The organism is Streptomyces sp. NPDC001941 (genome assembly GCF_040296945.1).
GTDB lineage: Bacteria > Actinomycetota > Actinomycetes > Streptomycetales > Streptomycetaceae > Streptomyces.
Genome location: NZ_JBEOYE010000003.1, coordinates 172,113 through 227,904 on the forward strand (window position 1 = coordinate 172,113; position 55,792 = coordinate 227,904).

Here is a 55,792-nt window from a genome sequence, read left to right on the forward strand (position 1 = left end):
GGGCGTACGACGTCTTCGATCCGCGCCTCTACGCGCGCGGCATCCCGCACGCCGCCTTCCGCGCCCTGCGCGCGCACCGGCCCGTGTCGTGGCAGGAGGAGTACGAGGTCCTGGGCTGGCCCCCGGGCAGCGGGTACTGGGCGGTCGCCCGCCACGCCGACGTCGTACGGGTCCTCAAGGACGGGGCCGCCTTCTCCTCGTACCTCGGCGCCACCCAGATCCGTGACCCCGCGCCCGAGGACCTGCCGTTCATCCGCCGCATGATGCTCAATCAGGATCCGCCCGGACACGGCCGGTTGAGGCGCCTGGTCAGCCGGGCCTTCACGCCGCGCAGGGTCGACCGGTTCGCCGCGGCCGTCCGGGTACGCGCCCGTGAACTCCTGTCGCTCGCCCGCGAGTCGGGACCGGTCGTCGACCTGGTGGCGGCCGTCACCGACGACTACGCCTTGCTCAACCTCACCGACCTGCTCGGGGTGCCCGACAGCGACCGCGGCCTGCTGCTGGAGTGGACCGAGCGGGTCATCGCCTACCAGGACCCCGACGAGCCGCCCGTCCTCGGGCCCGACGGCGTCCCCGTGAACCCGCGCTCGCCGGGGATGCTGCGCGAGATGTTCGACTACGCGCGCCGGCTCGCCGCGTACAAGCGCAAGGTGCCCGGCGACGACATCATGACCGTGCTGGCGACGGGTGAACTCACCGATCCCGAGCGGGAGATGTTCTTCTTCCTGCTCACCGTCGCGGGCAACGACACCGTTCGGAGCGCCGCCCCCGGCGGACTGCTGGCCCTGGCCGAGCACCCGGAGGAACAGCACAGGCTGCGCACGGGGACCGTCGGCCTGCCCACCGCCGTGGACGAGCTCCTGCGCTGGCACCCGCCGGTGCTCTCCTTCCGGCGCACCGCGTCCCGCGACACCGGGATCGCCGGTCAGCCGGTGCGCGCGGGGGACAAGGTCGTGGTCCTGCACGCCTCCGCCAACTACGACGAGCGCGCCTTCCGCGATCCGTACCGCCTGGACCTGGGACGGACGCCGAACCCGCACGTCTCCTTCGGCGACGGGCCGCACGTCTGCCTGGGCGCCCACTTCGCCAGGCTCCAGCTGCGCGTGCTGTACGAGGAGGCGCTGGCCGCCCTGCGCCGCCTCGCGCCCGCCGGGCCGCCGCGCCGACTGGTGTCGAACTTCATCAACGGGATCAAGGCGCTTCCGATGGAAATAACATGACCCAGCCGCCCGGGCACGGGAAGGGGCCCGGGTACGGCAGGGCCCCGGACGCGGATAGGGGGCCCAGGGCGCGAGGGCTCGCTGCCGAGGTCGCAGAGGTCGCAGAGGTCGCAGGGGTCGCAGAGGTCGCCGGGGGCGCGGTCAGGTGATCGCCCGGTGGGAGTTCCTCGGGGCCGGGAGGGCGGACTGGGCGGCGCGGGTGACGTCGGCGACCAGTTCCACCACGTCGGGGCCGTACGCCTGGGAGTTGACGACCTTCAGGAGCAGGACGAAGGAGTTCGCGCCGTGCTTGCGCGCGAGTCTCTCGTGGTGGCGCACCAGGTAGCGGGTCGCCGCCTGGTTGGTGATGGCGCGCTGGCCGCAGAAGAGGAACACCGGGCGGGCCCCCTCGCCGGCGGTGAGGCGGGCCAGCAGGACGTACTCGCCGATCCCCGGCTCCATCCGGTAGCGCTCCGTGCCGATGGTGAACGCCCCGCGCTCCTGCGGCGGTTCGGTCTCCACGTTCATCTTGATGCCCGGGAGCAGGCTCGCCAGGTGTGCCGCCATGCGGCGATTCGAGTAGGGGCCGCCGAGGCAGAACTCCGTGCGTTCGCCGAACCCTTGCTGGGCCAGGTCGTGCTGGACGATCTGGGCGTTGGCGCCGCAGTCCTTGATGAGGGCGGAGAGTTCGAGGAGGGCGAAGACGTCGAAGCGGTGCACGGCGCCCTCGGGGCTGCCCGCCTCGCGGTTGACCACGAGCAGGCACTCGGCGTTGCCCGGCAGCCCGAAGAAGGCCTGCTTGCGGTGGAGTTTGCGACGCCAGAGGTAGGTGCGGGCGAGCCAGCCGATGGAGGCGCTCACTCCGGTGGCCAGGACGCCGAGCACGACGTTGCGCAGGTCTTCATTCATGGGCGCGCATGGTAGCGGTGTTCCGCGGGGTTGTCCGAGGTGCTCCTGACGGCTGCGGCGCCGGGCGGTTACGCTGCGCGGACGGTCGTCCACAGGAGGTACGGATGCGTCGCTCCGCTGTACGTCACGCCACGGTCCTGGCCGTCGCCGCGACGGTGCTCTCGGTGGGGGCGGCCGCGCCGCCGACGGCCGCGCCGCCCGCCGGGGCGGCCGCGCCCGCGAAGGTGCCGGTGGCGGTGGGCTACGGCGGTGCCGTGGCGAGTGTGGACGCCGACGCGTCGGCGGCGGGCATCGAGGTGCTGCGCAAGGGCGGCAACGCGGTGGACGCGGCGGTCGCGACGGCGGCGGCGCTGGGGGTCACCGAGCCGTACTCGGCGGGCATCGGGGGCGGCGGGTACTTCGTGTACTACGACGCCGCCTCGCGGCGGGTGCGGACGATCGACGGGCGGGAGACGGCGCCGCGTTCGGCGGACGAGAAGCTGTTCCAGGAGGACGGGAAGCCGATCCCGTTCGACGAGGGGGTGACCAGTGGGCTGAGCGTGGGCACGCCGGGTACGCCCGCCACCTGGCAGACGGCGCTGGACGCGTGGGGGAGCAGGTCGCTGGGCCAGCTCCTGAAGCCGGCCGAGAAGCTGGCGCGCGACGGGTTCAGGGTGGACGAGACGTTCCGTTCGCAGACGGCGGGCAACGAGGCGCGGTTCCGGGACTTCCCGGCGACGTCGGAGCTGTTCCTGCCGGGTGGTCAACTGCCGGTGGTGGGCTCGACGTTCAAGAACCCGGACCTGGCGCGTACGTACGCGGAGCTCGGCCGTGAGGGCGTGCGGGAACTGTACCGGGGGGACTTGGCGCGCGACATCGTGGACACGGTGCGCAAGCCGCCGGTGGGCGACGGTGCGACCCGCAAGGTGCGGGCCGGTGACCTGGGGCTGCGGGACCTGGCGGCGTACCGGACCAAGCGTCAGGAGCCGACGAAGGTCTCCTACCGGGGCCTGGACGTGTACGGCATCGCGCCGTCCTCCTCGGGCGGTACGAGCGTCGGCGAGGCGCTCAACATCCTTGAGCGCACGGACCTTTCGGCGGCCGACCAGGCGCGCTACCTGCACCGCTACATCGAGGCGAGCCGGATCGCGTTCGCGGACCGGGGCCGCTGGGTGGGGGACCCGGCGTTCGAGGACGTGCCGACGCGGGGGCTGCTGTCGCAGCGGTTCGCGGACTCGCGCGGCTGCCTGATCCGTGACGACGCGGTGCTGACGAGCCCGCTGGCGCCGGGGGACCCGGAGCACCCGGCGCGCTGCGGCGGTTCGGGCACGCCGGCCCCGACGACGTACGAAGGGGAGAACACCACGCACCTGACGGTCGCGGACCGCTGGGGCAACGTGGTGGCGTACACGCTGACGATCGAGTCGACCGGCGGCAGCGGCATCACCGTGCCGGGCCGGGGCTTCCTGCTGAACAACGAGCTGACGGACTTCTCCTTCGCGCCGGCCAACCCGGCCGTGCACGACCCGAACCTGCCCGGGCCCGGCAAGCGCCCGCGCTCCTCGATCTCCCCGACGATCGTGCTGGACCGGCACGGGCGTCCGGTGCTCGCGCTGGGCTCGCCGGGCGGGGCGACGATCATCACGACCGTGCTGCAGACGCTGACCGGGGTGGTCGACCGGCACCTGCCGCTGGTCGAGGCGATCGCCGCGCCGCGCGCGAGTCAGCGCAACCAGCCGACCACGGAGCTCGAACCGGCGCTGTGGAACAGCCCGTTGAAGGCCGAGCTGGAGAAGCTGGGGCACGTGTTCAAGCTGAATCCGGAGATCGGCGCGGCGACCGGGGTGCAGCGGATGCCGGACGGGCGCTGGCTGGCGGCGGCCGAGAAGGTGCGGCGCGGCGGCGGCTCGGCGATGGTCGTGCGCCCGGCCGGGTCCTGAGCGCGGGACCTTCGCAACAGGCCCTAGAGGGCGGTGAGGACGCGGGGGCCGTCGTGGGTGATGGCCACCGTGTGCTCGGTGTGGGCGGCGCGGCTGCCGTCCAGGGTGCGCACGGTCCAGCCGTCGGTGCCGGTGTAGTGGTGGTCGCCGCCGCCCGCGAGGAGCATCGGCTCGATGGCCAGGACCATGCCGTGCTTGAGGTGCATGCCCCGGCCCGGGCGTCCTTCGTTGGGGACGTCCGGGCCCTCGTGCATGGAGCGGCCCACGCCGTGGCCGCCGAAGCCGTCGGCGATGCCGTACCCGGCGGCGCGGCAGACGCGGCCGACGGCGTGGGCGATGTCGCCGATGCGGTTGCCGACGCGGGCGGCGGCGATCCCGGCTTCGAGGGCGGCGTACGCGGTGTCGACGAGGCGGGTGTCCTCGGGGCGGGCGCGGCCGACGGTGAAGCTGATCGCGGAGTCACCGACCCAGCCGTCCAGGACGGCGCCGCAGTCGATGCTGACGAGGTCGCCGTCGGCGAGCCTGCTGTCGTCGGGGACGCCGTGCACGACGGCGTCGTTGACCGAGGCGCAGATGACGCCGGGGAAGGGGACGGGGGCCCAGGAGGGCCGGTAGTTCAGGAAGGGCGAGCCGGCGCCGGCCTCGTCGAGGACGCCGCGGGCGACCCGGTCGAGCTGGCGCAGGGTGACGCCGGGGCGGGCCGCTTCCCGCACGGCGGTCAGGGCCTGGGCCACCACGCGCCCGGCGGCGCGCATCGCTTCGAGGGACTTGTCTGTCTTGATCTCCACCATGCCAATTACTATACCGGTATGAGAATACCGTGTCGTCGCTTAGGATGGGCCCCATGGTTCGTACGCCCCTGACCCCCGAAGAGCGCGAGCGCGGCGAGCGCCTGGGCCTGATGCTGCGCGAGGCGCGCGGCGGGCGCAGCATGGTCGAGGTGGCTGCGGCCGCCGGCCTCTCCGCCGAGACGCTCCGCAAGATCGAGACGGGCCGGGCGCCGACGCCCGCGTTCTTCACCGTGGCGGCCCTGGCGGCCACGCTGGGCCTGTCGATGGACGAGCTGATCACGCGCTGCGCGCTGGCACCCGTATAGCCCGCTGCGGTGGCCCCGCCCGGTGGGCCGGGCCACCGTGGGAGCGTGTCGACTGCGAAGAAGGTCACTCCGGCTTCCCGGACGTCCCCGGCGCCCTCCGCTCCCGGGGCGTCCTCCCGTGCGTCCCGCTCCTTCCGCTCCTCTCGTACGTCCTGCTCCTTCCGTACGTCCCCGGCCTCCCGTACGTCACCGGTGACGCGTACGTCCCCGGCGGCGCGCGCGGGGCGGCGGGCCGCGCTGGCCGGGGCGCTGCTGGTGCCGCTCGCGCTGGTCGGGGCGTGCTCGTCGGGCGGCTCCGGCGGCGATGGCGGGCAGGCCCGGGTCGCCCCGGCGGCCGTGCCCAGCGGCCCGGACACCTTTCGCCACCCGGGCGTCGTGGTCGGCGGCCGGCAGCTGAAGACGGTGCGCGAGAAGGTCGCCGCGGGCGCGCAGCCGTGGAAGGGCGCGTACGAGGCGATGCGCCGCAGCCGCTACGCCGCGCCGGACTACGCCCCGCAGCCCGCCAAGGTGGTCGCCTGCGCGTCCAACGCGGGCACCCCCGCCTGCGTCGCCGAGCGGCAGGACGCCATCGCCGCGTACACCCAGGCGCTGCTGTGGCAGATCACCGGCAATCCGGCGCACGCCAAGAAGGCCGTCGCGATCATGGACGCCTGGTCGGGGACGATCAAGGAGCACACCCGGGACGACGCGGACCTGCAGACCGCGTGGTCGGGCTCCTCCTGGGCGCGGGCCGCGGAGATCGTGCACGCCACCTACCCGCAGTGGCAGGGCCCGGCGGTGCAGCGCTTCAAGTGGATGCTGCGCAAGGCCTACCTGCCCGCCGTGACGGCCAACGTGCCGGACTACAACGGCAACTGGGAGCTGGCGATGACGGACGCCGCGATCGGGATGGCGGTGTTCCTGGAGGACCACGAGCTCTTCGACGAGTCGGTGCGCCGCTTCGAGGCGCGCGTCCCGGCCTACTTCTACCTCAGCTCCGACGGCCCCGTGCCCAAGCGGCCGCCGGGCGGCACGATCGACACCCCGGCCGAACTGGCCACGTACTGGTTCGGGATGCGCACCTACGAGGACGGCCTGGGGCAGGAGACCTGCCGCAACTTCATGCACATCGGCTACTCGCTTGCGGCGACCTCGCACATCGCCGAGACCGCCTGGCACCAGGGCGTGGACCTGTACGCGGGGCAGGCCGAACGCCTGAAGGCGGCCCTGGAGTTCCACGCCCGCTACCAGCTGGGCGAGGCCGCGCCCAAGTGGCTGTGCGGCGGCAAGGTGGAGCGCACGATGGGCCCGGACGTGGAGGTGGCGCTCAACCACCTCAAGGGCCGGCTGCACATGGACCTGCCGCAGACCGAGAAGCTGGCGGCGAAGCAGCGGCCGGCCGGGACGGACGACCTGTTCGTGGCCTGGGAGACGCTGACCCACGCGGACAACCCGAGTGCCCTTTGAGCGCCGTGGCGTAGGGTCGGCCGGGTGATTCCCGAAGAGCTGCGGCGCGGCCGCTACGTCAGCCTGACCACCTTCCGCAAGGACGGCACCCCGGTCGCCACGCCGGTCTGGTACGCGACCGAGGGCGACGAGCTGCTCGTGTGGACCCGCACCGACTCCTGGAAGGTGAAGCGGCTGCGCCGGGACACCCGGGTCGTGGTGTCACCGTGCAATGTCAAAGGTGACGTTCCGCAGGGCGCGGTGCGCGCGGAGGGCACGGCGCGGCTGCTGGACGACGCGGAGCTGAAGGCGGTGCGCAAGCTGCTGTCGCGCAAGTACACCTGGCAGTACTGGGTGGTGGACCTGCCGGCGATGCTTGCCCGGGGCGGCAAGCGGCCGCACACGGGGATCTCGGTGACCTTCCCGGCCTGAGCCGCACGGCTCCGGGCCCTACCGGCCCGCGCCGTTCCGTCCCGCGCTGTTCCGCCCCGTGCCGTGCCGTGCGGGAGCGCGTGGGGGCGCGCGGGCGCGGGTGCGCGCGGGGCCGTTCGGGTCAACTCCGGTGCCGGGCGCGCGTCCCCGTACCGGAACGATCACCGCTGCCGGAAGCTGTCCGCTGTGGACCGGACGGGTGCGAAACGTGATCGACTCCGCCGGTTCACAGCGGCGGTCTTGCTCCAAGGTGTGACGAGGCTTACGTTCTCCTCCTACGCACGGCGTCTACGTGCGTAGAGGCTCTCTGACGTCCCGTCGAAGGAGCAGCTCGTGTCCCACGTCGTACGCGCCGCACTCGTCCAGGCGACCTGGACCGGCGACACCGAATCCATGCTCGCCAAGCACGAGGAGCACGCCCGCGAGGCGGCCCGGCAGGGCGCGCAGGTGATCGGCTTCCAAGAGGTGTTCAACGCACCGTACTTCTGCCAGGTGCAGGAACCCGAGCACTACCGCTGGGCGGAGGCGGTGCCCGACGGCCCGACCGTGACCCGGATGCGGGCGCTCGCCCGGGAGACCGGCATGGTGATCGTCGTCCCGGTCTTCGAGGTCGAGCAGTCCGGCTTCTACTACAACACCGCGGCCGTGATCGACGCCGACGGAAGCTACCTCGGCATGTACCGCAAGCACCACATCCCGCAGGTCAAGGGCTTCTGGGAGAAGTACTACTTCAAGCCCGGGAACGCCGGCTGGCCGGTCTTCGACACCGCCGTGGGCAAGATCGGCGTCTACATCTGCTACGACCGCCACTTCCCCGAAGGCTGGCGACAACTCGGGCTCAACGGCGCCCAGTTGGTCTACAACCCCTCGGCCACCTCGCGCGGCCTCTCCGCGTACCTGTGGCAGCTGGAGCAGCCGGCCGCGGCCGTCGCCAACGAGTACTTCGTCGCCGCGATCAACCGGGTGGGCCGCGAGGAGTACGGGGACAACGACTTCTACGGCACGAGCTACTTCGTCGACCCGCGCGGACAGTTCGTCGGCGAGGTCGCCTCCGACAAGGAGGAGGAACTCCTCGTCAGGGACCTGGACTTCGGCCTCATCGAGGACGTACGACAGCAGTGGGCGTTCTACCGCGACCGGCGCCCGGACGCCTACGAAGGGCTGGTGCGGCCGTGACCGACCTGTTCGACCGGCACAAGGCCGTCCTGCCCGACTGGCTCGCGCTCTACTACCGCCGCCCCCTGGAGATCACCCACGGCGAGGGCCGGTACGTCTGGGGCGCCGACGGCACCAGGTACCTGGACTTCTTCGGCGGCATCCTCACCACCATGACCGCGCACGCCCTGCCCGAGGTCACCAAGGCGGTCAGCGAGCAGGCGGGGCGGATCATCCACTCCTCCACGCTCTACCTCAACCGCCCGATGGTCGAACTGGCCGAGCGCGTCGCCCACTTGTCGGGCATCCCGGACGCCCGGGTGTTCTTCACCACCTCGGGCACCGAGGCCAACGAGGCGGCCCTGCTGCTGGCCACCGCGCACCGCGGCTCCAACCAGATCCTGGCCATGCGCAACAGCTACCACGGCCGGTCCTTCTCCACCGTCTCCATCACCGGCAACCGCGGCTGGTCACCGACCTCCCTGTCACCACTGCAGACGCTGTACGTGCACGGGGGCGTCCGCAGCCGCGGACCCTACGCGCACCTGTCCGACGCCCAGTTCACCGAGGCGTGCGTGGCGGACCTGGAGGACCTGCTCGGGCACACCCGCGACGTGGCCGCGCTGATCGCCGAACCCGTCCAGGGCGTCGGCGGGTTCACCTCACCGCCCGACGGCCTGTACGCCGCGTTCCGCGACGTCCTGCACCGCCGCGGGATCCTGTGGATCTCCGACGAGGTGCAGACCGGCTGGGGACGCACCGGCGACCACTTCTGGGGCTGGCAGGCGCACGGCCGCAGCGGCCCGCCGGACCTGCTGACCTTCGCCAAGGGCATCGGCAACGGCATGTCCATCGGCGGCGTGGTGGCCCGCGCCGAGGTCATGAACTGCCTGGACGCCAACTCCATCTCCACCTTCGGCGGTTCCCCGGTGACCATGGCCGCGGGCCTGGCCAACCTCACCTACCTCCTGGAGCACGACCTCCAGGGCAACGCCCGCCGGGTCGGCGGCCTGCTCATCGAGCGGCTGCGCGCCATCGGCGCGGGCGTGCCCGCGGTCCGCGAGGTGCGCGGCCGGGGCCTGATGATCGGCATCGAGCTGGTCGTGCCGGGCACCGACGAGGCGAACCCGGACGCCGCGACCGCCGTCCTCGAGGCCGCCCGCGAGGGCGGGCTGCTGATCGGCAAGGGCGGCGGCCACGACACCAGCGTGCTGCGCATCGCGCCGCCGCTGTCGCTGACCGTCGCCGAGGCCGAAGAGGGCGCCTCGATCCTCGAACAGGCCCTGCGGGCCGTGTAGTCCACCGTGCGCGCGGCGTCCGGGCCCGGCCCCGGACGCCGCGCCGCCCCCGCGGAGCCGGGGCGGCGTCCCCGTACCCCTCCGCCCGTTCCCCCCACCCCTGCCACCCGCGTTCCCGCTCGTCCCTCAGGAGGCCAGGAGCCGTGAGCAACCGCACCCTGATCCGAGGCGGCCTCGTCATCACCGCCGCCGACGAGGTCCACGCCGACGTCCTGATCGAGGACGGCCGCGTCGCCGCGCTCGCCGCGCACGGCTCCCAGGCCGCCGCGTCCTGGACCGCCGAGCGCGTCATCGACGCCACCGACCGCTACGTCATCCCGGGCGGCGTCGACGCGCACACCCACATGGAGCTGCCCTTCGGCGGCACCTTCGCCTCCGACACCTTCGAGACCGGCACCCGGGCCGCCGCCTGGGGCGGCACCACCACGATCGTCGACTTCGCGGTGCAGAGCGTGGGGCGCTCCCTGCGCGAGGGCCTGGACACCTGGTACGCCAAGGCCGGCGGGCAGTGCGCGATCGACTACGCCTTCCACATGATCCTGTCCGACGTCAACGAGTCCTCGCTCAAGGAGATGGACCTCCTGGTCGAGGAGGGCGTGACGTCGTTCAAGCTGTTCATGGCCTACCCCGGGGTGTTCTACAGCGACGACGGGCAGATCCTGCGCGCCATGCAGCGCGGCGCCGCCAACGGCGGCCTGATCATGATGCACGCGGAGAACGGCATCGCCATCGACGTCCTCGTCGAACAGGCCCTGGCCCGTGGCGAGACGGACCCCCGCTACCACGGCGAGGTCCGCAAGGCGCTCCTGGAGGCCGAGGCCACCCACCGCGCCATCCAGCTCGCCCGGGTCGCCGGCGCCCCGCTGTACGTGGTGCACGTCTCCGCCGAGGAGGCCGTCGCCGAACTCGCCGCCGCCCGCGACAAGGGGCTGCCCGTCTTCGGCGAGACCTGTCCGCAGTACCTGTTCCTGTCCACCGACAACCTCGCCGAGCCCGGCTTCGAGGGCGCCAAGTACGTCTGCTCCACACCGCTGCGGCCCAGGGAGCACCAGGCGGCCCTGTGGCGCGGACTGCGCACCAACGACCTCCAGGTGGTCTCCACCGACCACTGCCCGTTCTGCTTCACCGGCCAGAAGGACCTGGGGCGCGGCGACTTCTCCAAGATCCCCAACGGCCTTCCGGGCGTGGAGAACCGGATGGACCTGCTGCACCAGGCGGTCGTCGACGGCCACCTCTCGCGCCGCCGCTGGATCGAGATCGCCTGCGCCACCCCGGCCCGGATGTTCGGCCTGTACCCCAAGAAGGGCACGCTGGCCCCCGGCGCCGACGCGGACGTCGTGATCTACGACCCGACGGCCGTGCAGGTGATGTCCGCCGAGACCCACCACATGAACGTCGACTACTCGGCGTACGAGGGCCGCACCGTCACCGGACGCGTGGAGAGCGTCCTCTCGCGCGGCGAACTCGTCATCGACAAGCGCGAGTTCACCGGGCGCGCCGGACACGGCAGCTACACCCCGCGCGCCACCTGCCAGTACCTGAACTGACGGCCGTCACCCCGGCCGAAGGCCCGCCCCGCCCGTCCGGGCCGGGGCCGGGTCCCGCAGCATCCGAACCAGCCAGACCCCGAACCGGGAGGCCACGACGTGGACTTCGGACTCGTCCTCCAGACCGACCCGCCCGCCTCCGCCGTCGTGGGACTCATGCGCCGCGCCGAGCGCAACGGGTTCCGCTACGGCTGGACCTTCGACTCGGCCGTGCTGTGGCAGGAGCCGTTCGTCATCTACAGCCGCGTCCTGGAGCACACCCGCAAGCTGATCGTGGGCCCGATGGTCACCAACCCGGGCACCCGCACCTGGGAGGTGACGGCCTCCACCTTCGCCACCCTCAACGAGATGTACGGCAACCGCACCGTGTGCGGCATCGGACGCGGCGACTCCGCGATGCGGGTCGCCGGACGCAGGCCCAACACCCTGGCCAGGCTGGGCGAGGCGATGGGCGTCATCCGCGACCTCGCCGAGGGCCGCGAGGCCGAAGTCGACGGCCAGCGGCTGAAGTTGCCGTGGGTCAAGGACGGGAAGCTGCCGGTGTGGATGGCCGCGTACGGGCCCAAGGCCCTGGCGCTGGCCGGGCAGAAGGCCGACGGCTTCATCCTCCAGCTCGCCGACCCGTTCCTGACCGAGTCGATGGTCAAGGCCGTGCGCTCGGCCGCCGAGGAGGCGGGCCGCGACCCGGCGTCCGTCACCATCTGCGTGGCCGCCCCCGCCTACGTCGGCGACGACCTGGCGCACGCCCGCGAGCAGTGCCGCTGGTTCGGAGGCATGGTCGGCAACCACGTCGCCGACCTCGTCGAGCGCTACGGCGAGCACTCCGACCTGGTGCCCGAGGCCCTCACCGCGTACATCAAGCAGCGCCAGGGGTACGACTACAGCCACCACGGGCGGGCGGGGAACCCGTCGACGGACTTCGTGCCGGACGAGATCGTGGACCGCTTCTGCCTGCTCGGTCCGGCGTCCGCGCACGTCGAGAAGCTCCAGCGGCTGCGGGACCTCGGCGTGGACCAGTTCGCGGTGTACGCGATGCACGACGCGCGGGAGGCGACCATCGACGCGTACGGGACGTCGGTGATCCCGGCCCTCGCCGGATAGCACGTACCGTACGCGCCGGCAGTTCTGTGCGCGTCTGTACGCGCATGCAGCACCTGTACGCGCAAGCAGCACCTGTACGCGCATGCAGCACAGGGCAGTTGAACCGAGCGATCCGACCGATCCGCCCGATCCGATCGAGAGGCCGACCACCGTGACCGCAACCGTCCCGACCGGCCCCCACGAAGGCACCACGGCCGGCCGCGTCGAACTCGCCCCCGGCCAGGTGCTGCGGGAGAGCAGGTTCGTCAACGACGACCTGCTGCCCGTCCCCATAGCGCGCCGCACCTGGAGTACCTACAATTTCGCGGCTCTTTGGGTCGGCATGGCGCACAACATCCCCTCCTGGCTGCTGGCTTCGGGGCTGGTGGCGCTCGGGATGGACTGGAAGCAGGCGGTGTTCACCATCGCCCTGGCCAACCTGATCGTCCTCGCGCCGATGCTGCTGACCGGGCACGCGGGCCCCAAGTACGGCATCCCCTTCCCCGTCCTGGCGCGCGCCTCGTTCGGGCTGCGCGGGGCGAACCTGCCCGCGCTGATCCGGGCCGGGGTGGCGTGCGCCTGGTTCGGGATCCAGACCTGGATCGGCGGGCAGGGCATCTTCGTGCTGCTCGGCAAGGTCTTCGGGGGCTGGGCGGAGGCCTCGCGGGTCGCCGGACAGCCGTGGACGCTCTGGCTGTGCTTCGGGCTCTTCTGGATCCTCGAACTGGCCATCATCTACCGGGGGATGGAGGCGCTGCGGCGGTTCGAGAACTGGGCGGCGCCGTTCGTCATCGTCGGCGCGCTGGTGCTGCTCGGCTGGATCGCGGCGAAGGCGGGCGGCCTGGGCCCGCTGCTCGACCAGCCCTCCCGGCTGGGCTGGGGCGCGGACTTCTGGCCGGTCTTCTTCCCCTCCCTGATGGGCATGATCGCCTTCTGGGCCACCCTCTCGCTGAACATCCCCGATTTCACGCGGTTCGGGGCCGGTCAGAGGTCCCAAGTCCTGGGCCAGGTGCTGGGGTTGCCCACCACGATGACCCTGTTCGCGCTGCTCTCGGTGTTCGTGACCTCCGGTTCGCAGGCGGTGTACGGGGCGGCGGTCTGGGACCCGGTGGAGCTGGCCGCGAAGACCGACAACGTCTTCGGCCTGCTGTTCGCGCTGGTGACCGTGCTGGTCGCGACGGTCTCGGTGAACATCGCGGCGAACGTGGTCTCCCCGGCGTACGACCTGGCCAACCTGGCCCCGCGGTTCGTCAACTTCCGTACCGGGGCGCTGATCACGGGCGTGGTCGGGGTGCTGATCATGCCGTGGAAGCTCACCGCGACCCCCGAGCTGTACATCTTCACCTGGCTCGGCCTGGTCGGCGGGCTGCTCGGTACGGTCGCGGGCATCCTGATCGCCGACTACTGGGTGCTGCGGCGCACCGTCCTGGACCTGCCCGACCTGTACCGGCCGGGCGGGCGCTACTGGTACGCGGGCGGCTGGAACCCGCGCGCGGTCGTGGCGTTCGTGGCGGGAGGGGTGCTCGCCGTGGGCGGTTCGCACTCGGAGCCGGGCAAGGGGCCGTTCCCGCGCGACGGTCTGGTGCCGTTCCTGAAGCCGCTGGCCGACTACGGCTGGGCGGTGGGCCTCGCCGCCTCGCTGGTGCTGTACGCGGGGCTGTCGTGGCGCACCAGGAGCACGACGGCTACCCGCGAGTACTGACACCGTACCTACCCGTGAGTAGTGTCGTGGGGAGCGCACGCGCGACAGGGAGGCGGGGGCACGGTGTCCAGCGACGCGGTCCACACGCGAACGGCAGGCACGGCCGGTGGGTGCACCGGACTGGCCGATCAGGCACGGGAGTTGGCGGAGGGCGGGGTCTCGTCCGTCGAGGTGGTCCAGGAGGCGCTGGACCGCATCGAGGCCGGGCGGCGCACGGTGAACGCCTTCCGTTGCGTACGCGCCGAGGAGGCGCTGCACGAGGCGGCGGAGGCCGACCGCAGGCTCGCGGCGGGCGAGCGGCTGCCGCTGCTCGGCGTGCCCGTCGCGGTGAAGGACGACACGGACGTGGCGGGGCTGCCCACCCTGTTCGGCTGCGCCGGTGACATGTCACCGGTCACCGTGGACGGTGAAGTGGTACGCAGGCTGAAGGCCGCCGGCGCCGTGGTGGTCGGCAAGACCAACAGCTGCGAACTGGGCCAGTGGCCGTTCACCGAGGGCCCCGCCTTCGGGGCCACCCGCAACCCCTGGGACCTCGACCACACCCCCGGCGGTTCCTCCGGAGGCTCGGCCGCCGCCGTCGCGGCGGGCATGGTGCCGGCCGCGCTCGGCTCGGACGGGGCGGGCTCGATCCGGATACCGGCCGCCTGGACGCACCTGGTGGGGATCAAGCCGCAGCGCGGCCGCATCTCCGTGCACCCCTACGACGACTGCTTCCAGGGCCTGACCGTCAACGGGCCGCTCGCCCGCACGGTACGGGACGCCGCCCTGCTCCTCGACGCGGCGACCGGCTCCCACCCGCGCGAGCGCCACCGCCCGGCGGGCCGGATCGACGCGGTGGGCGCGGCCGGGCGCGACCCGGGCCGGCTGCGCGTCGCGCTCGCCTGGCGGGCGCCGTTCACCGCCACGCCCAACCCCCTGGACCCACAGGTCCGTTCGGCCGTCGAGGACATCGCCCAGGCGCTCGCGCGGCTGGGCCACCGGGTGGCGGAGGCCCGCCCCCGCTACGGCCTGATCGGGCTCGGCTTCCTGCCGCGCGCCACGTCCGGGATCGCCGCCTACGCCGACCGCCACCCCGACCCCGCCCTGCTCGACCCGCGCACCCGCGGCGCCACCCGCACCGGCCATCGCCTCGGCGGCCGGGTGCTGCGCGCGGCCCGGGCCCGCGAGGCGCACCAGCACCGCAGGATCGGCGCGCTCTTCGCGTCGTACGACGTCGTGCTCGCCCCGACCACCGCGCTCCCGCCGCCCCGTATCGGCGCCTTCGACGGGATGCCGGGCTGGCGCACCGACCTGGCGATCGCGTCCGCGTGCCCCTACGCCTGGCCGTGGAACGTGCTGGGCTGGCCCGGCGTGAACGTCCCCGCGGGCTTCACCCGCGAGGGCCTGCCGGTCGGCGCGCAGCTGCTCGGCCCGGCCGGCAGCGAGGAGCGGCTGATCTCGCTGGCGGCCCAACTGGAGGACGACCGGAGGTGGTTCGAGCACTGGCCCGAGGGCGCGCGGGCGCGTGCGTGACGCACGACCCCGTGCCGCGGGCGGGCCACCGCGCCGCCACGGCGTACCGCACCTGCCGAGTGTCACCGCGCCGCCACGGCGTACCGCACCTGCCGAGCGCCACCGCGCCGCCACGGCGTAGCGCACCCGTAGGGCCTCCGCTACGGCACGCGCGCGATCCACTCCGGCGTACCGAACTTCGTGCGCACCAGCTCCTCCGCCCGCGCCATCTCCTCCGGGGTCACCGCCCCCTCCGTCAGGCCGTAGCGGCCGCGGAAGGAGGCGATCATGCGCTCGATGACCGCCTCGCGCGCCAGGCCGGTCTGCCGGCGCAGCGGGTCGACGCGCTTCTTGGCGCTCTTGGTGCCCTTGTCGGAGAGCTTCTCGCGGCCGATGCGCAGCACCTCGGTCATCTTGTCGGCGTCGATGTCGTACGCCATCGTCACGTGGTGCAGCACCGCGCCGTGCGACGTCACCACGCGCTTCTGCGCCGCCCCGGCGATCTTGCCCGCGTCGGTGGCGATGTCGTTGAGCGGCTGGTACCAGGCCTTGACGCCCATGTCGCCGAGCGCGCCGAGCACCCAGTCGTCGAGGTAGGCGTAGGAGTCCGCGAAGGACAGTCCCTGCACCAGTGCGTCGGGCACGGACAGCGAGTACGTGATCGTGTTGCCCGGCTCGATGAACATCGCGCCGCCGCCGCTGATCCGGCGGACCACCTCGATGCCGTGCCGCTCGGCGGCCTCCGCGTCCACCTCGTTGCGCAGCGACTGGAAGCTGCCGATCACCACGGCCGGGGCGCCCCACTCCCACACCCGCAGCGTCGGCGGGCGCCGGCCCGCCGCGACCTCGGCCGTGATCACCTCGTCGAGCGCCATGTGCAGGCGCGGCTCCTGCGGCACGTCGTGGATCAGCTGCCAGTCGTAGTCCGTCCAGTCCGTGGCGTGCGCCAGCGCGCGGCGCACCGCGACGCCGACGCCCTCGGAGGTGAGGCCGAACATCTGGGTGCCCGGCGGCAGCGCGGCGTCGATGCGCGCGGCCAGGCCCGAGGCGTCCGTGTCGGCGGACGCGCCCTCCAGGGCGGCGTCGATGGCCGGGAGCGCGTCGTCCGGCTCCAGGAAGAAGTCGCCCGCCACGCGCACGTCGCGCAGGACGCCGTCGCGCACGTCCAGGTCGACGACCACGAGCTTGCCGCCGGGAACCTTGTACTCGCCGTGCACCTGTCTCCTCCACACTGGCCGTGGTGCGGCGTGACCGGCCGGTGGGAGGGACGCCGTGCACCTGGGGTGAACAGGGCAAATCGTACTCCCCGGGGCTGACAGCGGGCGGCGCCCGGCGGACCCGGGCGGGGTTGCGGGCCGCTTGTAGGCTCGCCCGTATGGGTGATCACGCGTTCGTGCCGGCCGACCGTCCCTCCGAGTTCACCACCCGCCCCACCCTCACGGGCACCTTCGGCATGGTGTCCTCCACCCACTGGCTCGCCTCCCAGACCGCGATGGCCGTCCTGGAGGACGGCGGCAACGCCTTCGACGCCGCCGTCGCCGCGGGCTTCGTCCTGCACGTCGTCGAACCGCACCTCAACGGACCCGCCGGAGAGGTGCCCGTGCTGTTCGCCACCGCGCGCGGTGACGTCCGCGTGCTCTGCGGACAGGGCCCCGCCCCCGACGGCGCCACCCCCGACCACTACCGCTCCCTCGGCCTCGACCTCGTCCCCGGCACCGGACCGCTCGCCGCGGCCGTGCCCGGGGCCTTCGACGCCTGGATGCTGCTCCTCCGCGACCACGGCACCCGACCGCTGCCCCGGCTGCTGCGCTACGCCGTCGAGTACGCCGAGCACGGCCACGCGCCCGTCGCGCGCGTGGGCGAGACCGTGGAGACCGTACGGGAGCTGTTCGAGACCGAGTGGACCTCCTCCGCCGAGGTCTACCTGCCCCAGGGGCGCTCGCCGTCCCCCGGCGCACTGCTGCGCAACCCCGCGCTCGCGCGCACCTGGCGGCGGCTGCTCGCCGAGGCCGCGCACCCCGACCGGGAGCGGGAGATCGACAACGCGCGCGCGGTGTGGCGCGAGGGCTTCGTCGCCGAGGCGCTGGTCCGCCAGGCCGCCCGGCCCACCCTCGACACCAGCGGCGCCCGGCACACCGGCACTCTGGCCGCCGCCGACCTCGCCCGCTACCGGGCCGGCTACGAGGCGCCGCTGACCTACGACTGGCGCGGCTGGACCGTGTGCAAGGCGGGCGGCTGGAGCCAGGGGCCCGCGCTCCTCCAGCAACTCGCCCTGCTGCCGGACGAACTGCCGCCCTACGGCTCCGCCGACTACGTCCACCTGCTGGTCGAGAACTGCAAGCTCGCCATGGCCGACCGGGAGGCCTGGTACGGCGACGCCGCCGAGGTGCCCCTCGCCGCGCTGCTCTCGGAGCCGTACAACGCCGCCCGGCGCGCGCTCGTGGGCGAGAAGGCCTCCTGTGAGCTGCGCCCCGGCAGCCCCGGCGGGCGCGCCCCGGTGCTGCCCGCGCGCGCGGGGGAACGTGCCGAGGGCGGCGCTCCCGGGAGCGGGGAGCCGACGGTCGGGGGGAGCCGCGGGGGCGAACCGTCCGTCGGCGCCGACGGCCTCACTCGCGGGGACACCTGCCACCTCGACGTCGCCGACCGCTGGGGCAACCTCGTCTCCGCCACGCCCAGCGGCGGCTGGCTGCAGTCCAACCCGGTCGTCCCCGAGCTCGGCTTCCCGCTCGGCACCCGGCTGCAGATGACCTGGCTCGAACCCGGTCTGCCCAACTCCCTCACCCCGGGCCGCCGTCCGCGCACCACGCTGTCGCCGAGCCTCGCGCTGCGCGACGGGGTGCCGGTGATGGCGTTCGGCACGCCCGGCGGTGACCAGCAGGACCAGTGGCAGCTGCACTTCTTCCTGTCCGTCGCCTACGGCGGCCTCGGCCTCCAGGGCGCCATCGACGCCCCGAACTGGCACAACGACGCCTTCCCCAGCTCCTTCCACCCGCGCGGCACCCGCCCGGGCAGCGTCACCGTCGAGGGGCGCACGGCCCCGGAGGTGGTCGACGGACTGCGCCGCAGGGGCCACGACGTCACCGTCGGCGGGGACTGGTCCGAGGGGCGGCTGTGCGCCGTCGCCCGCGACCCGCGCACCGGGCTGCTCAGCGCGGCGGCGAACCCGCGCGGAATGCAGGGTTACGCGGTGGGGCGCTGAGCGGGGGGCCGCCTGTCAGAGCGGTGTGGTTGTCTGGAGGCATGATCTCTTCCGGACGCACGCTCGAAGAACTCCTGGCCGGCGGCCTGTCCGACGTCGAGGGGGCGGTCCGCGAGGCGGCCGCCGCCGAGATCGTGCCGCGCTTCCGCCGGCTCGCCGCGGACGACGTCGTCGAGAAGAACGGGCCGCACGACCTGGTGACAGTCGCCGACCGGGCCGCCGAGGAGCACCTGACCGCCTCGCTGACCGCGCTGCTGCCGGGCTCCGTGGTGGTGGGCGAGGAGGCCGTCCACGCCGACCCCGGGGTGTACGGGGCGCTGGAGGGCGACGCGCCCGTGTGGATCGTGGACCCGGTCGACGGCACCCGCCAGTTCGTCCACGGCGACCCCGGGTTCGCGACGCTGGTCGCCCTGGCGCACCGGGGCGAGCTGCTCGCCTCCTGGACCTTCGCCCCGGCCCTGGGGCTGATGGCGACGGCGGTGCGCGGGGGCGGCGCCTGGCTGGACGGGGAGCGGATGCGGGCGGGGGCGCCCGCCGCCGGGGCGCCGCTGCGGATCGCCATGTCCCACCCGGACTACACGACCGACGACCAGAAGCGCGCGCTGCTCGGGCTGCGCGTCGAGGGCGTGGAGGCGCGCGCGTGCGGCTCGGCGGGCCTGGAGTACCTGGCCGTGGCGCGCGGGGAGCTGGACGCGGTGGCGTTCTCCTGGGAGTAGGACTGCTGAACGCACCAAGTCTCAGACAGGGGTTGATCTGCGTCTATGTCTCTAAGTGACTGGCTCGAACACTGGTTGTCACAGGCTCCCTTGCCTGATGCGGAACGCTACAACGACCTCCTTGCATCGTTGTCGAACGGCGCTGACGTGCCTAGTTAGTTGCCTGCTGGGTGATCGCCAGGTAGCGTCCCCAGCACGCAACTAACCCCCAGAGGGATCCGCCGGGCTGCAACCCGGCGCCTCTGGGGGCCTGCCCGCCCGGCTGCAACCGGCGGGCACCCACACATAGAGATTGGGGCTCTACGTGCTCGTCCAGCGTAGTCGGCACACCCGTGCCTACGTACAGATCCCGAACGAGATAGCGCGGCATTCGCGCCTCAGCTTGGAGGCGGTAGGCCTCCTCACGCACCTTCTTTCCCTGCCGGACACCAACGGTGCGACGGTGGAACGGATCACTTCATCGGTGCCCAACGGCCGTACTGCGGTCGGCCGCGCCATGCGTGAGCTTGTCTCCTTGGGCTACGTGACCCGCGCTCGTGTCCAGGACCCGGAGACGGGGCGGTGGGTGACCCTCACCTCCGTCACTGACAACCCGAGTGACACGTCTCCGACGGTCGGTGATCCGACCCCTCGGACTGTCGGCGGATATCCCAAGGAGAAAGACCCGAAGGGGAATGACCTCCCCCAGCCGTCCGTCATCGAGGCCGAGGCCCGTGAGGGCCTGGCAGAGAAGGAGGAGGGGGAGTTTCCCGAGGAGGAGAAGACCGCAACGGCCACCGACTCGGTGACTGTCCGGGCTACGGCTTGCCTGGGGCGTCTGGGGAATGAGCGCCCTTCCCTGGCCCTGTCCGTGCGCGAAAGCGTGCGGCTGGCGCCGCTGGCGGCCCGGTGGTTCGAAGACGGCCTCACCGAGGCCGACGTGACCACGGCCCTCACGCGTGCCCTTCCTCGGTCCGTGGAGTCGGCGGCAGCCCTGGTCTCCTACCGACTCCAGAACCACCAGCCTGAGAAAGCCAGTTCTCTCCGGCTGGCGCCCTCTCCTGCGCCCGTGAGGGAGCAGTGCCCGGAGTGTGACCGGCCCTATCCCGCAGGGCACTCCGGTGGCCTGTGCCGCGACTGCCGCGAAGACGCTTGATCTCTCTCACGGACGACTGAGGACTCATACCCATGACTGCAACGCCCTGGTACATCCGAGGCATCCTCTACGTGGCATTGCCGGCGGCGTGCGTCGCCGCCCTGTACCTCTCGATCCCGGGAGAGATCGCCCTTGCGCAGACGGCCGGATGGTCAGACCGCTACGCGCCTGCCATGCCCGTGTGCCTCTCGGTGTACGCCCTCGCAGCGGGAGCCATCGCGACCTACCGCCGCCGGATGGAACTGCCCGGCCAGGTGACGGCCCTGGCAGGGTCCCTCATGGCCCTGATGCTGGCCATGTCGGCCCAGTCGATCTCTCACTTGATCGCACAGGACTACGTGGGCAGCTCTGCCCTGCTGGTGGTGGCTGTCTCCTGCGTGCCGCCTCTCACTATCGCGCACCTGGTGCACATGGCAGAGACCCCTACAGCCGCCAAGACGACCTCTCAGCAGATGCAGGAGCTTCGGGGAGTGATCGACTATCTCTCGGAGGAGCTGACTGCCTCTCTCGCGGCTCAGACCCTCACTCTCGTCTCGCGAGCCTCAACCGTGGTGGGCGAGCTGGAGGAAGCCCGGGACATAGCTGAGAGCCTGGTCGATGAGGCTGAGGAGCTGGCCGGAGAGCTGGAGAAGGGGCTCAAAGGATCTTCCCGCAAGACTGCGACGACTCTCACCCGAGAGGCTGTCCAGCGTGCGCGGCAGGCGCTTGAGGCACAGGGGGAGACGCCGACGGTGGAGAAGGTCTGCAAGACCTTGGGGGTCTCTCCCGCGACGTACTACAGGCACCGAGAGGCGATAGCCGCCTAGCTGCCGCACTTCGAGGACGCTGTCAGAGACAGGATGCAGGATGGAACCCATGAACGAGTTGAGCAGGACCGACGAGCCCTCGCCGGTATGGCTGCCGGGGGATGTGGTGATGGGGGCCAACGGCGGACTCTGGGTTCGCTCAGATCACCCGCGCTGGGTATGGGACTACCCGTCTGAGGGGCTGTCCCTGCCGCAGCCGGGGAGGCCCTATGTCCCGAGCGGCGGGGTTGAGGAGTATGACCCGTTGATCCATCGGCCCCTGTTCCTGTTGGTACGGAACGGGCGCCCCGTACAAAACATCGTCATGTAGCCCAGGCCCCGGCACCCAGAGACGACGAGACCCCCACCAGGGGCACCGGTGGGGGTCTCAACGATCAGCCTACAGGCGACCTGAATCTGAGCGCGTCAGTGACGGCTTTCAGCAGAGGGCAGCGCTCGCACGAAGCGGCCCTTTCCTGGCATTGCTTCGATCAGCCCGGCTCCAGCCATCTCCGCGAGGACGCGCCGGGCCACGGCGCGGTTGGTGTCGTACTCGGTGCAGACGGCTGCCTCAGAGAGGAACGGGTCTCCGACGGCGAAGCTGCCGTCTCCGAGGCGGTCTAGCAGTTGCTCCTTCAGCGAAGGTGGCTCAGGTTCTCCGGGCACACGGACGTACCAGCCGAACCCTTGGCGGGCACGAATGAGGCCTTCGGAGCTGAGGATCTTCAGAGCACGGCGGACCACACCTCGGGAGACGGAGTGCTCCGTCATGAGCGCAGCTTCGGACGGTATCTCTGTGTGGCCTGCCTGGATCTGAGATCGAAGCGTCTCGGCGATCTTCAGACAGGTGTTTCGAGGGGCCGTAGCCATGTCTACTCCTGGCTGCTGGAGACGTTGGCGAGCTGCCGCGCGGTAGTAGCCGCTGCCGGGGACAGCAGGACGTCTTGGGCCCGAGTCATCAGAGCCTCGTCCACTACGAAGCCATCCCCCGACCCTTCTCCGAAGGTGAGGCGGCCAGCCGCCACATGCTCATGACCGTAGAGGTTCTTGTCCATCGTCCGCTTGGTGACCATGTCCAGGCGCCAGGAGACGTTGTCGAGATCGATGGTGTTGGGCTTGGGGGTGAGCCGAGAGGAGAAGCCAGTGCAGGCAAGCCAGGCCGCCGTGGCGTGGTTGTGGGGCTGGCCGTAGAGCTTCGTCGGCTCGTGCTTGCCGGCGATGGCGAACAGGTCTCCGGGCTCGTGGACGTTGTTCGGGACAGGAATCACGCCGAGGACTGCGGTGTCTCCGAAGTGTCCCGTAGTGGCGTAGGCCACAGCCGCGCGTAGGTCTGGCCATGTGTGGATCAGCGAGAAGACCGTGACGCGTCCCGTACCGAAGATGTCCTGAGCCATGTTGCCCTTCCTGCCATGACACGGCCCCCGACACCGAGGGGAGGCAGCCGGGGGCCGTTCGATCGTCTCTCGAAGCCCTGCCTCAGTCTGCCAGGCAGGGCCCATGATCAGTTACGTACTCAGTACTGGCGTCCGTCGTCGCCGTCGCCAGTCGGAGGGTTGCCGGGCTTGCCGTCGTCTTCCTCCGGGTCGAGGTACAGCGTGAACAGGTCGTCCGACATGATCTTGCCTTTCTCTCGATGGATGGTGCGGGATCTTGCGTCCGAACCCCGACTGAGCAGGGGCCGTGTTGGTGCCTTACGGCGGGCACTGCAAGACGGAGGACGCCGCAGTGCCCACCGCTGGAACCGCCTCTCCGGCAGTAGGGCCGGGATCATGAGCGGTCCATCCGCGCTCTGCGGTGGAGAGCAGATAGCAGCGCGGGGGTCCAGGGGGAGTCGTGTCGCCGTCGCCGGCAACGAGGGTGGAACCCTGCCTCCTCCAAGAGACACAGGGGAGTCATCGAGGAGGAGGCAGGAGCTAAAGGGCGAGGATCAGAGCCCAAGCGACTGTGGGTCCGATCAGTCCGACAGCGAGAAGGACGAGGCCCATCCGTTCATTCGCTGTCAGGGTCAGGCGGAACCTAAGGCGGAGTCTCACGGCCTTCCCATGAACCAGAAGGCCGCGGTGAGAGCTGCGACTGCGAGGACGGACAGGAAGAGATTCGCTTGGCTGATCCGGTCTCCCCGACGACGGTTGTTCCGTGCCTTCGAGCCCTCAGGAAGTCGCCCTTCTCGTCGTCGGTAGCCGGTCGGCATTCGGTCCTTTCCTGCGTCCACGTCGCGCCTTCCGGCCCCTCAAGGCTGAGTTCCGTGCCGACTACGGCCGTGACCTCCCCAAGCAGGCCTCGGGCGAAGTCCACGACGATTTCCTCTTGGGCGTACATCAGTCGGTCACCTTGACTTCCTCCTCAGCAGCCTTTCCGCTCGCGTAGGCCTCCAGGGACTCCGTGAGGAGCACGGCGTAGCTGAGCGGCACCTGACCAAGGTCGATACGTGGCGGCCTGACGGAGTCGCGGGTCCGAACCACGCTCAGGGAGCCCAGGACCATGCCGAGCGCAGACAGAGCGTGTTTGAGGCGCATGCACACCTCCATGGCCTCGCTGGCCGCCGCCTTCTCCTGCTCACTCGTCATAGAGGCTTCCGTCCTTCTCCAGGCCGATGCCGTCGCGAGGCCACCGGAAGGGGACCCAGGGCTTTGGTGCAGGTACGGGCACGGCCCAGAGGCTGTACCGGCCCGTTGGGTCCTCTGCAAGTACGTTGACCGGGACCCCGGCGCCAAGGGCACGGAAGGCGGCCTCATACCGCCCTGGCTCCTGGCACCAATGGCGCAGTTGGTCTGCCGCAGTTGGGTACTCCGCCTCAATCTCGTGGAGCATGGCCCGGCTGCCCCGCAACCAGCGCACATCGGGATCGGGTTCCAAGACCTTGGCCAGCCGAGCCACTCTCGCCGGCAACCACCGAGCCATCAGCTCCAACTCGGATGTGTGCAGGGCGTCGATCACCCTGACCGAAGCGTCAGGCAACCGAACGGTCACTTGAGCCTGGAACATGAGGCTCGCTATCGGAGCCGCTGCGGTGATCATGAAGTCGCCTGGCCTTTGGGGGAGTTGATCTGCTGTCTCGACTTCCACAGTGCCCCTGTAGCCGTACGATCACTAGGTGCAGCAGTAATAATCCTCAACCAGGTAATAAAACTGGGGGTGTTCGGTGACCAAGGCTCTTGACCCCGCCAAGGGACTCGCCTACCTGATGGGCTCACGTGTGCGAGAGGCAAGGAAGCAGAGGGGATTGACCCAGGCAGCGTTAGGGCGCGCCGTACGCGTCTCCCAAGGTCGAATCGCGCAGGTCGAAGGAGGCACCAAGCCACCCAACTACGGCCTGGCCACGCTGCTCCAGGACGCCCTGGACCTTGGCCAGCAGCTAACCGAGCTGCTGCCGTTCGTCGACCACAAGACCTTCGCCGAGTGGGCTGCAATGTTCCTTGCCAAGCAGATGGAAGCCGACAGGATTCAGGAGTTTTCACACCTGATCCCTGGCCTGCTGCAAACTCGGGCCTACGCCACCAGCCTCGTAGAGGCGGCGCAGATCTACGACGGCACTGTCGACGAGGATCGTGTCAGCGTTCGGATCGCTCGGCAATCTGCCATCTTCGATCGCGCAGCTCCTCCTTGGGTGCAGGTCATCGTCAGCGAGAGCGCACTACGGGCCTGCATCGGCAGCGCTGAGGTGATGCGCGAGCAGTTGGCACACCTACTTCAGATGGGGCAACGGGAGCGTGTCTCCGTCGCGGTGCTGCCCTTCGCCAAGGCTGACGGCGCCGCGTTGACCGGGTCGCTCTCGGTGCTGCAAATGCCTTCGGGCCACTCCGTGGCTTACACCGAGGGCATGCAATCTGGGACGCTGCTGGAAAGCAAGGATGATGTGTCGAGGTACCAGGCCCTCTATGATCGACTCCGTTCCAGAGCACTGGACGAGGCCGACTCGGCGAGTCTGATCTCCCAGGTTATGAAGGAGTACAGCGAGTGAGCACCGACAGCAAGCGGGGCTGGCGTACCAGCAGCTACAGCGGTTCCGGCGACAACAACTGCGTCGAGGTCAACGACGACTCGTTCGAGGCTGTTCAGATCCGGGACACCAAGGACCGATCGATCCCGAGCATCAGCGCTGCTCCCGCCGCTTGGGCAGCGTTCACGGCGTTTGCTGGACAACAGCAGGTCTGACGGCTGTCTCCCAGCAGCTCGGGCCCCCTTCTTTCGGAGGGGGCCACCGTCGTTTGGTCGGCGCGACTCGTGGGGAGGACTGCCGACGCAGGCCGGTCGATCACTGGAGGTTCGCATGCCCACGGTTCCGAACTGGCACAAGAGCAGCTTCAGTAGTGGCGCGACGAATGACTGTGTGGAGTGCTCGACGAACACTCCGGCCGTCATGGTCCGGGACACCAAGGACCACGCCATGGGCGTGATCGAGGCTAGCCATTCCTCCTGGGCGCTGTTCACCGCCTTTGCCGCCTCGGAGGGCTGAGCCAAAGCGACGCATCTACACGAGAGGCCCCCAGCGATGAACGCTGGGGGCCTCTTTGCGTCCGTCGAGCAGCCCCTTGCTCGGTGCCGGCGAGCCCGCGGCTGTCTCCTCAGCCGACCGACACCGTGAACCCGTGGCCGAGCATGATCAGGGTTCCCACGATGATGCCGGCGACGACCAGGACGAGCACCAGGCGCCCCGTGCGGCCTTCCTCCTTGATCGCGAACCGTACGGTCCTCCACCACTCCCCGTTGAACTGCATGTTCCTCACCTCTCCGTCTGAGCTGGTGAGTTGAGTGTCCAAGGCCCCATGCCGTGATGTTCCACGGCGGTACGCTGTGAGCTGCAAAGAACCGTGGTGAATCGTGGTGAACCGCCTCTCGGCGCCACGACAGGGGAGGGGCGCAGTGCCAGGGTCAGCCAGCAGAGCGGTAGAGATCCCCGACTCGATCCCACCTGGGCCCCTGAGGACGTGGCTGGAGTGGCTTGCTGATCTGCGCCAGAAGGCAGGAATGCCGTCGTTGGCCGTCATTTCCGCCAGGGTTAGCGAACGCGGCGACCGCATGAGTGCAGCCACGGTTCGGAGGTTGCTAGTTGGCGATTCCATGAGCTACGGCGCTGCTAGCGCCTTGGCATTCACGCTCGCAGAGATGGACAAGCGCCCCGTCACTGCTCGGCCTGCGGCCGACTGGGATGCTTTCGACTCTCGCATGTGCGGACTTCTGGAGGCAGCTCAGAGGAATCAGGCTTCGGCCCAACCTGAAAGTCTCCGTGAAAAATTTCTAGCGTTGCCGGAGGAAGAGCAAGCACTTCTTCTCAGCCGAGCAAACCGAGCTTTGATAGCGCAAGGGCCGGATGCCCCCCTATTCCCTTCGGGATATTTTGGGCATCTGAATAGCAATGTGAACCGCCCCCTGCGAATCGGAGACATGGGTGTCAGGTTCTTGGCCAAGCCGCAAGCGTACGTCGTAGCACCGACGGAGAGCAGAAATGACTTTGGCACGGGAAGCGATTTTCGCCGCGTAACAGATTTGGTACACCCGCACATGGAATTCCACAGCCGCTCTATTCATCCGCATTCAGGACAGGACGGACTTGAGTACAACAGGCCCAATCACCGGCCTGCTTCTACTCTAGTTGCCCTTTTTGATGGCCTCCTGCAATGGAATGCCAGTCGACAAGCTCTGGATACTCGATGGGGTGTACCGTGGGAGCCTAGGCTTAGTGTCCCGGTGTTTCGAGATGCGATGATCCTGATCACGGGGATCGATGGAGTGATCACCCCTGCCTTTGCTCGAAAGCAAACATGGTACGGCGCTTGGCGAAGCGTGAGCATTATCTCGACGAAAATCTCGGCATCCGAATTCCTCCCGATGTTGCTTCAGGGGGCGGAGAAGGGAATGCGCCGTGAACCGCCAAAGTCCGGGCTAGCCGTCCTAGTGAGGGCAGTTCGGTTCCTGGACAATGCGGCTGGTTTGGGCTATTCGGCCCTCATCAATTCAGGGTGACACCTGGGATACACCAAAGGCCTCATAGATTACGTACGTGTCCTATGGCGAGAAGCGGGACAGCAGGACCCTGAAGTGTGGCCCACGGAACAATGATGTTGTTACCGCACCCCATCTGATGCAACATTGTGAGCCTGTCGAGGGCTCCCACCCTGGCCCATGTGCCGGCCAGGGGCCGCGGTGGCGGCGCTCACCGCCAAGAGGCCCCGCAGAGCTTGTTCCCTTGTGAAGCCTTCAAACCCGTACACGACGGAAGGAAGGCGCCCCTGCGGTCCTCATGTATTCATTCTCGTTATATTACCCCCATGGTGATGCACCACTTAATGTGAGGCAGTATTAATAATGCGGGGATAATGTTGTTGCATTGCTAAGTGATGCATCAATGGGAATGCATTCTTTGTGAGCTTGTGAAGCTCCGGATGGGGCGGCCGGGCGACGGACGGAGTCGCCCGCCGCAGGTCGCGAAACGATAACGAAGCTGTCCTATTCTGAGGTGATTTGCACCTTCAGTAGGTAAAGCAATGGCAAATAAGTTGCCTGCTGGGTGACTGCCTATTTGCCCAAATTGCACCCATGTGCGCCCGGTGATCCCACCCCCTCTGACCTGCGCTTTCTGGGCTCTATGTGCGCGTGCGCGCTTTCACTCAAACCTCAATCTCAAAGTTGACTGCTGGGTGAATCTCCGTAGTGTTCTCCCTGCAACGCCGACCGCACCAAACCGGAAGCGGCCCCGAAGTACCGCCCACGAATGGGAATGACGGAAACGGGGTTTCACGCAGAGGCCGGGGATTCGGGTGCAGAGGGTTTAGGGGTTGATGAGCGACCAATCTCTGTGGTGGTCCGGACGTGAATGCGGCGGGTGACACAGGAGAACTTGGACCTTGAAAACTGGATAGCGAGTCTGGGTGGCAGTCGTCCGACTGCTCATCTTCTGAGCGCGAGTATGTGACGCGCTCTCTGAACGGGTCTGTAGGTCCGTGGGCTAACCGGTACACCGTAGGTGCGCGTCTGGTCCCCATTGGAAACCACAGGCCTTCTGAGAGCGTCTGATGGGGTCCTGTCTGCCGTGGCAGGGGCTAGCGAAAGCGCTGTGAAGGGGATGAGTCGAGAGACGGCTACCTCTGGGCTTGTGCGTCCTCTCTCCTCTCGGGGTGAGCATCAATAGGGACAGGCTGCCGTGCCTGCGCCTGATAACCGGGATTGGTCCTCCGGCATGAATAGACCTGCGTACCTAGCGGCCTTGGCCCTGGGGCAACGTGACCGTTTGGAGCGCCTACGGAGCGAAGCAGTACCAGCGGAATCGGAGCGTCATGGACAAGGCGAGTGAAGTGCGTACAGCGTTACGGATTGCCTACGACAGACACATGCAACACGGCGCGTCCAGCGTGCATGCGGGGCCTGGTGATTGATACTCAGCACCCCTGCTGAGCGCGTCTCTAAGCGTCTGAGCGTGAGTCTGTCGGGGGGAGTTCCGTAAGGCACTCACAGGGCCCGTACGGGCCGTACAGCGACGGTATGGAGGAAACATGACTCCGGTCATGGAGAGCGTGAGGCAACAGTTCGGGCCCATTCAGATAGAGATCTACAACTTCTACTGGGAGTACCGCAGTCACGAGCTGTTCCGGGTGAGCGTGACGGATCGGGATGGCTCGTTCCACTACACGGTGAGGGGATGGGAACCGATGATTCGGTCGGTCAATGCCTTCACGACCAGCGTGGCCCATGCGGGAATGTGTCAGCGGGCCAAGGAAGACATCTTCACCACGGGCTATGCCCTGGTGAACGGCTGCAACATCCGGGTCACGCCGCTTTCGTAGGGGTGTCGAGCGCGCGGCGGGTAGGGGCACACTTCCGCGCGCTCCATCACTCGATACGAGTGCAACGACTAAGGAGGGGGATTGGTGGAGGAATACGTCTGCCACTACTTGACGGACAGGACTCATGGCGCACGGGCGGTCTATCGCGCAAAGGACATGCCTACCGCTATGGCCATGCACAACACCAGTAAGCCGGAGTTCGCAAGGCGCGTTCTCAAGTGGGTTGGGCCCACGGGCATCAACTTTCTGATGCACGATTCTCAGATTCGGCTGACGGAGGAGAAGGCGTGACGGTGGACATCCTCTTGGAGTACCGGGGGCTTGCCGGCAGACAGGTGGGCGTGGGGACTATCCATGAAGTGGCGGCCTTCTGGGATGCCAGAGACGACCTGAGCGAACGGGCCATAGGCGGACGCGGTAAGCGGGTACTCCTCAATCAGGGTCGCGTCGTTGACCACGCGAAGTACGTCGGTTTGGAATTGGACACGTACAACAGTCCCAGGCTTGCGGCGATTCTGCGGTATCGCCTTCTCACGGCCGCAGAGGTGGACAGGCAAGCAAAATTGAGCAGGCGTGTCCACAAGAGCTGTGACGAGTGCAAGAGCGCACATCCCGGACAGGTTGTGCGCATGCAGGACAGCGAAGAGGAACGGGCCCTGTGCTTCGGGTGCTGGAATCCAATTCAGGAACACTGCAAGGTTCTTCATTGGATCAACAGGCACGGCAAACTTCAGCTGTGGGCATGAAGATGAGCGGAGCTATGGAAGATTACGATTTTTCTTACGACCCGACTCCCTTGGGAGCGGGTGAGGCGGGCGCGGGCATGCTTCCGTGCCTACTGTGCGGGACGTACGACGACTGCGAGTGCGTAGTGTCCTGCTACCGCAATGAGCCCACGTTCGAAAAGTACGGCTGCAACGTGGACGGGTGCATCAAGCACGGCGAATGCCCGACCCGTTCGGGGATGACGTGAACGGCTGACCTCCGCCGGCAACGGCGGAGAGGTAGGGCAAGTAGGCGCGGACGGCTAGGGGCACTCGTCCGCGCCTTTCGCATGTTGAGAGGAAAGCCATGTCGGCAGAGTTCTGGACAGTAGTCAACGCACAGCTCGAAGAGCTGAAGAGTGCAAGGAGCGCGGAAGACGTCGTCCGCATCTTGTCGAAGGAGCGAAATCCATACGGGCAAGAGTCCATAGCCGCAGACGGCTTTTTCGCGGGATCCGGTGGGGAGTTCACCTTGCGTGAGGCGCTGGAAGAGGCTGGCTGGAAGCTTCTGTGGTCCCGTGCCTGGTTTTGGTACGCAATGGAGTCGCCCGACGGCTCCGTAATCACCTACATAGAGGGGGACATCTACATCGGGAATCGCCGTCACTGAGGATGCTCCTGTAAGAGCTATCGGGCCCACGGACACGCGCCGTGGGCCCTCTTGGTTCCGCAGGAACCCCCTGGACTCATCACCCAGGGAAGGGCGAGCATTAGAGAGAAGGCTATGGCCAAGTGGCAGCACCATTACGGGACGTTGCACCTAGGGAAGCCGGGGGAACGCGACTACGGCGGATACGTAGTCGTGGTTGGCCCGTGGTTCGCGGAAAAGTGGCTCGCCTACTGGTACGACCCTTACATAGGGGTAATCAAGCAGGTGGGTTCGAGTTCAACTTTGAGCAATGCAAAGCGGATGGTGCGGCGTAGGTACACCTATGCCCGTCGAGGGGCGAAGTAGTCCTGTAAGGGCAGCCGTAGTGCTGTCGACTGAGCTTGGGGCACGGACGGATAGGGGCACTCGTCCGTGCCCTTTGCTTTGTCACAAACGAGCGGAGTATGGAAATGGCTGAGGAAGAGTCGGGGATCTCTCCCGTTCTCAAGCAGGGTGCGAACAAGCGCAACGTAGCGGCTAAGCGTAATGCGGTAACCGTTGCTCGCTTTCACGGGTGGACGCTGATAGGGGACTACAACGGCAGTGACACGCGCTCGAAGTGGCGTTGCGAGCTTGAGGGTTGCGGGACGGTCCTGGAGAAGTTCTATAGCCACATTCGTGGGCGTAAGGACAAGGAAGGGAACTGGAAGCCGAGCCCCCGTCATGAGGGATGCCTCCCGAAGGCGGAACGCGAAGCGGCACTTCAGAAGTGGCGTGAAGAGAACAACCTGATCTAGGTGGGTGAGTTTGGGGCGCGGAGCGAAGTGGCCGTGCCCCTTGCTCGGCAACTAGCAGGAAGGAAGTGTATGGAGTTCACGCATATGGCCGTCGGGCGCGATCCGCTCGACAGGATCCGGGTGGACGTCCTCTGGACGCCAAAGCGGGACGGCGTGGAAGTCAACGTCCGAGATGCTGGAACGCGAGTGTCGTACGGCATCTGGCGGACGATTGGGCGAGAGATCTGGAGAGAGTTCCTGGATGACGAGTCTCTTCATCTCGTGGTGTGGCTAGCGCTAGGCGTGATTCCCGAGCGTGCGCCAACTGTGGAGTACGCATTGGATCTTGCCCGTCAGAAAGGGCTCAAGTGGGTCCCCGAGAAGCTGGGTTAGGGAGAAGCGTGAGCTGCGTTGAGTTCTTCTCGGTCATCGTCACGAAGTACCCGGAGGACGAAGATCATGCACCGGTCTTGGAGGACCAGGCGCACGCCCGCCTGGCGCGTGCTCAGGACGTGTGCGACGGGGATCTGATCTTGGCGGCCTTCGACGCTGCGTCGCATGAGGCTGACTACTTCAACGACCAGTATCCCGCGTCGGGCTTCGAGTTCAGCCGCTCGTGCCCCTGCGGGGTGTGCATCCATCTGGCCGACCATCCGGGTCCGGTAGTCGTCCTGGCGGACTGGGGCGGGGTGTGTGATCCGCATCCGGCGGATGCGCTGATCCTGATCATCCCGACGGAAGAACGGCAGCTGAGGCCGCCGAGTCCTGAGCGCTCTCCCGTGAACGAGCCGCTGCGGTGAGCGGGACGACGCGATGGGTCCTGGACGTGGCGGAAGCCGTCACCCGAGCTACGGCGGCCGCCGGCACTTCCGCGGTGGCCTCCGAGCGCAGGTCTGCCTTCCGGGAGTTGTGCGAAGAGCTGGGGGAGTGGGCTCAGCAGTACCCCTGTCCGAGAGAGGCCGTTCACGGCCTGGTGCAAGTCGCCGCGTTGGCATACGCGACTGAGTTCCAGAGGAGGCGCGATGCCTGAAGAACGGATCGTCTACAAGGTCACTTTCCCGATCGAGGATGACTCGCCGGTCGGGCGCTCTGTCTCGCTGGAAGTCTCCGTGCACCCCCTCACGGGACGGCGGACCGTTCTCCACCAGGTCTGGCTTCTGCTCAGTAGGAAGGGGTACGAAATCGATCCGACTAAGGGCGAGATACGAGCTGTTGGCACGGAAGAGCTCAAGACCGAGGAGGGCAAGTGAGCTGGATAGATGGCAGTGTTCTGGATGAACTCAAGAGAGAAAACGCTGTGTTGCGTGAACACGAAGGCATCATTCAGGCCGCCCTAGGCCCGTATATCAGGGAGATGGAGGGGAGTGCGAAGGAAGCCCAAGCCCACTATGAGGCAGGTCGGGCCGACCCCGAGCTGCGAGCCCGGCAGGACGCGTCATTCATTACGAACATCGGTTACAGGCAAATGGCTCAGATGTTCCAAAACAGCGCGGAGTCTGCTCGAAGGGCCTTCGAAGCGCTGCTTGACATGACGTGCGGCAAGGACGAAGACGACGAGAGCTGAGCCTCTTTGGTGAGGGCTGGGACGGGGCACTTCCAGCCCGATCCATGGACGCTCACGCACATTGCGCGGACGTGCCATCACAACTGAAGGAGGGATTGAGTGAACGAGAGGGCGCGCTATGAGCCCATGGCTTACGGGCCGATCGGCGCAGCCGTACGAGGGGCCATGCAGCACACCGAGGCAGATCCGATCGGAGTGCATGCGGCGGCACTTGCCCTGTACTCGGCCGCCATCAACGGCAAGGTGTTGCAGCCGGACGGGCGGCCCGTCGTCGTCTGGACAGCCCTGGCAGGCCGGTCGATGGTCGGACGCAAGGGCTTCGCCCTGTCCACCGCAGAGCGGGTGCTGAGCGATGCCATTGGGGGCTGGCTGGTCCTTCGCCGGCAAGGCGGGATCTCCTCGGGGCCCGCCCTGGTGCAGACGCTATGGGAGACGGAACAGGACTCCCTGACATCAGAAGGGGGTTTGGACGGCCGGACGGTCATAGTTGACGAGGAGTGGCCCACTACGCTCCTTCTGGCAAAGCGATGCCCCAAGTACAGCGGTGTTCTTCGTACTTCCTGGGACGGAAAGCGGATATCGAACGTGACCAAGAAGGATGGGAAGAGGGTGGAGATAACCGTCGAGACACCTGCCCTCGGGTTCCACGCCCACATTCAGCCCGCCCTTTGGGCCAAGTACATCACCGCCACTGAGGCCCAGGGAGGCTCTTACAACCGCATCCTCCCTGTGATGGTCAAGGGCTCCAAGCGGCTGCGGAGGAGGGACTACAAGACCGCCAACCCTCTGGACGAAATCCAGGTAAGCGGCTCACTTCGTCTCGCGTACGAATGGGCATGCAAAGAGACCCGCCGCATGACACTGTCCGATGCGTCAGCAGACCGGTACGACGACATCCGAATCGGCTACGAAGAAGAGCTTGAGGAACTACCCGAGGATGTCTCGTGCTACATCGAGCGATCCGGGGAACAGGTCATGCGAGTGGCGTGTGTGCTCACTGCTGCGGAGCGGAAGACGGAGATCACCATCAAGGCCCTGAACGCAGCCAAAAGCTTCGTGGACTTCTCCATAGCCTCTGTGAAACAACTGATTTCGCAGAGCAACGTAGTACGGTCCCGAACCGTCGAACCGCTCGACTCTAAGATTCGCGGAAAGCTTGAGATGTACGGCGGCGAGATGACGTCGACACAGCTCTACCGTGCGCTTTCGTCGAGGTACACGGCCGCCCAGATCCTCAATACGGCGGAGGACATGGCAGACGTGGAGGTCGTGGAGCAGCGGCAGAAGAGGCCGGGCGCCAATCCCATGATCTTCAAGTTGATCCCCGTCCTGCCTGAGCCGGTACAGGAACCCGAGCCGGTCAAGGCTGCGCCACCTAGGAAGCGGGCGACTGCCAGGAAGGCGACAGCTCCGGCGAAGAAGGAGGCGGCGCCTAGGAAGGCCCCCGCCAAGAAGGCGGCGACTCCCGTGAAGAGGGCTGCGGAGGTGGCGTTGCCGGCACCGCGGAAGGCGGCTGCTCGGGCTCCGCGTAAGCGCGCTGGGTCATGAGGCATGCCCTTCGGGACAGCTCGAAGGGACGGGGGCAGTGCACGCGGTGCAGAGCTGCCTTCGCAACGGACTCATCGGCCCCGGCGACCAATGCGGCCTGCCCGGGGGTGCCGTTCGCGCACGGTCACCGCTACGAGAGAGAACACGTCCTCTACCCCTTCTCGTACGACAGAGGAGACGGGTACGGGCCAGATCGGTTGTGCGACGAAGTGAGCTGCCCGGTGTGCGTGGGCCATGACTGCGACTGCGACGTGTGCACGGGCCAGCTCGACGCACCGGAGCTTCGTGTGCTCAACGACAGCAGAGAAGCCGGGAACAGGAAGCGTTCCCCTAACTGGGAGAGAGAGGAACAGATGGCTGAGCTTCACGAGATGATGGAGATTGCCAGGGCAGGTGACTACGTCATCGCGTTCGGCAAGGACACCAGGGGCCACGAAGTCCGACGAGAAGGAACCCTTCTGGTGGACCTCAAAGAGATGACCGCGACGCACGAGGGCGGCAAAGTGCCCGCACTTCGAGCCTGCGTCGGTGCCCGAGGAGCCGACCCGCAGACGCGGGCAACGTGGACGACGCTCATAGCCGGACACGGGCGTATCGAACGTGCCGAGCCGCCGGCAGCGGGCGAGTGGATCCACGACGAGGTACGGAACATCCCTGCGGTTCGTTCGAAGACGAATGGCTCTTCGGCGTACATCCTTTGGGGAGGCAAGGGCGGCAAGCGGTCCAGCAAGCCAAAGGGCAAGGGCACCCTTGCGGAGCCGGTCTACACGGCCGCAGGACGGTACGAGATACGGGCTGTCCACTCAGGGGACGTGCTCTTCGCCGGGACGTTGCAGTCTCATGTGTGGTGGGCGCCCGCGCCCGAAGAGGACCAGGAGCAAGCCGCGAAGCTGGGCCAGCCCGTGTACCACGTGCGGACGCGCGAGCTTGTCGGGTACTGGACGGAAGAGAAGTTCACCCCCGTCGACTGAAGACTTCCGAGACTCGCGGTTGTCGTGCCTATATCAGGTGTGGACGTGAATCGGGTAGGAAATAGAACACGCTGGAAGGGGCGGAGACTGTGTGACAGTCTCCGTAGACTAAGGCCGGTTTTCGTGTAGGGGCACGACGAAAAACGGCATCACATCGTCGGTAGCACCACTAACTCAGGGTAAGGATTACCAAGATGGCGCAGAAGGTTCAGGTCCTTCTTCTCGATGACCTCGACGGCGGAGAGGCGGACGAGACGATCACGTTCGGCCTCGACGGCAAGACGTTCGAGATCGACCTGACGACGAAGAACGCGGACAAGCTCCGCAAGGCGCTGGAGCCGTACCTTGCGGCCGGTCGCCGCACGGGCGGCCGGGCCTCCGCCGGCAGCCGCGGGCGTGTTGGCGCTGTCAGTGCCAAGGAGGACACGGCCGCGATCCGCGTGTGGGCCAAGGAGAACGGCTACGACGTGAACGACCGGGGACGAGTCCCGGCCAGCATCAAGGAAGCTTTCGCCCGAGCCACCAAGTAGCCAGACACGTAAGACGAGAGCGGCCCACCCCTCGAAGGGGTGGGCCGCTTTGTCGGCGGGCTCATTCTCTTTCGTGTCGGAGACGAGGGGCATGCGCGTACCGCCGGGGCGAGTCCTGATCGATGCCCCCGAGACTCGACAAGTCCAGTGTGGGCGGCACGCAGGGTCAGTAGCTTTGGCGTCATGAACAGTGACGAACTGCCACCCGTGGTAACGCTGAGCCAGGCTTCGCAGATCCTTGGAATCTCTGCGGCGAACGGCCTCGCGCTGGCGAAGATCGACGGCTATCCGCTGCCGCTGGCCGACGTCCCAGAGGGGTACGGCGTCGGAACCGCAGATCTTGTCAGGCATGCAGGGGAAGAGCGGGTGAGGGAAGTCCTACAGGCGACCGTGTAATCCCGCCCCCACTCGGCTCTGTCCACTGTGTGCCGGGACGTCTCGGGGGTGTGTGCCGGGACGTCTTGGGGGCAACTCCGCCTCCCTGGCCTGATGAGGCAGGCGAGGCGGTGAGCAAGTAGGCAGACCATGAAGGATGAGAGCGGCCCACCCCTTCGGGGGTGGGCCGCTTTGCGTTGGGAGGACACATGCATTTTCACGTGGGGCAGAGAGAAGCGGGCGGCGAGGACAGCTCGCTGTACTGCTGTGCCGAGTTTCCGGCTGCGCTGGACCAACTGATGTTCCTTTTCGGGACGCAGGCGACGTACTACCGCGAGTCGTGTGAGGAATCCTGCCCGGACCCTGAGGCGGTAGGAACTCCCAAGGGGTGCGGGTGTGACCGATGCTCCTGCGAGTGGTGCCTCCTCGGGACCGAGGTCGGCAAGGTCGTGACGATGCTCGGAGCACCTGAGACGAGGAGCCAGGCACGGTCAGGGGTGGCAGGCTGGTTCGCTGCTCCAGACGGCTGTACAGAGGAGTTCTGGTTGTCCGTCGAGGACGGCACGTACGACTCGTGCCGTGCGGACCTGGAGGAGGAGATATGACGTCTCTGTACGGGCCTCCGATAGACCTGAGCGGGCTGTCACTCAAGGAGACGGGGCTCCACAGGTCCAGGCGCGTTGCATTCCTCGGGCGGGTATCCACCAAGGACAACCAGAACCCTGCCAGCTCAATCCCGCGACAGGTGGTCTTGGCTTCCGCCCGCCTGGAGGCGGGCGAGGAGTTCGCGGCGTACTTCTGGGACGTCGAGTCAGGCATGCTGCCCCCAGAGCTGCGAGGGCTGGGGGACCTGGAGATGTATGACAGCCTGGGCGTCTCTACGCCACGTGACGGGGGCCTGCAAGACCTGATCGAGCAGGCCGATCCACTGGGCCTGACGCACGTCTTGGCGGAGCGCTCTGACAGGGTCGCTCGCGCGATGCTGACCAGCCTGACTGTGGAGCACCAGCTAGAGAGGCTTGGCGTCGAAGTCATCTACGCCAATGAGCCTGTTGGAGGAACGAAGTCCGGCTGGCTGCGCAACCGTCGGTACGGCCAGGCAGAGGCAGAGATCTATCTGACGGTCATGAAGGAGATGTCTGCGGGCGGACAAGTTCAGCATGCTGTCCAGGGGTACAACCACGGCTACCCGCCCTACCCCTATATCGCCGTAGTCGACGAGTCGGCGCCGGTGAGGAGCGGGAGGTTCGGCGGGCGGCCGAAGCGCAGGTTGGTACGTCATCCCGATGACCGCCGTTTCGACACAGCCAAGGAGCTGTGCCGGCTGCGGAGAGAGGAGCACCTGTCCACGGGGCAGATCATTGCCGTCCTCTCGTCCGATCCGGAGCGCTATCCGACAGAGACCCCCTGGACCTACAACCGCGTTGACGGGCTGATCGCGAACCCCAAGCTCAGCGGCTACCAGGTCTACAACCGCAAGGCGTCGCGAACGGGCAGGCCTGGCTACTCACGAGCCAATCCCCTCTCGAAGTGGGAGTGGTCCCCTCAACCGGTTCACGAAGCTGTGGTGACCATCGAGGAGTGGGCAGAGGCGCAGAAGGTTACCGCCGACATGCGGGCAGACAGGAGTACGGGCGGGGCGATAGCCCGCATCCGCGCGGCTGCTGAAGAGCGGGGGCTCACATTCGTCCGTGTGCGTGCGAGCGATTCGCACACGCTGTACCGCATCGGGAGTCATCAGGTCGTCCTGCCCAACCCAATCCCGAGCATGATCGTGAAGCAAGTCATTGACGGCATGGAGCGTGCAGCGTGATCGAAGTCGTCGAGTGCGAAGCCGCCAGGCGCGGGAACATCTGGATCGCTCACCTCACCCAACACGGCGTGTTCGGATGTGGCAGAACTCTGAGGGCCACCCGGCGGAGTGTGGAGGAGGGATTGGCACTCCTGGGTATCGCTGCCGATGTCGAACTCACCCCCACATCACCGGAACTGGTTACGCTCCGGGACGCTGAAGCGCAGTACGCCAGAGCGCTTCAGGCAGCAGTTGAGAGGCTGTCTCGACAGGGCGCGACGTTGGGAGATACGAGCAAGGCCACGCGGCTGTCTGTCAAAAGGGTCAAGGTTCTTCGTGGGGTGGCTCCTGCTGTCGCCGGCAACGAACCCCACCCCCAAGAGTGCTCAGGAGCAGGGCACTTGGCAAGGCAGGAGGTTACGCATGCCTGACGCACTTCCCTGGACCGAGACAGTTCTTCTGAGGGCCCTTGCTGACTCAGGCGGTGCATTGCGCGGGACCAGGTACGCGGCGGGCGGGGTGGATCCCGCTGTGAACGGCGTGGGCCCCGGAACGGTCAGGAACCTGGAGAAGCAAGGCCTGATTCGTGTCCGAGACCTTCATGGGAGACATGTGGTGATTGAGGCCACTCCCAAGGGCAGCCGTATGGCGGCGGATGGGGCGGTAGCCGGGGGAACCGGAGCGGGCGCAGATACCTCATGGCTAGAGTCGTCTGAGGTTGCGGCCTCGCCAGACAGTATGGGCGCGGTCGGGGAAGGGGAGCAGTGAGCGAAGCGGGTTGGGAGGGGTCTGAGGAGACTTGGGAACCAGGGTGCGGAGTACTGTGAGATACCAGTGTGAGCATCACGGCCAGGAGCACGAGGCGCACGCTGATATCGCCCACTTCTACTGTGGGTGCGACGGGTCAACGCACTTTGCGTGCGAGCGTCGTGAGGCAGCCCCCGGCATGGAACGGCCGCCCGGCTGGCCCGTATTCCTCGCCTGGTCTGTCGGACACGGCTAACGAAAAAGGAGCCCCCTTCCGGTATCGGAAGGGGGCTCTTCGTGTCTTACTCGCCTATAGCGCTGCGCACCTCAGCGCGGAAGGGGCTCTCGTCGTAGAGAGCCCGGATGGTCTTGGTGTCCTCGTGGGTCGCCGCAGCGACACCCGCACCGAGGAGACCAGCGGTCGCGGCAACCAGGGCCTCCCATGGGATGGTTGGCCAGAGGATGACGAGTGCCGGCACCAGGGCCGCCAGGACCGCGTAGATACGAACGCCGTGCTTGGAGATGAAGTCCTTCATGAGTTCCCCCTTGGGTTAGTTGAAGAGGTGGGCCCAGGTCGAGGGGCCCGGGTAGCCGTCTGCGTCGGCCCCGGTCCAGCCCTGGGCGAGCTGGAAGGCGCGGACTGCGGCGCGGTCGGCGCCGGTCCACTGAGGGCCTGGGCCCTCGCTGTAGTAGCGTCCGTAGCCGCGCGCAACGAGCTGCTTCCCGAGCTGGGTGACGTAGGCGTTCTTGGCCCCCGCCTGGAAGTAGGTACGGCCCGGGAACGGCGGTGGCGGAGTCGGCTTCGGCTTCGGCTTGGCCGGGGTGGTGGGCTTGCCCTTGGCGATGGTCGCCTTGATGTCGGCCCGGACCTTGTCCATGTCCATCATTCGGCCGGGCGCGTACCCGGGGTCCCACTTGCCCGGAGAGCCCCACTCGCCGTGGCCGATGACGCTGCCCGCGTGCCAGTCGTGGAAGTCGCAGATAGCCGCCGCCAGAAGGCGGAGAGTTGAGTACTGGGCAGCCGACATCTCGTGAGACCCGCTGTACCAGATCTCAACGCCGTAGAAACGGGCGTTGCCGTCGGTGTTGGATTCGTTGTCCGGTGGGATCGGCTTCTCGGCGATGACCGCCGCGAGGACATCGTCATCACCCGCGCCCGCGTGGTTGGCGCGGCCCCAGCCGACGAGGTGAATGGTGCCGTCCTGGGCAAGACCGACGTGGCAGAGTGGCCCGGGGAGGTCGGCCAGGCCCTTGTAGAGAAGTTCCCGCTGGTCCGTGGAGTCGCTGCCCGTGTGGTGGACCATCAGGCCGTGTACGGGGCCCCACGAGCCCTTGTGGTTTCGGTTGTGGCTCTTCCAGTCCTTGTACTCCTTGAACGGGATGCCGTACTTCTTGAGCTGGGTGACGATCTGCGTGGCAGTCATGGGAGTTGCCATTAGTCCTCCTCAGGAATGGGTGCGGACAGGCGCATGCCTGCCAGGCGTTCGGGGTCGAGAGAGATGAGCAGGTTGACCAGGCGCCTGTTCTCCCGTTCGAGGCGGGAGAGGCGGTCCTTGATCTCGGTGAGGTCACCTGCAAGCCGGTCGGCGCGGGACTTCTGCGCTTCGGCTTCCTCGCGCCAGACCCGCGCGGTGTTGGTGCGGTAGGCAGCGATGATGAGTACGAGGGCGGAGACGATGGCGGTGCATGTGCCGCCGAGTGCGTAGATGGCGGTAGGGGTCATGGCCCTCCAGGAGGGCAAGACAAAGAGGCCGCAGACGGCGGTGTCTGCGGCCTCGATGCGTTGCGGGTCAGGAAGTGAGCAGAGGCAGGATGGTGCTGGCCATGTAGGAGTGGCCCAGGTCGGAGGGGTGGACGCTGTCTGTACCCGGCTGGCCTGGTACTGCGGTGTTGCCCCAGTAGCTCAGGGACGCCCAGTAGTCGTAGGAGTTGCGTCCCAGGGTCCAGAAGTCCACGAGGGCGGCCCCGTAGGTCTCGGCGATACCGCATGCTCGTGTGGCGTATGCCTGGTAGAGGTATGACGGGTCGGCGCGGCCTACGTGGGGGAGCACCAGGAGCACGTCTGTGGCGCCCTGGGATGCTTCCTTCACGGCGGAGAGATACCGGGTGAGGCTGGTTGCCCAGGTGTCCGGCGGGGTGCCGGCAACCGCGTCTTCGGTTGCGAGTACGGCGATGACGAGATCAGCAGGGCGGGCACGGCCGCCATTCCAGGTGGCATTGAGGGCCGCGGGCGCCGGATCGGCGTATACCTCCGCCTTGGCACCTGGCCGGGCCAGGGTGTCTACGAGGACACCCGAAGGTAGTTCGGCACTTACACCGCAGACAGAGAGCGTCTGGGCTGCTGTGCCAGCCCATGCCACTGTCACCGTGTGCTCTGAGTCCGACAGCCCGGTAATTGTGGTGACCTGGATTCCGAGAGTCCCGGGATTGGTATCTGTCACCGCGACAGGAGCCGCATTGTCGACCTTGTACGTCCAGTTCGCACGGGCCTTGGCTCCGGTGAGGGTGTAGACCCGGACCACGGAGCCCGTTACCCGGAAGGTGAGGCTGGCCGACGCCGAGGCCACCAGGTATGAGGCCCCGGGCCCGTACCAACCGGTGCCCACGGTCCAGGTCCCGGACTGGCCCACCAGGCACCCGCGCGCGGTCCACGCCTCGACGGCCCCCGTGCTGACACCGACGCTCGACAGGAACGAGCTGGAGCGCGTGACGGAGTAGAAGCCGCTGCCTCCACGCCCGTACCGGGCCTGGAGAGCCGTACGGAGAAGCCCGTCCGTCCCACCGGTTTCGAGATTGGTGGCGTAGAGGCCCTGGGCGATGTTGCCGCCGACCACGGCAACCCTGGCAAGGCTCGAAGGATCGTCCCGGCGGGCCCTCCAGAACCGGCCCCAGCCCTCGGGGACGTGGATGCCGCTCGTCCTGGTGCTCGTCGACCCCGCAGTACCGAGGAGGTCTCGGACCACGGTTCCCGCGCCTTCGAGCTCGGTGAGGCCTACGGCTGGCCTGCCCTTGGCCACCAGAACGTTGCCAACGATGAGGTTGGGCCCGGCATTGCCCATGGCCTCCTCGCGGATGAGGGACCGGGTGCGGCCGTCCGTGGTCGAGGTGGCGAGGGTGTTCCCGGAGATCTGGTTGTGGGCGGTGCCGTATTCCAGGTGGATGGCGGAGGCCTGTCCGGCGGTGCCGACTTCACCGGGTCCGAAGATGCTGGTGGAGGTGACCATGTTCTGAGTGCCGGCGATGAAGATGCTGTCTCCGCCAGTGCCGTCGAAGTTGCATCCCGTGATCTTGGTGTTGGAGCAGTCCTGGAGGCGTACTCCCCTGGTGTTGTTCGAGGCGCCCCCGACGAAGTTGCACGCCACGATCATCTGAGTGCCTGCCCGGTCGAGGATGCACACAGCGGTACCGAACCCGGTCCCGCCCATGCCGCCCAGGAACTCGAAGTCGCACGCGAGGATCTGGTTTTCGTCGTTCGCCGTCATGTGTATGCCCCGGCCCGGCCCGGTGGAGGACATGCTCTGGTCGAAAAGGCAGTTGGTGATTTTGTTGTTGTGCCCGAATGCGCCGCTGGTCATGGGGCCCAGGTAAAGAGCGTCTTCCCAGCAGAAGGTGAAATGGATGTTCTCGAAGAGGGACGAAACGGCGCCAGGGGCGTAGATGCCGCCTGAGGGCGCGTTCTGCTCCAGACAGTTCCCGTCGATCTTGAGGTCCCGCATCGTGATGCGGGTGTCCTCGCCCGTCATCTTGAAGGCGTAGACGTTGCTGCCGCCCTTGACCTTGATGACCGAGCCCCAGCCTGCACCCTGGATCGTCAGGCCCTCGCCCACCGGAATGGTGATGGGCGCGCTCACCAGGTAGGTCCCTGCGGGGATGTACAGGACCGTCCTCGCGGCCTTGGCAGCGTTCACCGCTGCCTGGATTGCCGCTGTGTCGTCGGCGGTGCCGTTGCCCCTGGCGCCGAAGCGCCTCGCCTTCACGCTGATCCAGTCCACGGAGGACGGAAGCTGGGAGGGAGGCACGTAGCCGTCCAGGTCGAGGGAGGCCAGCCCGCCGGCAACGCCCTTCTGGGCCTCCATGGTGTCCAGGGCCGCAGCCCGGTCCCCGTGGGGGTCGTCGGCCGTCAGGTGTCCGCGCAGGCGCTCGCCTACGGTGCTGGAGGAGATGGCCACGCGTCCCGCACCGAAGTCCACCCACAGCACCTCAGCGGATTCGGGGCCGAGGAAGGACCCGATCATGCCGTTGTCGTCGGCTGTGAGGCCTGTCAGGGGCGCTCCGCCCAGGTCGGTGATCGCGGCGGGCGCCGCGCCGTCCGAGGGGCCGTCCCACACGGTCCCGGTCACACCGGGAACGCGGGCTCCTGCGGAGTCCTCCGCCACATCGGCGGCAGTGCCGCCAAATACGTTACGTGCCAACGGCGTTGCTCCTACTCGTTGAAGGTGTCGGCCTCATAGACCCCTGAGAATGTGATGGCGCTCTTGCCGGGGAAGATCCGGAGGTTGTCCAGTCCGGCGGCCAGTGACGTGTAGCTCGGCACGTAGACGGAGAAGTGTCGAGGAGACGTTCCGGGTGTGATCCGCCCGAGGAGGCTCGTGAAGGTCGGGAACCCGTTGGAGCCCGCAGGGTTCATGAGGTGCCCGGTGAGTACCTGGCCTGTACGCCCGTTGGCGGGGACTGGCAGAGGGATGCCGTAGGGCACGTTGTTGTCCGTCGAGAGCCCGTTGTTGTGGTTGGTGATGGCGAGTGAGAACCACACGGTGTTGGGTGCGATCCAGCGCCAACGGCCGTTGTAGACCATGCCGGTTGTGGGGAGGTTGCTGTCGAAGAGCAGCCGGGGTGTGTAGGCCTTGGACTTGCCGAAGTGCCGTGTTGGGACGTAGCCGTCACGTCCCCGGAAGTACTCGGCCTGGCTGTCGCCGCCGTTGCTGTCCATGTCGAGGGCGAAGGTGCCTACGGGCTGGTAGCGGGCGGACTCGGTGGCGTTCCACGGGTAGCTGATCGCCTGCGGCATGCTGAAGGGCATGCGCGCGCTCACTGATACCGAGGCATCCAGTGGAGCGGCGTCTACTTCGTAGAGCGGCATTTCCCAGATCCCGCCTGGTTGCCGGCGAGGCTGCGGAGCAACGGGCGTGGCTGACGCGGTGCCCTTGAGCACGGCCAGGTTCAGCGCGCTCTTCGAAAGGTCTGCCTGGATCACGATCAGGTCCTTGCGGGCCTGGCTGGTGGGGTTGCTGGCGATCGTGACGGCCTGGGTGGCGGTGAGCTGGTAGTAGAAGCCGCCGACCCATGCCCTGCCTGCGTTGATCTCGACGTTGCGGTTGTTCACCACGCGGGCAGAGAAAGGCAGTGCGGCAGGGGTGTAGCTGGAGCTGGTGAGCTGGAAATCAACTCGGTCGCCGCCCCACATGGCGGCCATGGTTTGCCACTGAGTCTGTGAGACAACGGACGTGCCACCGGAAGCATTTGAGCTGTTGAACGGGTAGCTGACTTCTGCCATGCATCACATCCTTGATTCGAGTCGGCGGAGCTTCTTCTGCATCTCGTAGACGGTCTTGTACAGATTCAGCGGCTCACCGCTGCCTTGCTGGCCGATCTTCGGGCTGATGTCCTGGGTGTTGCCTCCGTCATCGACGGAGATGGTGACCTCACGTACGAGGTCGGAGTACTCGGTGCCGTCCACGATCACGGTGACGATGTCGCCCACCTGGTAATCCCGACCGAACTGGCAGGACTCTGTATCGATCGGGTAGATCTGGAAGTTGCCGGTGCCGGCGGCGTCCGCGAGAACCTTCGCCGCGGCCTCTTCAAGAGCGCCCTTGTAGTACTCGACGGCCACGGGCTTGGCCTCGTTGGTTGCCTGTACCACCGCGTCGTACTCCGGGTCGTAGTCGGGCTTCCCGGCGTCCTTGGCGGCCTGGAGGGCGGCCTTGGCGGTGGCGAGTTTCTGCGTCCAGTCCTTGCCATCGGGGTTCATGCCGATGTCCTCCAGGCCGTCAGCCTGGATGGTGGACACGATCGCCGGAGCACCCGCCTTCCCGGCCTTCAAGGGGATGTCGGCGCGGTCTACGAACACCTCGCGCTGCATGCCCCATTCGGCCTCGGAGGCCGTGTCGATCTTCTGAAAGAAGTAGCGGTCCTTGCCCTGGCCGCCGCATCCGACGATGGCGCGGGTCAGTCGCGGAGCGCTGAGCGTCCAGACGAACTCCCGCAGGTTGCCCAGCTCAGTGGAGAAGCGGACCGTCTTGGAGAGATCCCGTGGCTTGGTGATGCGCAGGTCGATGCGCTGAGCTGAGGGGTTGTAGAGGAAGCGGTAGGAGAGCGCGTTGTCCTTCAGCCACTCCTCGACCTTCGCTCCTACGACGTCCATCCGCAGGGAGTCGGCGACACCCTGCACGGCGATACTCGGTGCGGGGGCGTTGAGCCCGGTAATGCGCCTGTCAGCAAGGGCGGCCGGGCCCAGGGCGCTGTTCAGCTCGTTGTAGACCGTCGTGGCGCGGGAGGTGGCCGCGCTCACCAGACGTGTTGCGGGCGCCTGCCACTGCGCCGACACAGGCTTGGACGGATCGGGGAAGGCCAGGCGCGAGTAGGCCAGGGTGTTGTGGCACTTTCCCGCGATGTACAGGCTTCCCGGGCCGGTGTGCTGGAGCTTGGTCCAGTACTTCTGGTAGGTGTCCACCGGGCCTGAGAGGACCGGTTCGGGCACGCCGTCTTGCCAGATCGCAATGCCGCCGCCCTTCTCGATGAGCTGGGCCTGCGGTGTGCCGTCCTTGATGAGGAGCTGCCAGATGCCTTCCTGGGAGAGCCGTACGGTGAAGTTCAGGGAGATCCATTCGTCTATCTCCCCGACGCGTTTCAGGGTCCTGTCGAAGACCTCGACCCGGTAGCCCAAGGGCTCACCTCCTAGACGTAGCTGGCGTAGCGCGGACGGAAGGACAAGATCACGGCTGACCTGCCCGCCCCCGTGACCACGGAAATGGCGGCACTGGAGGTGCCTGGCTCGATGGGCCAGAAACGCGGATCGGTATCGAGCTTGCTCCAGTAGTTGCTTCCCTGGTCGTCCTTCACGGTCTTCCGCCCGGGGCGGGTATCGATGGTCAGGACCCTGCCCGCTGGGACGAGATCGGACCCGCCAGCGGGCGGAGAGGCCTTCACGGTGTCTCCGGCCGGGCTGGTGAGGCTGAAAGCCTTCACGGGGCCGTGCAGCTCCCAGACGGGCCATGCCTCGATATCACCTGGGTTGGAGATGGTCAGGCTCTGTCCGGGGCCGCCCATGACGCCTGCGGAGAGGCGCAGGGGCATGAAGGGCTGGGTCTCGCTCAGGAAGGGGTCGCCGGCACCGAAGTCCCACCTGGTGGTGACTCGGTCCTGGTAGAACCAGGGGTCCATGGCCGTGAAGCTCAGGCCGTACTTCGCCCAGGAGAACCCGGAGTCGTCCGTGCCTTCCGAGCCTTCCATCCCGCCCTTGTAGTACACGGTGAGCTGGCGGGTGACTCCGCTGCCCTCCGTGAATCGCAGGAGACAGTAGCCCCGCTTGGGGTTGAGGGCCTGGAAGAACTTCCGCTTGAGCTGGTTCACCGTGGGCCGGTCGATACCGTGCAGATAGACCGGGATCATGATCTCTCGCGCTGCCACACGAGCCGAGCGGTAGATCGACCCGTCGAGGTTGGGCGAGTCATCCGAGAACAGCGCCCAGGGCGGCATGTCCAGCCCGGTTGCGCCGGGCAGCATCAGCACAGCGGGCCACTCACGGCCGTTGAACAGGGTCAGGGGGATTTCCTCCCCCTGACCGTTGTTCCCGGCCACAGACACGCTCGTACGGCCCCAGGAGACAGGGGTAGGAGGAGCAGGCGTGATGACGACAGGAGCCGTCGGCCTGGCCCTCACTGGAATCGGCAAGGCGCCTCCTTACAGGGTCGTGTACAGGGCCTCAGCGGTCTGGAGCGCCCGAAGCACTGCCTGAGGTGTCGGCTCGTTCCGAGCCTCGTGCACGTGGATTTCGTACTTCTTGCCGTTGAGGAGTCCTTCCGTCTCCTCGTTGCTGAACACGCGCTGACCTCCGCCGAAGGCGATGAGCTCGGGTCCCTTCTCGCCGACCATGGCGAGGCCGGGTGATGCGGACAGGGTCCCTGTCGCGTATCCGGTGTTGCCGGCGAGCATGGACTGCCAGCGAGAGCCGTAGCGGTTCCTGGCGTAGTTGAGGCCCGCGTAGATGTTGGCCAGGGGGTTCACGGACGTGCCGTACATGAACGGGCCGGTGGACCGGAACGGTCCCGCGTAGGCCCCGTAGGTGGGCCCGATGACCTGCATCAGGCCGACGGACGGGTGTCCGGCAGCCCAGTTGCTGTCCCACTTGTTGACGATGTTCGGGTTGCCGCCGGACTCCAGCTGGATGCGGTGCATGACCGTGCTCAGTGCCGAGGCCGGAAGGCCGAGCATCGCGAGTGCCTGTGAAGCAACCGGAGCCCACTTCTGCACCCCGGGGCCGGAGCCCGCAGCCACCATGTCCGCACCGAGATCCGGCATGGTTGCGGACACCTTCGCCCCGTTGCTGAAGTCAAACAGACCCTCGGTGTTGGGCATGGCCTCCTGGGCCTGGTCCATGAACCCCTGGAACACCTCGTCCGCGTAGGCGAACGGCGCGTCCTTGATCTCCTTGACCGTCTCGATCATGCCGATCAGCCGGTTGTAGGAGCCGGACAGGATGTCCCCGACATCCCCGAACAGACCCTCAACGGTGTCGAGGGGGTTGGTGACGGTATTCCAGATGGAGCCAAGAGAATCCATGGCACCGCCGAGGAGGCCTTCCCAGGCCTTCCCCAGGGTCTCCGTGGAGAAGACGTGCCCGAGGTAGGTCTTACCCCGGTCGACGATGTTCCCGGAGCCCTTCCAGACGTCATCCCAGAAGTACTCACCCAGGGTCGGTGCGAGGGCGCCGCCGAGGATGCCCGCGATCTGCCCGACACCGGTGGGCACCTTCTTCAGGAGCGAGTACACGTCCGAGGTCATCCAGTCGTACATGCCCCGGAACTTCGTGGCGCCGACTGAGCCGCCGATACCTGCGGAGACGGCTCCCGTGCGCAGGATCCCTCCCTGAACAGCGCCGCCGAGAGGATCGGACGTGCCATCGAGGTGCATCGTCTTCAGCATCGCCACGCCGATGGGCTCGATCGTCTGGAGTTCGAGGAGCTGCTTGATCTGCTCCAGGTCGAACTTCCCGCCACCGCCACTCGTGCCGCGCGCATGCCGGGCGATCTTGCCCCGCACTGCCAGCGAGTTCCACGCGTTGATGGTGTCGGGGCCGATGGCCTGAGTGACCTCGGGCCGGAGAACCGACTCACCAGGGGAGAGGACAGCGGGAATGCTGTCCGACCACGGCGCGTATCCCGGCATGACGCCGTACATGGACACGTCCGCAGCAGTGGTGACACCACCGCGGGCATGCTTCTTGCCCTTCCCCTTGCCCTTGTTGTTGCTCCCGCCCGAGCTGCCTCCGGGGCTCTGCTTGGAGATGTTGCCCAGCGCCGTATCGAGGCCTTCGGCCTGGTCCTTGGCGTCCCTGAGTGCTTTCTCCAGGGACTTCACGCGGTCCTTCAGATCGTTGAGCGACCGGTTGTTCAGCAGCCCGATGCGGCCTGCCAGGGAGCCGGCACCGGTTCCCTGCCCCACCTTCTTGTAGGCGTCGTCAGCGGCAGCAGTCAGGGCCCTGAACTCCGCAATCACGTCGCTGAGCTTGCGCTTGTTCAGGTTGGCGGTCCGGCCGGAGGCCGAGGACGACATGGCACCGTCCCCGATCTGATCGGCCGCCCGCTTCGCTGCGTCCCGTAGCTCGTTGACCGACCCGGTGACCCCGCCAAGGCGCTTACCGTCGAGGTTGCCCACACGGGTATTACCCGAGGTGATCTGTTTGCCCGCGTCCTCAGCAGCCGACTTCAGCCGCGTGAACTCGGCAACCACCTCGTTGAGGTTCTTGCCGTTCAGGGCGTCCACGTCACTCTTCACAGAGCCCAGGCGGGTGACCGTGTCCCTCAGGGCCTTTTCTACCTTCTCCACTTCCTGACGGAACTGGGTGAGAGAAGCACGGTTGGCCTGCTGGGCGTGCTGCTGAACGGAGTTGACGGCCTGACTGGCCTGGTTGGCCGCACCTTGGACAGAGCTGTTGCCGTTGCCGGCGAGGGCGGCCGTGATCTGCCGCATGCTCTCCCTGTTGGTCTCGCGCAGCTCGTCACGCAGGTTGTTCGCCGCGTCACGGGCCTCGCGGATCTGGTCCTCCAGAGCCCGTATCTGCCGCTGTCCGTCCTGCTGACGGCTGTCACGGCCCATGAACCCGTCGAGGAGCCGACGGCCGCTCGTGCGGCTGTCGTCCTGCCGGTTGGCGGTCCGCTGCTGCCGGTAGGCGTCGCGGCCTGCCTGGCGGGCGTCCCTGCGCGAGGCGCCGCCCGCGCTGGCCTCATTACGAGCGTCACGAGCTGCATGGCGCTGAGATCGGATATCGCGTCCGCCCTCGTACGCCCGGACCCCGGATCGTGCGACCGAGGCCAAGGGATCGAAGGCCCGGCCGAGCAGACCCGCTGCCTTGCCAATGACCTTGGAAAGGAGTCCCGCTGCGAGGATCAGGGGGCCCCACTGGACGAGGAAGTCAGCGATGGGTCCGGCCAGGTCGGCCAGGCCGGACTTCTCCAGCCACGTGGCCGTCTTGTCCATCATCGTCAGGAAGTGGCTGCCCGCCTCGAAGAACGTCTCAAGGAAGCCGTCCACCTTGGGGGCCCACTTCTTGGCGAGGCCCTGGACCTGGTCGAGGATCCCGCCGTTGCCGGCGAGTTGGTTGCCGAGATCGGTGTACCGGTACTGGCCCTTGCCGTCTTCCTTGATGAACAGATTGCCCAGCTCGAAGCTGGCCCGTTCCTTCATCTGCTGGAGCCGACCCGTGATGGTCTGGCTCGTCATCTGGGCCGCGAAACCCTTGGAGCCCTCACCAGTCTGGGAGCCCGCATATTTCTGGGGATTCCAGTAGTTCAGCATCGCCCCGGCGATCTGCTGACCGGTGACACCGCCACCCTTGGCAGCCGGGGTACCGATGACCTTCCACATTTCCGTGGAGTCCTTGAACCCCAGGAGCGCAGCCAGCTCGGACGCGGGCATACCGGAGGCCGCAGCGAGCTGCTTGACGTTCTTGGTGGGCGCCCGGTCCATATCCATGATCATGTCCATCGCGTACATGGCGCGCTGGAACTGCTGCGGATTGAGGTTTCCGGCTCGGGCCATCGAGTCACCGATGGCCATGATCAGGTCAGTGGTCTTCTCCGCCGCCCTGTTGGCGGCGCCCGTACGCGTCCTGGCATCGGGGCTGTACCAGGACTTGTCCGCACCAGCGACCGAGCGGATCATCTTCATCTGATACTCGTGCATGACGTCGATCGAGAACGGTGTATCGATCGCGTAGCCCTGGATGTTGCGCATCTGCTGAGCAGATACCGACTGCGATACCCCGGCCGAGGTAAGGCCGAGTTGACCAAGGAGGCGTTTGTCGGCGTTCTCCACGCCGATCGTCGCCAGGGCGGTGCCGGCACCAGCCAGCGGCATCAGGAACCGCGTGGACAGGATGTGGGCGGCCTCGTTGATGGAGACGCCGACCTGGTCAAACCAGGTGCCCACCTTCTTGAGGCTCTGCCCCGTTCGAGCGAAGTAGCTCTGTGTAGTCCTGTTGGTCGTGTTGATGTCGCGGTTGATGTCCCGGATCTGGTCCCGGAGCTGGACCATGTGCCGCTGATGGCCAGCGATACCGTCCTGGAGAGTTGCCCGCTGAGCTGCGGCTTGTTCCCGCAGTGCGGCAACCTGCTGGCGTACCGCCTCGCGCTGAGCGGCTACCTGCTGCCGCAGGGCCTCACGCTGCGCCTGGACCTGAAGCCGGGCCTGGCGCTCCGTTTCCCGGGTCTGCTCGCGCTCCAGGCGCTCGTGATCCTTGGCAGTCTGCCGCTGGAGGGCCTGGCGGTCGCGCTCCAGGCGCTCCGCCGTCGTGCGGCGCTGCCGAGCCGCCGTCTCCTCCTGGCGAACGACGTCGCGCAGAGCCCTCCGTGTCTCGGCAGTCGTCTCGGCAAGAAGCCGTTGCTTCTTCTCCTCGCCCTTTCGGTACTCGCGGAAGCGTTTGGCGGCTTCCTCTCCGTACTCCTTTGTGATCTGCTTTTCGAGCCGCTTGAGGGTCTTGGCAGATTCCGTGGCCTCCGTCTCCACGGCAGCCTTGGCCTTGCGGGCCTGCTTCTCGGTCTCCGTGGGGAGCCCGGCAAGGCCCGTCTTGACCGCCTTGTTGATCTCCTTCGCGGCGGTGACGCCGATCTTCCCCAGCTCGGCAGAGATCTTGGTGCGGAGTTCCTGAACATCCTTCTGGAGGATCTTGGGAACGATCTCGACGTACCCGGTACCCACCTTGATCGGTCCGCGAGTGCCTTCAGCCATCAAGCCTCCTAAGCGGTGGTCAGCCGCCCGAAGAAGGTGTTCAGCTCACGGGCATCACTGAAGTGGCCGTGCACTGGATCAGGCTGCGGTTCCGTTTCGCCGGGTCGTGTGATCGGGGGAGGAAGCTCAAGGCCGTGCGCGTCTGACGCGTCGAGGTTGGCCTTGAGGAAGAGGTAGTTGGACAGCTCCAGCGCGTCAGAGATGCGCGCGAGCATGTAATCGGGCTCGGTCCAGGCGGTCCGCTTGTCCATGGCCATCAGCAGCGTGGAACGTCCCGGCTTGGCCATCAGGGAGCGGATGAGTACACCGATCCGGCGGAGGGACAGCCGTCCGTGCCACAGGTCCAGGAGATCGACGTTGAAGAACTCCGCCAAGTCCGCTTCGAGTTCGTCAGGAAACTCCTGGATGACCCGGACGACCGCCATCAGTTTCCCGAGTCGTCGTCCCGCCCCTGGGCCTCCGCCATGGCGACCGTCAGACGGCCGAAGTCCTCGATGTCGGGACGAGTGGCCAGGTAAGCCGCCCACTGGTCCTCTCCGAGGATGAGCTGAGTAGCAACCAGCTCGTCATCCGTCAGCAGCACCTCAAGCGGGAAGTGCGCCGGGTGCGGAATCTCGAAAGTGAGGCCGCGGTGCTCAAACGTTGCCGGCTGGCGGGTTGCCTCGGCCTGCGCCGCGGCGACCTTCTTCGTGTTCGCCTTCTTCGTGGCGGGCTTCTTCTCGGTGGGCACAGGCAGCTCCTCGGAGTGGTCGGAAATGGTCTTCAGGCAGGTGTAGTTAGGGAGTACCGGTGATGTCGTCGTTGGTCAGGACGTAGCCGAGAGTGCCGGCGGCGTCGAGCGCTTCAAGTGTCAGCTCGAACTTCCCGCTCTCGGTCCGGCTGAGCTGGATGGCGCCCCGGTCCGAGATCATGGAGCGGGGGATCACCACGCGGTTGCGGATAGCGCCCTGGTTCCAGTCCACGACTAGGGAGAATTCCTTGAGGTCGGGAGTGGACGCGAGATCAAGGCGGAAGACGCCGGTCGCGACGGGCGTTGCATCGCTCGACATCACCTCCACCCACTTGGCGCCCCAGAAGAGTTCCGTCGTGATCTGGCTGGTCTCGATGAGCGTCGCCTTGACGGAGAAGCTCGCCGAAGTCACGTTGTAGAGCACGGGTGTTGCTGACTGCCACGCGTTGACTGGCTGCGTCTCGATCGCGGGCGTGAGCGTCACGCCGCCTTCGTCGGCGTAGCCCAGCGCCTTGTATCCGGCCGGAGGGGCGTCGACCGCCCCCAGATCCTTGGGGATCACGAGACCGGCTCCGACCGGGGCAATGTAGATGGCGCCGTTGGGCGCGAACCTGATCTTCTTCGGGTTATTGGCCATAGAGCCTCCAGAGGGCATGAAAGCGAGCCCCCGATGGGGGCTGAGGTAAGGGGTTGTGTTCAGGCCTCGATGAGGAAGGCTGCGACCTGACCGCAGTAGACGTGCTCTCGGGTGGAGTCGTCAGGGTCGTACCGGGGAGAAGAGATCTCCTCCACGTCCAGGACCAGGGCGTCACTCACCTTCCGGTTCGGAAGATCGTCGAGCAGGGCTTCCCGGACAAGGAGAGCCAGGTCAATAGCCTGTTTGCGGTCCCGGGAGTACGCGGCGTACTCGATATCGAAGCGGTCCATCCGCTCCCGGACCACACGGAAGCCGCCCATGTGCTCCAGGTAGACGTGGGTAGAGCCGGTGACATGGTTGGTGAGGTCTCCGAGGACCGTTCCCCGGGGAATGGCGCTGTGGCTGTTCAGGTAGTCCGTGAGGACTTCTATGGGGTCGAGTTTCATCGGGTGTCGACCCTCGCTCTCAGGAGGGCGTCCTTGAGCCAGTAACGGCCCTGAACCCTGTGGCCCCGGGGAGTGGTGAAACCACGTTCCTGGAGCATCGCGTGCCTGGCTCTGGGGTTGGCCTCGATGACGATGCCGCCGTACCAGCCTTCCGCGTCCATGTAGAGCACGGCATCGATCTGGTTCCGGATGGAGTTCCAGGAGGTTCGGTGACTGCCCCGCCGAGGGGCGCCGCCCTTGGCGTACGCGTCGATGCGCTTGACGGCCAGGGCCAGGGCCTCACGGGTGCCAGGCAGCCGGAACACGTCTCGCTGCCAGGTTCGGGTCAGGACGACTCTGGTACGGGCTCCGCTCATCGCACCGCCCTCCAGATTGAGACCGTCAGGTGCCGGCGACTCGTCGCGGCCCAAACCTTCGGCTCTCCGTCGATCTCGTACAGATGGCCCCGGACCTTCAGGCCGTCGGTAGAGGAGACGACAGCGAAGAAGGGGAGATAGGCGGTCAGGCGCTCAGTGGACTGGTCCCGTGCGGGAGAGAAGGACTCGAAGGCCTTGTCCGGCTGTACGGCCGCCAGGCCGCTCCAGACCTTCACGGCCTGGTCCCAGTCGGGACGGCTGGTGTAGGCGTTCGTGGTCCTGGGGGGCCGCAACACCTCGACCGGCTCAACCATCAACATGGGGCCCCCTCGTACTCAGGGACGGCGCGTCTCGGCGGAGCGTCAGGGAAGCGATGCGACTGCGCCTGTACGGTGCGAGCGTCGTCCTGGCGGCCGAGGAGAGCGTCTGCGCCGAGCTGGCGCTTGAGAACGTCACCTCGACCTCACCGACCCTCTCTCTGTCCACGCCCGGGCTGAGGGCCAGCCAGCGAATGACCTCCGAGCACGCAACCGCTGTGAGGGAAGCGGGTACCGCTTCGTAGCCCCAGGAGCCCGTGAGGGCCACCGCGGCCTCGCCCCAGCCCTCAAAACGACTCAGCTCACGCCCGTTAAAGGCCCAGCCAGAGACGGGTGACCCGTTCTGCAGCAAGCCGGCAACGGACAGGTTGGTCAGGTAGCGGGGAGGTACGGGTAGGGCCTGCCGACCCTCCGGATAGAGGGTGATGGTCTGGTTGGTCCGCCGCACCAAGTCGCGACGGCAGTAGTCCTCCACCAGGCCTGTCACGTCCTGGAGGAAGGCGGATACCCGCTCTGTCTCTCCAGCGTCCAACGGTCGACCGAGACGGGAGGCTACGTCAGCAACTGTGGCAAGAGGCAAACTTCCACCTCCCGAAAAGGATAGGCTGTGGGCATCTGTATTTGAAAAGAAGGTAGGGAATTGAATGGCTGAGGAGAAAGAGATGGCGGACGTTGCCACCATTGCTCTTCAATTTGCGAAGCTTGCGAGAGAAGGGAACTTCTGGGCCGGGGGTCCGCTAAGCAGTGGCGCCCTGAACCAGGTAGCCACTGCGGTAACGCAGAGTTCTGATGCCGCCAAGCTGCTGGAAGGGATCAGGGTCAGCGAAAATCCGGAAAAACTGCTTCAAGGCTTTCTGGCGATCTGGTGGGCGCAGGGGTTCAACGTCGGCGCCATGTATGCGGAAAAGCATGGCGCCGACGCTTAAATTCCCTTAGGTGCCAGCTGTGGCCTCCGTGATGGAGACCTTCAGCCCCCTGACGAACTTCTCGCCGATGGAGGTGCCTCGGACTGAATAGTCCGCGTCTTCCTTGATGGTGGCCAGGCCGTACATGGTGTCGAGGCCGATCGTGTCCATCTTCTTGCCGTAGTCGTAATCGACCAGCATGCGCGTGGCGATGCCGTTGACGTTCTGGATGGAGCCGGTGACGGCGCCCATCGGCAGCGCGGGGCAGGCCGACGCGAGCAGCATTGCGGACTTGTGGAAGAGGTACATCTCCAGTCCGAAGCTGTTGTGGATCACGATGTCGAATCCGTAGATGCGGCCGATGGTCGCGCGCCGCAGGGCGTTGGTGTCGCCGGAATAGTCGACGGCTACAAATTCCGGGTCCTTCAGGAGGATGGCCTCTACCTCGGGGCCTGCAATGAGGTAGCGCTCCGAGGTAGGCACCAGGGCCAGGTTCATGTTCATGCGGGCATCGACAAGTGCGGTACGCAGAGCAAGAGCACGGGCCGACATGTTGGCGCCCGTGCCGTCGGCCTTCGGGATGGTGACAGTCACGTCGCCGCCGACCGCCTTGGCCTGAGGGGCGGTAAGGGCGGAGCGCGTGATGTTGGCCTTGATGAAGGCCGCAACGGTGTCGTCGAAGTACTCGGCAAAGCCCCGGGTCAGCTTGCTCAGTACCTGGGAGCCGAAGGCGCGGAGGTCGAAGGCGACCTGCTCCATACCGAGTGCGGTGGCGTTCTGGGCGAGCGTGGTGAGCTGCACGGGGAAGCGGGTCTCGTTGACGAAGCCGTTCGGCGCCCGGCGGTCGGCGGTGGGAAGCGGCCGGTCCGAGGCAGCAGCGAAGGTGTTCTTGTCACCGGTGATCGGGTTCTTGATCGGAGCCGAGATGCCCGACTCCTGGACCGGGATGCCCCTGGACTCGCGGTTCACGTTGATCACGTCACCGACCCCGCCAGTGAAGGCCAGCTCGGAGTAGCGGGCGGGGATGCCGCCGAGGGTGAGCTGCCGGTCCAGGATGCCGAGTGCGGCGATGGTCACCTGGACTGGGTCGAGATTGAAGTGGTGCTGTGTTGGCATTCAGCCTCCAAGAGGGCATGAAAAAGGCCCCCCAGTGGTGGAGGGCTGAAGACGGAAGGGCCTAGAGGAACGCGCCGCCGGCAATGTAGTCGGCCAGCGCGCTCGGGTCGGTGCTGGTGAAGCCGCTGCCGGAGTCGCCACGGTTGGGCAGGGCGCCGCCGATGCGAGGCAGCACAGGGGCGGTAGAGCGGGGCTTCAGGGAGGCGACGAAGGTTGCAACCGCCTCGGGGTTGGGTCGGCTGTCGTCGCCCGCGAACTGGCTCATGTCGAGGTAGCCCAGGTCTGGTAGCTCCGTGCCAGCCTTGAGGGCCTG

56 protein-coding genes and 1 pseudogene (2 of these 57 only partly in view) are annotated in these 55,792 nt (G+C 67.3%); 34 read left to right on the forward strand and 23 right to left on the reverse strand.

Annotation, left to right across the window (positions count from 1 at the left end; translation table 11 throughout):
• A protein-coding gene (locus tag ABT160_RS04345) for a cytochrome P450 (RefSeq protein ID WP_351643683.1) crosses the window boundary here: on the forward strand, positions 1-1,220 show its 3' portion. It extends 7 nt beyond the left edge of the window; 1,220 of the gene's 1,227 nt are visible here — the last part of the coding sequence; its start codon lies off the left edge, out of view; its stop codon occupies positions 1,218-1,220.
• A 141-nt stretch (positions 1,221-1,361) separates the two neighbouring features.
• Here the strand turns inward: ABT160_RS04345 and ABT160_RS04350 are convergent, their stop codons facing one another.
• Complete coding sequence (locus ABT160_RS04350; protein ID WP_351643346.1) at positions 1,362-2,108, reverse strand: hypothetical protein; 747 nt, start codon at positions 2,106-2,108, stop codon at positions 1,362-1,364.
• 104 nt (positions 2,109-2,212) lie between these two features.
• On the opposite strand from ABT160_RS04350, the gene ggt reads away from it, so the two are divergent.
• A complete protein-coding gene (gene ggt, locus ABT160_RS04355) occupies positions 2,213-4,027 on the forward strand; it encodes a gamma-glutamyltransferase (RefSeq protein ID WP_351643349.1) in 1,815 nt (604 codons plus the stop codon).
• 23 nt (positions 4,028-4,050) lie between these two features.
• Here the strand turns inward: ggt and map are convergent, their stop codons facing one another.
• Positions 4,051-4,818: a type I methionyl aminopeptidase gene (gene map, locus ABT160_RS04360; protein WP_351643351.1), complete on the reverse strand. Its 768-nt coding sequence runs from the start codon at positions 4,816-4,818 to the stop codon at positions 4,051-4,053.
• 53 nt (positions 4,819-4,871) lie between these two features.
• Here map and ABT160_RS04365 point away from each other — a divergent pair, with 53 nt between their 5' ends.
• The 9 genes from ABT160_RS04365 (at position 4,872) to ABT160_RS04405 (ending at position 15,274) form a co-directional block, all read left to right on the forward strand.
• The gene (locus ABT160_RS04365) at positions 4,872-5,123 is read left to right on the forward strand and encodes a helix-turn-helix domain-containing protein (protein ID WP_351643353.1); all 252 of its coding nucleotides are present in this window, start codon (positions 4,872-4,874) and stop codon (positions 5,121-5,123) included.
• Between the two features lie 192 nt (positions 5,124-5,315).
• A complete protein-coding gene (locus tag ABT160_RS04370; protein WP_351643356.1) occupies positions 5,316-6,569 on the forward strand; it encodes an alginate lyase family protein in 1,254 nt (417 codons plus the stop codon).
• Positions 6,570-6,593: 24 nt separating this feature from the next.
• A complete protein-coding gene (locus tag ABT160_RS04375) occupies positions 6,594-6,980 on the forward strand; it encodes a PPOX class F420-dependent oxidoreductase (protein ID WP_351643359.1) in 387 nt (128 codons plus the stop codon).
• Between the two features lie 333 nt (positions 6,981-7,313).
• Positions 7,314-8,156, forward strand: a complete 843-nt coding sequence (locus tag ABT160_RS04380; protein ID WP_351643362.1) for a nitrilase-related carbon-nitrogen hydrolase — start codon at positions 7,314-7,316, stop codon at positions 8,154-8,156.
• A complete protein-coding gene (locus ABT160_RS04385; RefSeq protein WP_351643365.1) occupies positions 8,153-9,433 on the forward strand; it encodes an aspartate aminotransferase family protein in 1,281 nt (426 codons plus the stop codon). The genes ABT160_RS04380 and ABT160_RS04385 overlap by 4 nt, the downstream gene beginning before the upstream one ends.
• Positions 9,434-9,576: 143 nt before the next feature.
• On the forward strand, positions 9,577-10,980 hold the full coding sequence (gene hydA / locus ABT160_RS04390; protein WP_351643367.1) for a dihydropyrimidinase: 1,404 nt from the start codon (positions 9,577-9,579) through the stop codon (positions 10,978-10,980).
• 99 nt (positions 10,981-11,079) lie between these two features.
• A complete protein-coding gene (locus tag ABT160_RS04395; protein WP_351643369.1) occupies positions 11,080-12,081 on the forward strand; it encodes a TIGR03842 family LLM class F420-dependent oxidoreductase in 1,002 nt (333 codons plus the stop codon).
• 151 nt (positions 12,082-12,232) lie between these two features.
• Positions 12,233-13,762: an NCS1 family nucleobase:cation symporter-1 gene (locus tag ABT160_RS04400; RefSeq protein ID WP_351643371.1), complete on the forward strand. Its 1,530-nt coding sequence runs from the start codon at positions 12,233-12,235 to the stop codon at positions 13,760-13,762.
• Between the two features lie 63 nt (positions 13,763-13,825).
• Entirely contained in the window at positions 13,826-15,274 is a 1,449-nt protein-coding gene (locus ABT160_RS04405) for an amidase (protein WP_351643373.1), read from the forward strand.
• 140 nt (positions 15,275-15,414) lie between these two features.
• Here ABT160_RS04405 and lplAB read toward each other — a convergent pair whose 3' ends face one another.
• The gene (gene lplAB / locus ABT160_RS04410; RefSeq protein ID WP_351643375.1) at positions 15,415-16,470 is read right to left on the reverse strand and encodes a lipoate-protein ligase LplAB; all 1,056 of its coding nucleotides are present in this window, start codon (positions 16,468-16,470) and stop codon (positions 15,415-15,417) included.
• A gap of 158 nt (positions 16,471-16,628) precedes the next feature.
• On the opposite strand from lplAB, the gene ABT160_RS04415 reads away from it, so the two are divergent.
• The 4 genes and pseudogenes from ABT160_RS04415 (at position 16,629) to ABT160_RS04430 (ending at position 21,109) form a co-directional block, all read left to right on the forward strand.
• Entirely contained in the window at positions 16,629-18,452 is a 1,824-nt protein-coding gene (locus ABT160_RS04415; RefSeq protein WP_351643378.1) for a gamma-glutamyltransferase family protein, read from the forward strand.
• A 41-nt stretch (positions 18,453-18,493) separates the two neighbouring features.
• Positions 18,494-19,165, forward strand: a pseudogene (locus tag ABT160_RS04420) (inositol monophosphatase family protein); the annotation flags it as partial.
• Positions 19,166-19,460: 295 nt separating this feature from the next.
• Entirely contained in the window at positions 19,461-20,303 is an 843-nt protein-coding gene (locus tag ABT160_RS04425) for a hypothetical protein (RefSeq protein WP_351643380.1), read from the forward strand.
• A gap of 32 nt (positions 20,304-20,335) precedes the next feature.
• On the forward strand, positions 20,336-21,109 hold the full coding sequence (locus ABT160_RS04430; RefSeq protein ID WP_351643383.1) for a hypothetical protein: 774 nt from the start codon (positions 20,336-20,338) through the stop codon (positions 21,107-21,109).
• Between the two features lie 405 nt (positions 21,110-21,514).
• Here the strand turns inward: ABT160_RS04430 and ABT160_RS04435 are convergent, their stop codons facing one another.
• The 3 genes from ABT160_RS04435 to ABT160_RS04445 all read right to left on the reverse strand — a co-directional run bounded on the left by ABT160_RS04435 (position 21,515) and on the right by ABT160_RS04445 (position 23,655).
• Positions 21,515-21,958 carry a GntR family transcriptional regulator gene (locus ABT160_RS04435; RefSeq protein ID WP_351643385.1) on the reverse strand — a complete coding sequence of 148 codons (444 nt, stop codon included), beginning with the start codon at positions 21,956-21,958 and terminating at the stop codon, positions 21,515-21,517.
• A gap of 2 nt (positions 21,959-21,960) precedes the next feature.
• On the reverse strand, positions 21,961-22,482 hold the full coding sequence (locus tag ABT160_RS04440; RefSeq protein ID WP_351643388.1) for a hypothetical protein: 522 nt from the start codon (positions 22,480-22,482) through the stop codon (positions 21,961-21,963).
• 924 nt (positions 22,483-23,406) lie between these two features.
• Positions 23,407-23,655, reverse strand: a complete 249-nt coding sequence (locus ABT160_RS04445; RefSeq protein ID WP_351643390.1) for a hypothetical protein — start codon at positions 23,653-23,655, stop codon at positions 23,407-23,409.
• Positions 23,656-24,272: 617 nt separating this feature from the next.
• Here ABT160_RS04445 and ABT160_RS04450 point away from each other — a divergent pair.
• The 3 genes from ABT160_RS04450 to ABT160_RS04460 all read left to right on the forward strand — a co-directional run bounded on the left by ABT160_RS04450 (position 24,273) and on the right by ABT160_RS04460 (position 25,544).
• Positions 24,273-25,049: a helix-turn-helix domain-containing protein gene (locus ABT160_RS04450; RefSeq protein WP_351643685.1), complete on the forward strand. Its 777-nt coding sequence runs from the start codon at positions 24,273-24,275 to the stop codon at positions 25,047-25,049.
• Positions 25,046-25,243, forward strand: a complete 198-nt coding sequence (locus tag ABT160_RS04455) for a DUF397 domain-containing protein (protein WP_351643392.1) — start codon at positions 25,046-25,048, stop codon at positions 25,241-25,243. The genes ABT160_RS04450 and ABT160_RS04455 overlap by 4 nt, the downstream gene beginning before the upstream one ends.
• 115 nt (positions 25,244-25,358) lie before the next feature.
• On the forward strand, positions 25,359-25,544 hold the full coding sequence (locus tag ABT160_RS04460) for a DUF397 domain-containing protein (protein WP_351643395.1): 186 nt from the start codon (positions 25,359-25,361) through the stop codon (positions 25,542-25,544).
• A gap of 109 nt (positions 25,545-25,653) precedes the next feature.
• On the opposite strand, the gene ABT160_RS04465 is transcribed toward ABT160_RS04460, so the two are convergent.
• Entirely contained in the window at positions 25,654-25,806 is a 153-nt protein-coding gene (locus ABT160_RS04465) for a hypothetical protein (RefSeq protein WP_351643398.1), read from the reverse strand.
• A gap of 2,772 nt (positions 25,807-28,578) precedes the next feature.
• On the opposite strand from ABT160_RS04465, the gene ABT160_RS04470 reads away from it, so the two are divergent.
• The 15 genes from ABT160_RS04470 to ABT160_RS04540 all read left to right on the forward strand — a co-directional run bounded on the left by ABT160_RS04470 (position 28,579) and on the right by ABT160_RS04540 (position 38,209).
• A complete protein-coding gene (locus ABT160_RS04470; RefSeq protein WP_351643401.1) occupies positions 28,579-28,869 on the forward strand; it encodes a hypothetical protein in 291 nt (96 codons plus the stop codon).
• Positions 28,870-29,156: 287 nt separating this feature from the next.
• Positions 29,157-29,615 (forward strand): hypothetical protein, encoded by a 459-nt coding sequence (locus ABT160_RS04475; RefSeq protein ID WP_351643403.1) that lies wholly within the window; start codon positions 29,157-29,159, stop codon positions 29,613-29,615.
• Positions 29,616-29,940: 325 nt separating this feature from the next.
• Positions 29,941-30,243 (forward strand): hypothetical protein, encoded by a 303-nt coding sequence (locus ABT160_RS04480; protein ID WP_351643406.1) that lies wholly within the window; start codon positions 29,941-29,943, stop codon positions 30,241-30,243.
• A gap of 449 nt (positions 30,244-30,692) precedes the next feature.
• Positions 30,693-31,019: a hypothetical protein gene (locus tag ABT160_RS04485; RefSeq protein WP_351643408.1), complete on the forward strand. Its 327-nt coding sequence runs from the start codon at positions 30,693-30,695 to the stop codon at positions 31,017-31,019.
• A 69-nt stretch (positions 31,020-31,088) separates the two neighbouring features.
• Positions 31,089-31,391 (forward strand): hypothetical protein, encoded by a 303-nt coding sequence (locus tag ABT160_RS04490; RefSeq protein ID WP_351643411.1) that lies wholly within the window; start codon positions 31,089-31,091, stop codon positions 31,389-31,391.
• A gap of 8 nt (positions 31,392-31,399) precedes the next feature.
• Positions 31,400-31,798 (forward strand): hypothetical protein, encoded by a 399-nt coding sequence (locus tag ABT160_RS04495; protein ID WP_351643414.1) that lies wholly within the window; start codon positions 31,400-31,402, stop codon positions 31,796-31,798.
• 222 nt (positions 31,799-32,020) lie between these two features.
• Positions 32,021-32,248, forward strand: coding sequence for a hypothetical protein (locus ABT160_RS04500; protein WP_351643417.1), 228 nt, complete (start codon positions 32,021-32,023; stop codon positions 32,246-32,248).
• On the forward strand, positions 32,245-32,562 hold the full coding sequence (locus ABT160_RS04505; protein WP_351643419.1) for a hypothetical protein: 318 nt from the start codon (positions 32,245-32,247) through the stop codon (positions 32,560-32,562). Before ABT160_RS04500 ends, ABT160_RS04505 begins: the two co-directional genes overlap by 4 nt.
• A 165-nt stretch (positions 32,563-32,727) precedes the next feature.
• The gene (locus tag ABT160_RS04510) at positions 32,728-34,110 is read left to right on the forward strand and encodes a DUF3987 domain-containing protein (RefSeq protein WP_351643421.1); all 1,383 of its coding nucleotides are present in this window, start codon (positions 32,728-32,730) and stop codon (positions 34,108-34,110) included.
• A gap of 287 nt (positions 34,111-34,397) precedes the next feature.
• On the forward strand, positions 34,398-35,081 hold the full coding sequence (locus ABT160_RS04515) for a hypothetical protein (protein WP_351643423.1): 684 nt from the start codon (positions 34,398-34,400) through the stop codon (positions 35,079-35,081).
• A 194-nt stretch (positions 35,082-35,275) separates the two neighbouring features.
• Positions 35,276-35,611 (forward strand): histone-like nucleoid-structuring protein Lsr2, encoded by a 336-nt coding sequence (locus ABT160_RS04520; protein ID WP_351643425.1) that lies wholly within the window; start codon positions 35,276-35,278, stop codon positions 35,609-35,611.
• A gap of 183 nt (positions 35,612-35,794) precedes the next feature.
• Positions 35,795-36,007: a hypothetical protein gene (locus ABT160_RS04525; RefSeq protein ID WP_351643427.1), complete on the forward strand. Its 213-nt coding sequence runs from the start codon at positions 35,795-35,797 to the stop codon at positions 36,005-36,007.
• A gap of 188 nt (positions 36,008-36,195) precedes the next feature.
• The gene (locus ABT160_RS04530) at positions 36,196-36,591 is read left to right on the forward strand and encodes a hypothetical protein (RefSeq protein ID WP_351643429.1); all 396 of its coding nucleotides are present in this window, start codon (positions 36,196-36,198) and stop codon (positions 36,589-36,591) included.
• A complete protein-coding gene (locus tag ABT160_RS04535) occupies positions 36,588-37,799 on the forward strand; it encodes a recombinase family protein (RefSeq protein ID WP_351643432.1) in 1,212 nt (403 codons plus the stop codon). The genes ABT160_RS04530 and ABT160_RS04535 overlap by 4 nt, the downstream gene beginning before the upstream one ends.
• On the forward strand, positions 37,796-38,209 hold the full coding sequence (locus ABT160_RS04540) for a hypothetical protein (protein WP_351643435.1): 414 nt from the start codon (positions 37,796-37,798) through the stop codon (positions 38,207-38,209). Before ABT160_RS04535 ends, ABT160_RS04540 begins: the two co-directional genes overlap by 4 nt.
• 618 nt (positions 38,210-38,827) lie before the next feature.
• Here ABT160_RS04540 and ABT160_RS04545 read toward each other — a convergent pair.
• From ABT160_RS04545 to ABT160_RS04610, 14 genes are all read right to left on the reverse strand, one after another.
• The gene (locus tag ABT160_RS04545; protein WP_351643438.1) at positions 38,828-39,061 is read right to left on the reverse strand and encodes a hypothetical protein; all 234 of its coding nucleotides are present in this window, start codon (positions 39,059-39,061) and stop codon (positions 38,828-38,830) included.
• Between the two features lie 15 nt (positions 39,062-39,076).
• The gene (locus tag ABT160_RS04550; RefSeq protein ID WP_351643441.1) at positions 39,077-39,961 is read right to left on the reverse strand and encodes a peptidoglycan-binding protein; all 885 of its coding nucleotides are present in this window, start codon (positions 39,959-39,961) and stop codon (positions 39,077-39,079) included.
• Positions 39,961-40,248: a hypothetical protein gene (locus tag ABT160_RS04555; RefSeq protein ID WP_351643443.1), complete on the reverse strand. Its 288-nt coding sequence runs from the start codon at positions 40,246-40,248 to the stop codon at positions 39,961-39,963. Before ABT160_RS04555 ends, ABT160_RS04550 begins: the two co-directional genes overlap by 1 nt.
• A 67-nt stretch (positions 40,249-40,315) precedes the next feature.
• Positions 40,316-42,937 carry a glycosyl hydrolase family 28-related protein gene (locus tag ABT160_RS04560; RefSeq protein WP_351643445.1) on the reverse strand — a complete coding sequence of 874 codons (2,622 nt, stop codon included), beginning with the start codon at positions 42,935-42,937 and terminating at the stop codon, positions 40,316-40,318.
• A gap of 11 nt (positions 42,938-42,948) precedes the next feature.
• Complete coding sequence (locus tag ABT160_RS04565; RefSeq protein ID WP_351643448.1) at positions 42,949-44,019, reverse strand: hypothetical protein; 1,071 nt, start codon at positions 44,017-44,019, stop codon at positions 42,949-42,951.
• Between the two features lie 3 nt (positions 44,020-44,022).
• Positions 44,023-45,411 carry a Gp37-like protein gene (locus ABT160_RS04570; RefSeq protein ID WP_351643451.1) on the reverse strand — a complete coding sequence of 463 codons (1,389 nt, stop codon included), beginning with the start codon at positions 45,409-45,411 and terminating at the stop codon, positions 44,023-44,025.
• 11 nt (positions 45,412-45,422) lie between these two features.
• Positions 45,423-46,325 (reverse strand): phage tail domain-containing protein, encoded by a 903-nt coding sequence (locus ABT160_RS04575; RefSeq protein ID WP_351643454.1) that lies wholly within the window; start codon positions 46,323-46,325, stop codon positions 45,423-45,425.
• Between the two features lie 102 nt (positions 46,326-46,427).
• Positions 46,428-50,972 carry a transglycosylase SLT domain-containing protein gene (locus tag ABT160_RS04580; protein ID WP_351643456.1) on the reverse strand — a complete coding sequence of 1,515 codons (4,545 nt, stop codon included), beginning with the start codon at positions 50,970-50,972 and terminating at the stop codon, positions 46,428-46,430.
• 8 nt (positions 50,973-50,980) lie between these two features.
• The gene (locus ABT160_RS04585) at positions 50,981-51,397 is read right to left on the reverse strand and encodes a hypothetical protein (protein ID WP_351643459.1); all 417 of its coding nucleotides are present in this window, start codon (positions 51,395-51,397) and stop codon (positions 50,981-50,983) included.
• On the reverse strand, positions 51,397-51,702 hold the full coding sequence (locus ABT160_RS04590; RefSeq protein ID WP_351643462.1) for a hypothetical protein: 306 nt from the start codon (positions 51,700-51,702) through the stop codon (positions 51,397-51,399). Before ABT160_RS04590 ends, ABT160_RS04585 begins: the two co-directional genes overlap by 1 nt.
• A 46-nt stretch (positions 51,703-51,748) precedes the next feature.
• On the reverse strand, positions 51,749-52,339 hold the full coding sequence (locus ABT160_RS04595; protein WP_351643465.1) for a phage tail tube protein: 591 nt from the start codon (positions 52,337-52,339) through the stop codon (positions 51,749-51,751).
• A gap of 59 nt (positions 52,340-52,398) precedes the next feature.
• Positions 52,399-52,785: a hypothetical protein gene (locus ABT160_RS04600; RefSeq protein WP_351643467.1), complete on the reverse strand. Its 387-nt coding sequence runs from the start codon at positions 52,783-52,785 to the stop codon at positions 52,399-52,401.
• Positions 52,782-53,141, reverse strand: a complete 360-nt coding sequence (locus ABT160_RS04605) for a hypothetical protein (RefSeq protein ID WP_351643470.1) — start codon at positions 53,139-53,141, stop codon at positions 52,782-52,784. Before ABT160_RS04605 ends, ABT160_RS04600 begins: the two co-directional genes overlap by 4 nt.
• Complete coding sequence (locus tag ABT160_RS04610) at positions 53,138-53,461, reverse strand: hypothetical protein (RefSeq protein ID WP_351643473.1); 324 nt, start codon at positions 53,459-53,461, stop codon at positions 53,138-53,140. The genes ABT160_RS04605 and ABT160_RS04610 overlap by 4 nt, the downstream gene beginning before the upstream one ends.
• 641 nt (positions 53,462-54,102) lie before the next feature.
• Here ABT160_RS04610 and ABT160_RS04615 point away from each other — a divergent pair.
• Positions 54,103-54,384, forward strand: coding sequence for a hypothetical protein (locus ABT160_RS04615; protein ID WP_351643475.1), 282 nt, complete (start codon positions 54,103-54,105; stop codon positions 54,382-54,384).
• Positions 54,385-54,390: 6 nt separating this feature from the next.
• On the opposite strand, the gene ABT160_RS04620 is transcribed toward ABT160_RS04615, so the two are convergent.
• Positions 54,391-55,440 carry a phage major capsid protein gene (locus ABT160_RS04620; RefSeq protein WP_351643478.1) on the reverse strand — a complete coding sequence of 350 codons (1,050 nt, stop codon included), beginning with the start codon at positions 55,438-55,440 and terminating at the stop codon, positions 54,391-54,393.
• A 100-nt stretch (positions 55,441-55,540) separates the two neighbouring features.
• Positions 55,541-55,792 carry the final stretch of a hypothetical protein gene (locus tag ABT160_RS04625; protein ID WP_351643480.1) on the reverse strand. Its footprint extends 261 nt past the window's final position, so only the last 252 of its 513 coding nucleotides appear in the window; the start codon falls outside the window, past its right edge; it ends in the stop codon at positions 55,541-55,543.

What these genes read in the sequence shown, in the direction of transcription:
- ABT160_RS04350 (WP_351643346.1), bottom strand. Translation starts at nt 2,108, where the DNA reads ATGAATGAAGACCTGCGCAACGTCGTGCTCGGCGTCCTGGCCACCGGA.
- ggt (WP_351643349.1), top strand. Translation starts at nt 2,213, where the DNA reads ATGCGTCGCTCCGCTGTACGTCACGCCACGGTCCTGGCCGTCGCCGCG.
- map (WP_351643351.1), bottom strand. Translation starts at nt 4,818, where the DNA reads ATGGTGGAGATCAAGACAGACAAGTCCCTCGAAGCGATGCGCGCCGCC.
- ABT160_RS04365 (WP_351643353.1), top strand. Translation starts at nt 4,872, where the DNA reads ATGGTTCGTACGCCCCTGACCCCCGAAGAGCGCGAGCGCGGCGAGCGC.
- ABT160_RS04415 (WP_351643378.1), top strand. Translation starts at nt 16,629, where the DNA reads ATGGGTGATCACGCGTTCGTGCCGGCCGACCGTCCCTCCGAGTTCACC.
- ABT160_RS04430 (WP_351643383.1), top strand. Translation starts at nt 20,336, where the DNA reads ATGACTGCAACGCCCTGGTACATCCGAGGCATCCTCTACGTGGCATTG.
- ABT160_RS04435 (WP_351643385.1), bottom strand. Translation starts at nt 21,958, where the DNA reads ATGGCTACGGCCCCTCGAAACACCTGTCTGAAGATCGCCGAGACGCTT.
- ABT160_RS04440 (WP_351643388.1), bottom strand. Translation starts at nt 22,482, where the DNA reads ATGGCTCAGGACATCTTCGGTACGGGACGCGTCACGGTCTTCTCGCTG.
- ABT160_RS04445 (WP_351643390.1), bottom strand. Translation starts at nt 23,655, where the DNA reads ATGACGAGTGAGCAGGAGAAGGCGGCGGCCAGCGAGGCCATGGAGGTG.
- ABT160_RS04450 (WP_351643685.1), top strand. Translation starts at nt 24,273, where the DNA reads ATGGGCTCACGTGTGCGAGAGGCAAGGAAGCAGAGGGGATTGACCCAG.
- ABT160_RS04460 (WP_351643395.1), top strand. Translation starts at nt 25,359, where the DNA reads ATGCCCACGGTTCCGAACTGGCACAAGAGCAGCTTCAGTAGTGGCGCG.
- ABT160_RS04465 (WP_351643398.1), bottom strand. Translation starts at nt 25,806, where the DNA reads ATGCAGTTCAACGGGGAGTGGTGGAGGACCGTACGGTTCGCGATCAAG.
- ABT160_RS04470 (WP_351643401.1), top strand. Translation starts at nt 28,579, where the DNA reads ATGACTCCGGTCATGGAGAGCGTGAGGCAACAGTTCGGGCCCATTCAG.
- ABT160_RS04480 (WP_351643406.1), top strand. Translation starts at nt 29,941, where the DNA reads ATGTCGGCAGAGTTCTGGACAGTAGTCAACGCACAGCTCGAAGAGCTG.
- ABT160_RS04485 (WP_351643408.1), top strand. Translation starts at nt 30,693, where the DNA reads ATGGCTGAGGAAGAGTCGGGGATCTCTCCCGTTCTCAAGCAGGGTGCG.
- ABT160_RS04490 (WP_351643411.1), top strand. Translation starts at nt 31,089, where the DNA reads ATGGAGTTCACGCATATGGCCGTCGGGCGCGATCCGCTCGACAGGATC.
- ABT160_RS04500 (WP_351643417.1), top strand. Translation starts at nt 32,021, where the DNA reads ATGCCTGAAGAACGGATCGTCTACAAGGTCACTTTCCCGATCGAGGAT.
- ABT160_RS04510 (WP_351643421.1), top strand. Translation starts at nt 32,728, where the DNA reads ATGCAGCACACCGAGGCAGATCCGATCGGAGTGCATGCGGCGGCACTT.
- ABT160_RS04520 (WP_351643425.1), top strand. Translation starts at nt 35,276, where the DNA reads ATGGCGCAGAAGGTTCAGGTCCTTCTTCTCGATGACCTCGACGGCGGA.
- ABT160_RS04525 (WP_351643427.1), top strand. Translation starts at nt 35,795, where the DNA reads ATGAACAGTGACGAACTGCCACCCGTGGTAACGCTGAGCCAGGCTTCG.
- ABT160_RS04530 (WP_351643429.1), top strand. Translation starts at nt 36,196, where the DNA reads ATGCATTTTCACGTGGGGCAGAGAGAAGCGGGCGGCGAGGACAGCTCG.
- ABT160_RS04535 (WP_351643432.1), top strand. Translation starts at nt 36,588, where the DNA reads ATGACGTCTCTGTACGGGCCTCCGATAGACCTGAGCGGGCTGTCACTC.
- ABT160_RS04545 (WP_351643438.1), bottom strand. Translation starts at nt 39,061, where the DNA reads ATGAAGGACTTCATCTCCAAGCACGGCGTTCGTATCTACGCGGTCCTG.
- ABT160_RS04550 (WP_351643441.1), bottom strand. Translation starts at nt 39,961, where the DNA reads ATGGCAACTCCCATGACTGCCACGCAGATCGTCACCCAGCTCAAGAAG.
- ABT160_RS04555 (WP_351643443.1), bottom strand. Translation starts at nt 40,248, where the DNA reads ATGACCCCTACCGCCATCTACGCACTCGGCGGCACATGCACCGCCATC.
- ABT160_RS04565 (WP_351643448.1), bottom strand. Translation starts at nt 44,019, where the DNA reads ATGGCAGAAGTCAGCTACCCGTTCAACAGCTCAAATGCTTCCGGTGGC.
- ABT160_RS04580 (WP_351643456.1), bottom strand. Translation starts at nt 50,972, where the DNA reads ATGGCTGAAGGCACTCGCGGACCGATCAAGGTGGGTACCGGGTACGTC.
- ABT160_RS04585 (WP_351643459.1), bottom strand. Translation starts at nt 51,397, where the DNA reads ATGGCGGTCGTCCGGGTCATCCAGGAGTTTCCTGACGAACTCGAAGCG.
- ABT160_RS04595 (WP_351643465.1), bottom strand. Translation starts at nt 52,339, where the DNA reads ATGGCCAATAACCCGAAGAAGATCAGGTTCGCGCCCAACGGCGCCATC.
- ABT160_RS04600 (WP_351643467.1), bottom strand. Translation starts at nt 52,785, where the DNA reads ATGAAACTCGACCCCATAGAAGTCCTCACGGACTACCTGAACAGCCAC.
- ABT160_RS04605 (WP_351643470.1), bottom strand. Translation starts at nt 53,141, where the DNA reads ATGAGCGGAGCCCGTACCAGAGTCGTCCTGACCCGAACCTGGCAGCGA.
- ABT160_RS04610 (WP_351643473.1), bottom strand. Translation starts at nt 53,461, where the DNA reads ATGTTGATGGTTGAGCCGGTCGAGGTGTTGCGGCCCCCCAGGACCACG.
- ABT160_RS04615 (WP_351643475.1), top strand. Translation starts at nt 54,103, where the DNA reads ATGGCTGAGGAGAAAGAGATGGCGGACGTTGCCACCATTGCTCTTCAA.